Origin of the sequence: Sphingomonas sp. DG1-23 (assembly GCF_030730875.1) — a bacterium.
Classification (GTDB): domain Bacteria; phylum Pseudomonadota; class Alphaproteobacteria; order Sphingomonadales; family Sphingomonadaceae; genus Sphingomonas.
This window is the reverse complement of the sequence record NZ_JAVAMA010000002.1, coordinates 1-53,769: the sequence shown is the minus strand read 5'-3', so window position 1 is coordinate 53,769 and position 53,769 is coordinate 1. Positions and strand designations below refer to the sequence as shown.

Below are 53,769 nucleotides of genomic sequence, written 5' to 3'. Positions count from 1 at the left end.
ACCAGCGCCAGCGCCACCGGCACCAGTGCCTTGTTGAAGAACGGCGCGCCGATCGACAGCTGCACCCCGGCCGCCTGCGCCGCGAGCGGATAGAGCGTGCCGATGAACACCACGCCGAGCACCACCGAGAGCAGCAGATTGTTGAGCACCAGCGCGCCTTCGCGGCTGACCAGCTGAAAGGTCGACCCTTGGGTGACCGTACCGACCCGCGCGCCGAACAGCGCCAGCGCGCCGCCGATATAGATGCCGAGCAATGCGAGGATGAAGGTCCCGCGCGTCGGGTCGACGGCGAAGGCGTGGACGCTGACGAGGATCCCCGATCGCACGAGGAACGTCCCGATCATCGACATCGCGAACGCGACCAGCGCCAGCATCAGCGTCCATGCCCGCAGCCCGTCGCGCGTCGCCAGCACCGTCACCGAATGGAGCAACGCCGTCGCCGCCAGCCACGGCATCAGCGAGGCGTTCTCGACCGGATCCCAGAACCACCAGCCGCCCCAGCCAAGCTCGTAATAGGCCCAATAGGAGCCGGCGGTGATCCCGATCGTCAGGAATATCCACGCGGCGAGCACCCATGGCCGCATCGCCCGCGCAAAGGCCGGTCCGACGTCGCGCATGATCAGCGCGCCAACCGCGAAGCTGAATGCCACCGACAGCCCGACATAGCCGAGATAGAGCGTCGGCGGGTGGAACGCGAGGCCAGGATCCTGCAGCAAGGGATTGAGCCCCTGCCCGTCGGGCGCCGGCGGATTGAGCCGCACGAACGGGTTCGAGGCGAAGGCGAGAAAGGCATAGAAGCCCAGTCCGATCGCCGCCTGCGCGCCCAAGGTCGCCGCCAGCGTCGCGCGCGCCAGCCGTCGCTCGAACGCCGCGACCCCCGCCCCCGAAAGGGCGAGCACGGTCACCCAGAGCAGCATCGAGCCCTCATGATTCCCCCAGGCGCCCGCCACCTTGTAGATCAACGGCTTGAGCGAATGGCTGTTGGTCGCGACCAGCACCACCGACATGTCGCTGCGCACGAACAGGACGATCAGCAGCCCGAACGACAGCACCGCCAGCAGCCCCTGCACCAGAGCGGTGCGGCGGAGGGCGGTCATCATGTCTGTCCTGTCGAGCGGCGCTCCCCTCCCGCTTGCGGGAGAGGTCAGGGAAGGGCTTGCATCGACGGTGCCGCCTGCGGCCACCCCCTCCCCTGGCGCGTCCCGCAAGCGGGAGGGGAACGCGATCCCGAAGGCGAGCATCAGCTGAACGAGCGCGAACGCCGCCGCCAGCCACAAGGCCGCAAGCCCCGCCTCGGCGATCATTTGGACCCGATCATTTGTCGAGCGTCTCGGTCTTGTGCATCTTGCCGGCGACCTGCGGCGGCATGTAGCGCTCGTCATGCTTGGCGAGCAGGTTGTCGGCGGTGAAGCTGCCATCGGGGTTGAACTTGCCCTCGGCGACCACGCCCGATCCTTCCTTGAACAGATCGGGGGCGACGCCGCGGAACGCCACCGGCACCCGGGCCTTGCCGTCGGTCACCACGAAGTCGATCGAGACGCCGTCGGGCTTGCGGACGATCGATCCCGCCGCGACCATCCCGCCCAGCCGCACCGCCTTGTCGGTCGGCACCGGCTTTCCGGCGACGTCCCCCGGCGCATAGAAGAACGCCGCCTGATCCTGCAGCGCCGACAGCGCAAGCCCGGCCGCGCCGGCCACCGCGCCGAGCGCGAGCAGCCCGAGCACGAGCCGCTGATGCTTGGGTTTCATTTGTCGCGCCTCAGCGATTCCGCCGCCGCCTCGGCGCTGCGCATCGCGCGCCACGCCCACACCGCCAGCCCGCCGGTGCCGAGCACAGTCACGGCATAAGCCGCGACGACGAACGCCCAATGGTTCATTGTGCCGCCATCCGCCGCATCCGCGCCTCGACCTTCTGCGTGGCGAGCATCGCGCGCATCCGCATCAGCACCACGCCGGCGAACAACAGGCTGAACCCGCCGATCGTGAAGAAGAGCGGCCACAACATCGACGAATCGATCGACGAGCTGGTCAGCCCGATGCTCTGCCCCTGGTGCAGCGTGTTCCACCACACCACCGAATAGCGCACGATCGGCAGCAGCACCGATCCTGCGACTCCGAACAAGGCCGGCACCCGCCCGTCGCCGCCGCGGTCGCTGTCGGCGCGGGCCAGCGCGATATAGGCGATGTAGACGAAGAACAGCAGCAGCATGCTGGTCAGCCGCCCGTCCCATTCCCACCACGTGCCCCAGGTCGGCCGCCCCCAGATCGATCCGGTGATCAGGCAGAGCGCCGCGAACACTGCGCCGGCCGGCGCGATCGCCCGCGCGGCGATGTGCGCCAGCGGATGCCGCCAGATCAGATAGCCGAGGCTCGCGAAGGCGACTCCGCTCCACCCCGCCATCCCCAGCCACGCCGCCGGGACATGGATATAGAGGATTCGCACGCTCTCCTTCTGGAGATAGTCGGCCGGGGTCTGGGTCAGTCCGCCCCATGCGCCGAACAACGCCAGCGTCACGCCGGCCCAGAACAGGATCGGCGTCAGCGGGCGCGCGAGCTTGAGGAAGCGCGTGGGATTGGCGAGTGCGTGGATCACGATGCTGGGCCAGCCAATAGCCGGGTTCGCGCGCGGAATCTACGCCGGCCTGTTATCCCGCAACGATGGGTTGCAGGCTTTGTGCTTGCGCAAAGTCACCGCTGTCATCATGCCGTCGAAACGGGAGCGTAAGGATATGGCGCGGCCGCATTCCAGGGGAGGGATGCGCACGCGGACCACCGCCAGCCCTGCCCCGGCTGCACCTCTAGCAAGGACCAAGGCCATGCCTTTCATCACTACCCGCGACGGCACCGAGATCTTCTACAAGGATTGGGGCGCGAAGACCGCGCAGCCGCTCGTCTTCCATCACGGCTGGCCGCTCTCGGCGGACGATTGGGACGCGCAGATGATGTTCTTCCTCGAACATGGCTATCGCGTCATCGCGCATGACCGCCGCGGTCACGGCCGCTCGACCCAGACCGACACCGGCAACGAGATGGACACCTATGCCGCCGACGTGATCGCACTCGCCGCGGCGCTCGATCTCAAGGACGCGATCCATATCGGCCATTCGACCGGCGGCGGCGAAGTCGCGCACTATGTCGCGCGCGCCGAAGCCGGCCGCGTCGCCAAGGCGGTGCTGATCGGCGCGGTGCCCCCGATCATGGTCCAGTCCGAGGCCAATCCCGGCGGCCTGCCGATCGAAGTGTTCGACAGCTTCCGCAACCAGACCGCGACCAACCGCGCGCAATTCTTCCGCGATGTCGCCAGTGGCCCGTTCTACGGCTACAACCGCGAAGGCGCCGAAGTGAAGCAGGCAGTGATCGACAATTGGTGGCGCCAGGGCATGGCCGGCGGCGCCAAGGCGCATTATGACTGCATCAAAGCCTTTTCCGAGACCGACTTCACGGAAGATCTGAAGAACATCGAGGTGCCGGTATTGCTCCTCCACGGCGAGGACGACCAGATCGTCCCGATCGCCGATTCGGCATTGCTCGGGATCAAGCTGCTCAAGCACGGCACGCTCAAGACCTATCCCGGCCTTCCCCACGGCATGGCCACCACCCATGCCGAAACGATCAACGCCGACCTGCTCGCCTTCATCCGGAGCTGAGCGAAGCAAATCCTCCCCCGGGGAACCGGGGGAGGATTTCGATGCCTTTACCCCAGATTGTGCGCCACCGCCGCGCGGATGAGGTCCTTCAGCGCCGCCTCGTCGATCGCCGCGCCTTCGTGAAAGTCGATCGCCCGCCGCACATTGCCGTCGAGGCTCGAATTGAACAGGCCCTTGGGATCGTCGAGGGCCGCGCCCTTGGCAAAGGTCATCTTGACCGCCTTCTTGTAGGTCTCGCCGGTGAACAGCATGCCGGCGTGATACCAGGTCGGCACCCCGCGCCATTTCCATTCCTCGGTGACCTCGGGATCGGCCTCCTTGATCAGCGCCCGGAGCCGGGCGAGCGTCTCGCCCCGCCAGTCGCCCAGCTCCTCGATCCGCGCGTCGATCAGCTCGGACGGCGATTTCTCGCTCATGTTCGCATCCTCCTGTTCAGGGAATCCAGCCCGGCAGCGCCGCCGCCTGGCGGATCCAGTCGGCAAGCTGCGACTCGTCGAGCGCGTCGCCCTCGTGAATGTGGAAATAGCGCGTGCCGGGATCCTTGGCATCGACCGGCGGCAGCGGCATCAGCCCCGCCCCGTTGAAGAAGGCCAGCTTGATGTATTTGTTGAAGCAATGCACGCCGAGGAACCAGCTCTTGCCATCCACGCCGTAGAGCGGCGAGTTCCACTTCACTGCCTTGCGCACCTCGGGGAGCGCGCGTTCGATCAGCGCGTCGAGCTGGCGTCCGACGTCGCTTTTCCACCCGGGCATCGCCGCGATATAGGCCTGCACCGGCGCGTCGCCATCGCCCTTGGCGATCTGCGGATTGCCGCCCGAAAGCAGGACCGGTCCGCCGGTCATGCCCGCGCTCGCCTGAGATACGGCAAGGCGAACAGATACAGCCCGGTCACCAGCAGCAGGATCAGCGGCACCAAAGCGAACAGCCCCAGCCACATCGGCGGCTGCGCGACCTGCGTCATCGCAACGATGTAGCTGATCACGCCAAGCGTGAAGGCGATCGACAGCCAGCGATGGATCTGCCGCACCCAGAGATTCCCGTTCATGCCCCTCTCCCTTCCATCAGTCGTTCCGCGCGAGAACCTGGTCGAGCTTTTCGAGGAATTGCTTCCACCCGGCATGCGCGCCGCCATAAGCCTGTTTCTGGTTCGGCCCGAATCCGGCCTGCTCCATCCGCAGATGCGTCCCCGTCCTGGTCGGCGTTAGCGTGAAGGTCACCACGCTCTCCAGCGCGAAGTCCGGATCGTCGTTCGCGAAGTTCCACGTATAGGCCAAGGTCCGCAACGGCTCGACCTCGAGCACTTCGCAGTCGAGCACCCCGCCCCATTCGCCGCGCAGCTTGAACCGATGCCCGACGACCGGGGCGAAATCGTTCTGCATCAGCCATTCCGCCACCAGATGCGGCTGGGTGAGCGCGCGCCACAGCCTTTCGGGGGGATGCGCGATCTCACGCTCGACGATGACGCTACGCTTTTCGGGTTCGGTCACTGGTCCATCCTTTTGAGCAAATCCTCGAGATCGTCGAACCGCCGTTCCCAGAAACCGGCCATCTGGCTGGTCCAGTCGAGTAGCGGCGCCAGCGCGCCGGGCAGCGCGCGGTAATGCGTTTGCCGGCCCGCGTGCCGGTCGGAGACCAGCCCCGCCTCGCGCAGCACCCCGAGATGCTTCGACACCGCCGGCTGCGACACCCCGGCCTGCGCGGTCAGCGCCCCGACGGTCTGCTCGCCCTCGCGGCACAGCCGTTCGAACAGGGCCCGCCGGGTCGGATCGGCAAGAGTCTTGAACAGTAGATCGGGAGACAAGGACGTCACAAAGCATAACTCACTGGCTATGGATTATCCATAACCAGTGAGTTATGCATTCGTCAAGCCGGGGAAGAGAGTTAACCGGACACAGCTCGCTGGACAGCGCGATCGCATGCATCCAGCGTGGCGTAAGGCGCGTTGTAGGTGCCGATGATGAGGAGTTTCGCGAGATGATCGAGGGCCATGCCCCACGCGCGGCGGCGGCAGCGACCGCGATGTCGCTCGATCTCGCCGAATTGCTCGCCACGATCGAGCAGGTTCGCGCTCAGCTCCAGCGCGTCCAGGCCGGGCTGATCTGCGCCCAGCTCGACGCGGCGGAGTCGGCGCTGCCGCCGCGCGCACAATAAGCCGAGATCGTCAGGAGGCGTTGGCGGCGCGCTCCGCCTGAACTTCATTCTCCATCGCGCGATAGTGCGAGATGTTGAAAGTCACGAAGGTCGTCGCGACGATCGCGAGCACCAGTACGACGATAATGATTGCCGTCCGCCCCTTGCGGCGGTTTCCCGGTTCCGGTTCGGCCATGGAAACACTTCGCGATTGGCGAACGCCCGCCGCTTCCCGGCCGACGTGTCTCACTTCAAATCCGGGCCGGGCCGGTCGTCCCGGCCGAGTCGAATGTCAGCCGATCACCGTGAAGACGTCCCCGAAAAACACGGTCGCGAGAACGATGCCGCGATCATCGGCAATCTCGATACGATGCTCCCGCGTCACCGGCCTGCCGGCGACGATATGCTCGGCGATCAGAGCCCGCGCGCCGCGAATCGCTTCGATCCTTGCTTGCTGCAGGTCGTGATACTCCATCCCGTCGTCGTCGATCACATCCGCATCGTTGTACAGATTGAAATAATAGCGCCGCATCGCATTGGAAATGCGCCATCCGTCTTGGGGTTGCGCCGCTTGATCCAGATCAGGCGCTTTGCGGTAGGTCGCCGGACTGAGGCATGTTACAGTCAGCTTATCACCGATTGAACGCCTGGGCATCGGTGGCTGAGAGATTCTTCGCGCTCCCGCCTGTCGAGTAGGAGCCGCGCCATGCTTGCCGATCATCGGTCCTCCATGCAATTGTTCGTTGATCGCGTGCAGCAGCGATCGCGCCTCAGCGACAGTGAAGCCGACGCGCTGTTGACGCTCTCGGGTAGCGTCTCGATCGCCCGCGCCAATGAAGACATCGTTTCGCCGGGAACGACCACCGTGCACACCTGTCTGGTGCTCGACGGGCTGGCGGGCCGGTTCGGGCAAGTGATCGACGGGCGGCGGCAGATCACTGCCCTGCACATCGCCGGCGACATGTGCGATCTGAATTCGCTGGTGATGCCGGAAGCCGACTGGGCGCTGCAAGCCCTGTCGCCTACTGCGATCCTGCGAATTCCGCACGCGCAGATGCTGGAGGTCGCGCGGTCCTATCCCAACATTGCCGAAGCGTTCTGGCGGGATTGCTCGGCCGACGCGTCGATACTGTCGGAATGGCTGATCAACGTGGGCCGCCGCGATGCGCGGTCGCGTCTCGCCCATCTGCTCTGCGAAATGGCCATTCGACTTGAGAATGCCGGCCTCGGCAATCGCCGGGAGTTTCGGCTCCAGGCCACCCAGACCCAGCTCGGCGACGCGCTCGGCCTGACGCCGGTTCATATCAACCGCACCGTCCAGACCCTGCGCAGGATGGAACTCGTGACGCTTCGCGCACATGAGGTGCGCATTCTCGACTGGGATCGTCTCGCCGGTCTCGGCGATTTCGACGAAGATTATCTTCAGATGGGCGTGCGCGATGCGTCCAGGGGTCCGCCTTCGACCGCGCTGGCCCGCAGGTCGCGAACGCGTGATCGCTGCGCGGCCGCGTGCGCTCCTCAGTGCACCGCGCCGAGATGGCGGAGCTTGTCCGGATTGCGCATGACGTAGATCCCGACGATCTTGCCGGCCTCGATCGCCAGCGCCGTGGTCTGCAGCACGCCGCCGGCCTCGCGCGTCACGAATCCCGGCAGCCCGTTGATCATCCCCCAGCGCTCGACCCGCGACATGTCCCTGGCGAAGAACCGCGCCAGCGAGCCGTGCAGCTTCATCACATCCTCCACGCCGAGGATCGGCCGCAACCCGGCATGAACCTTGCCGCCGCCGTCCGAATAGACCGAGACGTCGTCGGCGAGCAGACCGCGCAACGCGGCCATGTCGCCGCTCCGCGAGGCGTGAAAGAACGCCTCGGCAATCTCGAGCCCGCGCTCCTTCGGCATTTCGAACCGCGGTCGGGCCGCGCGCACATGCGTCCGCGCCCGGCTCGCGAGCTGACGCGCCGCGGCGGAGTCGCGCCCGATCGTCTCGCCGATCTCGTCGAACGGCAATCCGAACACGTCGTGGAGCAGGAACGCCGCGCGCTCGAGCGGAGTCAGCCGCTCGAGCGCCAGCATCAGCGGCAAGGTGACGTCGTCGACCTCGTCCGCTTCCTCGACCACCGGCTCGGGCAGCCACGGCCCGACATAGGTCTCGCGCCGCGCCCGCGCCGATTTGAGCTGGTCGAGGCACAGTCGCGTCACCACCCGGCGCAGGAACGCCTCGGGCTCGCGGATCGCGGCGCGGTCGGCGCCCAGCCAGCGCAGGAACGCATCCTGCACCACGTCCTCGGCGTCCGCCACCGAGCCCAGCATGCGATAGGCGATGCGGTTCAGCCGCGGACGCAGCGGATCGAACGAAAGCGCGGCGTCGTCGCTCACGCGGCTTGCTGCGTGTGCGCGGGCCGCGCCTTGTAGAACAGGTCGAAGCCCACCGCGATGCGGTTCCACCCGTTGATCGCGTTGATCATCAACGTCAGCTGCACCTGTTCCTCCGGCGTGAACTCCGCGGCGAACGCATCGTACAGTTCCTGCGGCGCCCGCGCAGTGGATATCAGAGTCAGCGCGTCGGTCCATGCCAGCGCCGCGCGCTCGCGCGCCGAGAATAGCGGCGCCTCGTGCCACGCGCTCAGCAGATAGATGCGCTGCTCGGTCTCGCCGGCCTTGCGCGCGTCGGCGGTGTGCATGTTGAGGCAATTGGCGCAGCCGTTGATCTGCGAGGCGCGGATCTTGACCAGTTCGAGCAGGCCAGGCTCGATCGCGGGCGCGATCTTGAGCGACATGTCGAGCCACGTCTGCATCTGGGCGGGCGCGGCGGCGAAAGGGTCGAGGCGTTGGGTCATGGTCGGTCTCCTTGGTTCACGGAGACATGACGAGGCAGCGCAGCCGGATGTGACATGCGGGTGCGATTTTTCTTCCACTCCCCCGCTGCCACAAAAACACCTGTCACCCCGGCCTCGTGCCGGGGTCCACCGTGCCGCGAGCCAGACCCTCTCGCCGTCTATGACTTCCACCGCCGCGTGGTGGACCCCGGCACAAGGCCGGGGTGACGTCCAGTATGAGGAGGAGAGGCGCGGCGCAGCCGCAGCAATGCTTCAAAAATAGGATTTCACCGGCTACGCCCGAGGCGCTCTTTGAAACCCGTGAACGCACGTCAGCGCCCGACGCAAACGTAACATCCTTGCGCCGTTCGGCAACTTCATTGCCGATTCGCCGTGCAAACCGTGAATCTTGGCCCGCCAAATCCTATCGCGGGCGCCGAATCACCCCCGCCCGATCAGCCGCTGCGCGATCCGGTCGGCGACCTCGCTCTCGGGATCGCCGGTGCGGTCGCTCTCGTCCCACACCTCGATCAGCCGCTCGGGGATCTTGTCGACGCGCGATTGGACCTCGGCCATATTGCCCTGCCCGAGATATTCGAGCCCGACATTGATGATGCCGCCGGCATTGATCACGTAGTCGGGCGCGTAGAGGATGCCGCGATCGTGCAGCCGTGCCCCGTCCGCCCGGGTCGCGAGCTGGTTGTTCGCGCCGCCGGCGATCACCTTCGCCTTGATCGCCGGGATCGACTGTTCGGTCAGGATCGCGCCGAGCGCGTTCGGGCTGAACAGATCGGTGTCGAGCATCAGGATAGAATCGGCAGCGACGGCCTCGGCGCCCAGCTCGGCCGCCAGCGCTTTGGCGCGCTCGGCATTGACGTCGGCGAGCACCAGCCTGGCGCCGTCTTTGGCTAGCAAACGAGCCAGCCCGCCGCCGACCGAGCCGACGCCCTGGATCGCGACGCGCACGCCATGCATCGAATCGGCGCCGAGCCCGCGCCTCGCCGCCGCCTTGACGCCCAGATAGACGCCGCGCGCCGTGATCGGCCCCGGATCACCGCCCGCCCCGCCTTCGGCCACCGGCAACCCCGAGACGTGGCGGGTCTGGGTCGCGACGACCTTCATCCGGTCCTCGGACATGCCGACGTCCTCGGCGGTGACGTATTTGCCGTCGAGCGACGCGACCGCGCGGCCGAACGCCTCGAGCTGCCCGGTCGTCACCGTCGCGCCGGGCTCGCTCGCGAGGATCACGCCCTTGCCGCCGCCGAGCGGCAGATTGGCCATCGCATTCTTGTAGCTCATGCCGCGCGACAACCGCAGCGCGTCGGTGATCGCGGCACGGTGATCGGCATAGTGCCAGAAGCGCACGCCCCCCGCTGCCGGGCCGAGCTTGGACGAATGAATCGCGATGATCGCGCTCAGCCCCGATTCGCGGTCGCTGAACAGGTGGACGCCCTCATGGTCGTCGAAATCGGGAAAGCCCCAGTCCGTTATCACGCGTCAGATTCCTGCGGCGATGCCGCCCGTCATCCGGTGCGAGCGGTCGTGGGAGAATGGGGCGACCGACGGGACTTGAACCCGCAACTTCCGGCATCACAAGCCGGCGCTCTAACCAATTGAACTACGGTCGCCGTGGAGGTTGGCCGCTTAGCGGGGGCTTTCGCGAAGCGCAAGATCATTGCGCGATGCGCCGACCGCCGCTTCGGGCGCGATCACTCCGTCGCGGGCCAGCGCCCGCGCCGCCGAAGCGAAATTCGCGGCCGAAAGAAACGCGTGCCGCGCCAGCAAGGGTGCGTCGGCGCCTTCATAGATCAATCGGCGCATCGCCGAATCGACCTCGAACCCTTCGAAGATCCGCACCGCGCCGCTCTGCCCGCTCCCGCCGCAATGCTCGCATCCCGGCGCCGACCACAGGATCGCGCCCGGATCGAGCCCGAGCAAGGCGGCGCGCGATCCGAACGCCTGAACCGGCTCGCGGCAATTGCGGCACAGCCCCGGCGCGATCCGTTGCGCGATCACCAGCCGCAGCGCCGCGGCCAGCGCGAACCGGTCGTTCGCCAGACGCCGCAAAGCGAGGATGGTGCCGACGGCGTCGCCGCTGTCGAAACAGGCGATCACCAGCCCGCGATCGGCCGCCTCGACCACGGCATTGGCGGCGATCCGGTCGTCGACGACGCCGCCGAGCGCCACGCCGTAGCGTCGATGCAAGCTGAGCGCCGTCTCCTCGGCGCCGGGCCCGGCGATCGCGATCAGCCCGGTGAGCCGCGCCGCAGCCTGTTCGAGCGCCGCCCCCAGCCGCGCCGGCATGCCCAGCGCGTCGAGCGGCATCTCGGCTTCGAGCTGGGTGTCGACGGCCATCTCGCCCGACTGCCCGCGCAATGTGACGACTTGCTTGCGCTTTTGTTACGCCGGCATGTTGATCACGCCGCGCTGGCGAAATGCTGCGGGATTTGGCAAATCCGGGCGATGCAGACGACCGCCCCGCAGACCGCAATGTCCAATTTCGGCGCCGGCCACCCTTCCGAACCGGTGATCGAGCACCTTCTGCGCCAGCCGGGCATCCAGCGCGTGCCCAGTCCCAAGGTCGCGATGTTCATCGGCAAGAAGTTTCTCGAGCCCGAGCTCTGCCAGCTGCTGATGCTCCAGATCGATTCGCGGCGGCGCCCCTCGACGATCGCCGATGCCAATGGCGACTATGCCTTCCGCACCAGCGAGACGTGCGATCTCGATCCCGAGGATGCGCTGGCGATCGACTTGAAGCGCCGGATCATCGCGCTCACCGGGCTCAACCCCACGCATGCCGAGCCGATGCAGGGCCAGCGCTACGAGGTCGGCCAGGAGTTCAAGGCGCATACCGACTATTTCGAGCCGACCGGCGTCGATTACGAGAAATATTGCAGCGTCTCGGGCCAGCGCACCTGGACGGTGATGCTCTATCTGAACCATGTCGAAGCCGGCGGGGTGACGCGGTTCAAGGCGATCGACAAGATGGTCGAGCCCGAGGTCGGCAAAGTGCTGGCGTGGAACAATCTGCGCGCCAACGGCACGCCCAATCCGTCGACGATCCACCACGCGATGAAGGTGCGCGCCGGCACCAAATACGTCATCACCCAATGGTTTCGCGAGCGTCCCTGGGGCTGGTGACGCCGAAAGGGCCCCGGCGGGCTTTTGCCCGGCCGGAGCCCTCTCCCCCTTTTATCCTGATCAGAATTTGGTGCTGAGGCCGATCGAGAAGGTGCGGCCCTGATCATAGCTGTTGGTGTCGGCGATGCCGGTGGTGCCGCCATAATCCTGGAACTCGACGAAGCGCGTGCCGGTCAGGTTGCGGCCCTCGAGCTTGAGCTCCCATTCGCCGCCGAGCACGTCGAAGCCCTGCCGCAGCACGAAATCGAGGCGCACGCCCGGCCGCTCGACGATCGGCGGCAGGCCGCCACCCGAGAGCAGGCCGCGCGCGACGATACGATCGCTCGCATAGTTGAACAGGAAGGTCAGCTGCGAGAGCTTGGTGGTATCCTCGATGCCGAGCTGCAGATTGACCAGATGGTCCGACTGGCCGACCAGCGGCTGGCCCGAGACGAACACCTGATTGGCCGGGCGCGTCACCGACCCGGGATTGATCGGGTCGCGGATCAGCTCGTTGCCGGCGAACACCTCCGACTTGGTATAGGTGTAGTTGGCGATCAGCACGAGCCGGCGCGTCGTGAACAGCTCGTTGTTGATGAAGTCGAGCGGCACATATTTCTGCAGCTCGATCTCGCCGCCGTACAGCTGCGCCTCGGGGGCATTGGCGAAATTGATCTGGGTGCTGTTGCTGCCGGCGACCTGGAAGCTCACCGTCTCGATCGGATCGTCGATCTTCTTGAAGAAACCCGCCGCGGTGATCCGCTGGTCCTTCCCGAAGAACCACTCGTAGCGTGCCTCGAGGTTGGTCAGCTTGCTGTCGGTGAGGAACGGGTTGCCGTAGAAGACCCGGTCCGAGTCATAATCGAGATATTGTTGCGGCGCGAGTTCGCGGAACTGCGGCCGGGCGATCGTCTTCGAGGCGTTGAGGCGCCATTGCATGTCGGGCGCGAAGTTCCACGTCAGCGTCGCCGCGGGCAGCCAGTAATCGTTGCTGAGCACCGTCGCCGGCAGATTGTCGGTCGGCACCACGGTCTGGTCGGCAGTCTCGTAGCGCACGCCCGCGGTGATCCGCATGCCGTCGGTGATCTCGCCCTCGAGCTGGGCATAGCCGGCATGGGTGGTCAGCTCGGCGTCATAGGCGCGCGCGCCCTGGCTCGTCGTCGACGGGCGCAGCACGATGCCGTTGGTCTGCAGCGTATAGTCCGACAGCAGGAAATCGGGGCGCATCTGCGAATAGGGATCGGGCAGCGCCGCGCCGCCCGGCATCACATAGTCGAAGGTGTAGCGATACGACGTCCGGTCGGTATCCTGATAGGCATAGCCGGCCTGCAGGCTGAACGGCCGGCCGAGGTTCAGGTCGTAGGCGAAATCGATCCCGCCGGCCCACAGATTTTCGTCGAGGTCGCTGAACGCCACCGTGGCGTAGGAGCCGCCGTTGAGGGTGTTGCGATAATCGCCGATACCCGCGTCATAGAGATAGCGGAACGCGCGCTCGTAAGGCGATTTGCGCTTGGTGTTGGCATAAGCGCCGCGCACGTCGACGTCGAGCGCGCCGAAATCGAACTCGCCGACGAACTGGCTGGTGAACAACTGGCGCTCGAACCAGTTGGTGTTCTGCTCCATCACCGGCGCCTTGCCGTCGATCGGCGATTCGAAATTCTCGGCGGTGCCGGCGCCCAGACGGCCCTGCTTGAGCGTGTCGTGGATATAGAGGTTGGTGAGGCGAATACGGTGCTCGCCGAACTCGGCGCCGAAGCCGAGAAGACCGTTGACCAATGCGCGGTGATCGGTGGTGACGCGGCGGAAGGTGGTGGTGGGGATGCTGCGCACCCCGGAAACCGCGTCGCGCGTACGCCAGGTGTTGCTGATCCCGCCGCCCGCGATCACGCCGAGACGGGTGCCGCCGAGGTCGGTCGACGCGCCGAGGCTCATCTCGCCCGAGAAGTTCGGCGGGATGTGATAATTCTCGAACAGAACCGAGGTCTCGGCGTTGGTCAGATTGATCGCCTGGCTGGTCGGGATCGTGGTGCGATCGGCACCGGCCTTGAGGATGAAATCGGGCGTCTTGCGCTCGCCCGAATCATAACCGAGCCAATCATGCTTGCCGCCGTCATAGGTGTAGCCGAGCTCGCTGGTGGTCTCCATGTCGAAGCCGACCGAGGCACCGATCGAGAAGAATGCCTTTTCGGGAACCGCCTTGGTGGTGAGATTGATCACGCCACCGCCGAACTCGCCCGGATAATTGGTCGAGAAAGTCTTCTGGACCAGCGACGAACCGATCACGCTGGTCGGGAAGATGTCGAGCGGCACGACGCGGCGCAGCGGCTCGGGGCTCGGCAGCGGCAGACCGTTGAGCAGCGACAGCGAATAGCGATCGCCGAGTCCGCGGACATAGACATAGCCGTTGCCGACGACGCTGAGGCCGGTGACGCGCTGGAGCGCGCCGGCGATGTCGCCTTCGCCGGTCCGCGCAATGTCCTCGGCGGAAAGCACCGACACCACTTGCGGCGTGCTGCGCACGACATTGGGAATGTTGCGGCCGATGACGACGATGTCGCCATATTCCTCGCCGCCCGCGCCCGGTGCGGAAATCTCGACTTCCTGCTCGGCAGCCGGTTCGCCGGTATCCTGCGAAGTCTCGGGCGAAGCCTGCGCCGCCGGCGGCAGGCTGGCAGTCTGGGGCGAAGCCTCAGCCGTCTGCGCGAGCGCGGCCGGCGCAACGAGGCAGGTCGTGATGGCCAAAAGGCTGGCGAAGGCGAGCTGGTTCTTCATCGGGGTATCCGCTGTTGGGGTATGGGCGTCGGAAAGGGCTTGGGGACGGCGGCAATGCCGCCGTCCCCGCTGCCCGCGTTCCCGGCCTTAGAAGCCAGTGCAGGCGCCACTGGTCGTGCCGAAGCTCGCCCGGTTGGAATTGCAGGTCCAACCCTGGAACCACGTATCGGTCGCGCCGCTGACCGCGCCGATATAATTGGTCTGGACGAGGAAGGCCGAACCCGACGGATTGAGCGTGCGGGCGTCGAATATCGTCATGCCCGCCACGCCCGTGCCCGGGAAGTAGCCGTTGGTCAGCGCGTTCGCCGCGGTGCCATTGGTCACGTTGTCCGAGCTCGGCGCGGTCGTGAAGAACGCGGCCTGCTCGGCGTTGGTGATCATCTGGCCGTTGACGGTGTTCTCGCGGGTCAGCGCGGTACCGCAAGCGAAGTAGATCGAGTTGAAGCGCGGCGGACCCTGATCCTGCAGCGCGGCGTTGGCGGCACGGACGGTGCCGCGGTCGGCAGTGCCGGCCTCGGTGACGAGGCAGTTGCCCGGCGTGACGAGGATCGAGTTGACCAGGGTCAGATCGGCGCTGCCGCGCAGGCGGATCGCCGCCAGCGGGTTGCTCGTGCTGGCATTGGTCTGGATCAACGTCGCGTTGGCGACCCTGCCCCAGGTGCGCGGCAGTGCGTCCTCGGGATTGGCGCCGGTCGTCGGATTGACGCTCGAGTCGATCTCCATCGAATAGGTATCGGTGGTGGTCAGGCCCGGCTTCTGTGCGGTGATCAGGAACTGGACGAGACCGCGCCAGCCCACATCGAAGTCCAGCCCGTCATCGTCCGCGCCGGTGATCACCAGGTGACGCGCCTGCGACGTGCCGCCGAAGATCTCGATGCCGTCGTCCGAGCTGTTGTGGACCTGGACGTGATCGATCGTGGTGCCCGAGCCGACGCCGGCGAGGGTGAGGCCCTGAAGTTCGTTGTTCGGGCTGATGACGGTGCCCGAATAACGGATCTGGACATATTGGAACACGCCCGAAGTGTCGCCCGCGGCGTTGCCGCCATAGAGCGCGTTGCCGGTGCCTTCGACGACGTTCTCGCAGGTCGTGCTGGTGCCCGCGGCGTCGTTCGCGCCGGTGATGCAGTTGGCGACCGGCGCGCGGCCGGCGAGGATGACCCCGCCCCACAGGCCCTGGCTGTCGTCGGTGGTGGTGCCGGCGAGATTCTGCTGTGCGGTGAAGATGATCGGCGCGGTAGCGGTGCCCTGCGCGTTGATCGTCGAGCCGCGGTTGACGATCAGGAAGTCGTTATCGGCATTGGTGGTGTTGGCGAACAGCACCGCGCCGGCGCCGATGGTCAGCGAGCCCGCCGAGCCGATCAGCCCCTGCGAACCGCGATCGACGCCGACATCGACGCGTCCGTTGATCTCATAGGCGACGCCCGGTGCGGCAGCCTTGCCCGGCAGGGTCAGGCCGGTGATCAGCGTCGGCAGGCGGCAGATGCGATAGGCGCCGATGGTGCCGACATCGGTGAGCGCCTGACCGGTGCCGGTCGGGCATGCTGCGGCCGGCGTGCCGGGGGTCGGCGTGGGCGTCGGGGTCGGGCTGGGGGCCGGGGTCGGCGCGGGAGCCGGCGGGAAAGCGCCTTCGCCGGGCGAGGCGACGCTGCTCGCCCCGTCGCATGCTGCGAGGCTGAGGGCAGCACAGCTGGTCAGAAGGACGAGGCTGAGGCGATGGAAGCTGGCCATAAAGTCTCCGTTCCGGCGGATTGCCGGGTTGCGCGTGGGCGAGAATGGACGGGATCGACTCGGTTCCCCCTGCCGATCACGAACGCTGCGCTAGGAGGCTTGCGTGACTTCTCGGCGAGAGTTCAGAGACTCCCGCGAGACATTTGTATGACAATCCCGTTACGTCGTTGCCGGTGCACAACGAGTCCGGGCCGGCGCGCTCAGAACCCCGCGGTCATCGCCACGCCGACCGTCACGATCAGCACGCCGAGCATCTGGCGAAAGCTCAGGCCCTCGCGGAACAGCCGGTGGCCGGCGAGCGCGGCGATCGGCATCTCGACTACGCCCAGCGCGCGGACCGCCGCCGCCGGCGCGAGGTTGAGCGCGAAGAACCAGCCCGAGGAAGCGAGCGCGCCGAACAATCCGGCGCCCAGCGATTCCCGCCAGCCGGCGATCACTGCGGCGAGCGCGGGGCGATCCCGCCAGAGCAGATAGAGGATCAGCACGCCCGCCTGCACGGCCTGCACGATCGCGACGCTGGTCACCGCGGCGAAGAAGGGATGCTCCGGCTCGAGCCGCAGTCCGGCGTGGCGGAACGCATTGAGCGCGAACCCGAACAGCAGCCCCGACACGACGCCGAGCGTCACGCCCAGCACCGGCCTTTCCGCGCCCGCGGTCCGACGCGGCCAGACGAGGATCGCGAGCCCGAGCGTGGTGAGCGCGACGCCGGACCAGCCGAGCGGTGAAAGATTGTCGCCGAACACCAGCAGTCCCGCGATCGCGGCGAGCGGCACCGAACTCTGTTGCAGCGCCGTTCCGATCGCAAAGCCGGCATAGTGCATTGCGAGCAGCAATGCCGCGGTCGCCAGCACCTGCGCGAGCGCGCCGGTGAGCGCCGGCCACCAGAAGGCGGTGCCGAAGCGCGGCGCGGCGTCGGGAGCAAAGGCAAAGGCGACCGCCACGAAGACCAGCGAAAAAGGCAGGCCGAACAGGAAGCGCACCAATGTCGCGCCCCAAGGGCCGGTGCGCGACATCATCCCGCGCTGGAGCGCGTTGCGGCCGACCTGAAACGCCGCCGCCGCAATCGTCGCGCCCGCCCACAACATGTTCCGCCCCTTCCGCCTTGAGCGCGGCTTAGTTGCGCCGCACCGCAGCATCAACCCCGAGCCATGAGCCGGGCTAATGGCTCCCGCGAGAAATGGTGGTTTGCGCCGCGCCCCGTGCCGGGACCATTGCACCGGCACAAAGGGAGACGTGATGATGTCCTTTCGAGCCGCGCTCACTGCCCTGTTGCTGTCGTCCGCGACACCCGCGCAACAGACCGACGATCCCCTGCTCCGCCCGATCGCGCCCGAAAGCGCGGCGAAATGGCTGGGGCCGCAGGCGCCGATCCGTGTGTTCGGCAATTTTCATCTGGTCGGCTTCGAGGGCCTCAGCGTCGGGCTGATCGACACCGGCGCGGGGCTGATCCTGATCGACGGCGCGGTGCCGCAGGGCGTGCGGGCGATCGAGGCGAACATCCGCAAGCTGGGCTTCCGGGTGGAGGACGTGAAATACATCCTCAGCACCGAACCGCATTTCGATCACGCCGGCGGCATCGCGGCGCTCGCGCGCGACAGCGGCGCCATCGTGGTGGCAGGTGCAGCGGCGGCGACGGTGCTGCGCGGCGGCACCGACCCGTCGGACGCGCAGGTCAGCTGGCTGGCACCCTTCCCCGCCGTACAGCGGCTCCGCACGGTGCGCGACGGCGAACGGCTCCGGCTGGGCTCGGTCACGATCACCGCCCGCGCCACGCCGGGTCACACGCGCGGGAGCACGAGCTGGACATGGCGGAGCTGCGAAGACCGCGACTGCCGCACGATCGTCTTCGCCGCGAGCTTCAATCCGATTGCTCCCGAGGCATATCGTTTCTCCGACCCCGCCCATGCGTGGCTGGTCGCATCATTTCGCCGGACATTCGCCGCGATGCGCCGCATGCCATGCGACATCCTGGTCACCGCGCACCCGGGCCAGTCGAATGGCGATGCGAAGCGCCGCCGCCTCGACCGGCGATCGCAACCCAATCCGTTTCTCGAACCGGGCGCCTGCCGCACTTACGCCGACAAGTCTGCGGCGTTGCTCGACAAGCGGCTGGCGGAAGAGCGGGCGCCTGGCCCCAAACGGCCATGAAAAAAGCCCGCCGATCGTGCGACCGGCGGGCTTCCCTACATGGTGGGCGCGGCAAGGATTGAACTTGCGACCCCTGCGGTGTGAACACAGTGCTCTACCACTGAGCTACGCGCCCATTGGCCCGAGGTCGTTGACGCTCGGGCCGAAACGGGAAGCGGGCCTTTAGGCGGTGCGGGGTGCGCTTGTCCAGCCCCCCGGCCCTGCTTCCGTCAGATCAGTTGACCGAATCCTTCAGACCCTTGCCGGCCTTGAACTTGGGCTGGTTCGACGCCTTGATCGTCATCTCCTCGCCGGTGCGCGGATTGCGGCCGGTCGAGGCCTTGCGCTTGCTGACGGAGAAGGTGCCGAAGCCGACCAGACGAACCTCGTCGCCCTTCTTGAGCGCGGTCGAGATCGCGTCGAACACTGCCTCGACGGCCTTGGTGGCGTCGCCCTTGCCGAGGCCGGAGGTGTCGGCGACCGTCCCGATCAGCTCTTGCTTGTTCATGCTGGTGGATTCCCCCTGAGTGAGTGCGTCGAAATTGAGTCGCGGCGGCGAGGCCGAGTATGCCAGTCAGCACGCGACCGCCGCTGCTGTCAAACCCTCAGCGGCGGTTGCGTACCAAAAAGCGACGCGCGTTCAATGATGAACGGCGTCGCCGATCCCCGGCACATGCGCCGGCGGCTGCGCCGCAAGCTCGTCTGCGTCGGTCCAGTCGATCGCCGTGAGCGGCTCGGTCAGCGCGCGCCGCAGCACCTCGTCGACATGGCGCACCGGAATGATCTCGAGGCCTTCGCGGATGTTCGCGGGGATCTCGGCGAGGTCCTTCTCATTCTCCTGCGGGATCAGCACGGTCTTGATGCCGCCGCGCAAGGCCGCGAGCAGTTTCTCCTTCAACCCGCCGATCGGCAGCACGCGTCCCCGAAGAGTCACTTCGCCGGTCATCGCGATGTCGCGGCGCACCGGTACGCCGGTCATCGTCGAGACGATCGCAGTCACCAGCCCGATGCCCGCCGAAGGGCCGTCCTTGGGCACCGCGCCTTCGGGCAAGTGGACATGGACGTCCTTGCGGGCGAACAGGCTCGGCTTGATCCCATAGCTCGGCGAACGCGCCTTGACGAAGCTGAACGCAGCCTCGACCGATTCCTTCATCACGTCGCCCAGCTTGCCGGTCGTCTTGATCGCGCCCTTGCCCTGCACGGTGACGCTCTCGATCGTCAGCAATTCGCCGCCGACCTCGGTCCAGGCGAGCCCGGTGACCGCACCGATCTGATTCTCCTCCTCGCCGAGACCGTGGCGGTACTTTTGCACGCCGGCATATTCGTGGAGATTGTCCGGTGTGATCGTGACGCTGGTCTCCTTGCCTTCGAGGATCTTGCGCAGCGCCTTGCGCGCGAGCTTGGCGATCTCGCGCTCGAGCGTGCGGACGCCGGCCTCGCGGGTATATTTCTGGATCAGCGCGCGCAGGCCCTCCGTGGTGAGGGTGAATTCGCCCTCCTTGAGCCCGTGCGCCTCGATCTGCTTGTCGATCAGATGGCGCTCGGCGATCTCGACCTTCTCGTCCTCGGTATAGCCTTCGAGCCGGATGATCTCCATGCGGTCGAGCAAGGGCTGCGGCAGGTTGAGCGAGTTCGCCGTGCACACGAACATCACGTCCGAGAGATCGATGTCGATCTCCAGATAATGATCGTTGAACTTGTTGTTCTGCTCGGGGTCGAGCACCTCGAGCAAAGCGCTCGCCGGATCCCCGCGGAAATCCTGGCCGAGCTTGTCGATCTCGTCGAGCAGGAACAAGGGATTGCTCGCCCCCGCCTTGCGCAGATTGGTGACGATCTTGCCCGGCAGCGAGCCGATATAGGTACGCCGATGGCCGCGAATCTCGGCCTCGTCGCGCACGCCGCCCAGCGACTGGCGGATGAACTCGCGCCCGGTCGCCTTGGCGATGCTCTTGCCGAGCGACGTCTTGCCGACCCCGGGAGGGCCGACGAGGCACAGGATCGGCCCCTTCAATTTGTTGGTCCGCGCCTGAACCGCGAGATACTCGACGATCCGGTCCTTGACCTTCTCGAGCGCATAATGGTCCTCGTCGAGCACGCCCTGCGCCTCGGCGATGTCCTTCTTGAGCTTGGATCTTTTGCCCCAGGGCAGGCCGAGCAGCACGTCGAGATAGTTGCGCACCACGGTGGCCTCGGCCGACATCGGCGCCATCGTCTTGAGCTTCTTGAGCTCCGACGTCGCCTTGGTGCGCGCCTCCTTGCTGAGCTTGAGCGTCGCGATCTTCTGGGTCAGCTCGGCGACCTCGTCGCCATCGCCCTCGTCGCCCTCATTGCCCAGCTCGCGCTGGATCGCCTTCAACTGCTCGTTGAGATAATATTCGCGCTGGGTCTTCTCCATCTGGCGCTTGACCCGGCTGCGGATCTTCTTCTCGACCTGCAGCACGCCGAGCTCGCCCTCCATGAAGGCGAACACCATCTCGAGGCGCTTCTGGGGATTCCTCTCGACGAGCAAGGACTGCTTGTCGGCTACCTTGACCGCGATATTGGCGGCAACCGCGTCGGCGAGGCGCGACGAATCGTCGAGCTCGGCGAGCTGGACCGCGGTCTCGGCGGGGAGCTTGCGGTTGAGCTTGGCGTAATTCTCGAACTGGTCGACCACCGAGCGCATCAGCGCCTGAAGTTCGGCACCCTCGACCGCGGCTTCCTCGACCGGCGACACCGTCGCGGTGAGAAACGGACCCGATTCGTCGACCGTGTCGAGCGTGCCGCGCTCCTTGCCCGCCACCAGCACGCGCACCGTGCCGTCGGGAAGCTTGAGAAGCTGGAGCACTTCGGCCGAAACGCCGGTGTCGTACAGGTCCACGCGGCCGGGATCGTCCTCGGCGGGATCGAGCTGCGCGACGAGGAAGATCTCCTTGTCGTCGGCCATCGCCGCTTCGAGCGCGGCGACCGACTTGTCGCGGCCGACGAACAGCGGCACGATCATGTGCGGGAAGACGACGATGTCGCGAAGCGGCAGGACGGGATAGGACTGCTTCATGAATACTCCTGGGCCCGAGCGGCCCCTGTTCTCCACTATATATGGGGCGCGCGCCAGCCGCATCAATCGCCATGGATTGATTGGCTGTGGACTGGCATTGCCCGCCACATCAAGACATTGGCCGTCGCTCGCCTGATGGAGGTTCCTATCGCCGCCCTTCTGCTGCTCGCCGCCTCGACGCTCGCGCTGAGCGCCGCCCCTGCCCTCGCCCAGGTGAAGCCGGGGGAACCGCCGATCACTGCGCTGACCGAGGCCTCGGGCGGACCGATCGAGCCCGAGCGCGCGGCGCTACGGCTCGAGCATGTCGATCTTGCGATCGAAGTGTTCCCCGAAACCCGGCGACTGGCCGGCACCGCAACGCTTGCCCTGACCACCTCCGCACCGCAACGACGGCTGCTGATCGATCTCGACAAGAATTTGCCGGTCAGCGCGATCAGCGTCGACGGCGCTCCCCTGCCCCGCACGAATTGGTCCAATCCCGAGGGCCGGCTGGCGATAACCCTTATCCGGCCGCTCGCTGCCGGCGCACGCGCGGTAGTCAAGATCGTCTATGGCGGCACGCCGCACGTCGCGGTGCGCGCGCCGTGGGACGACGGCATGGTCTGGTCGAAGACTCCCGAGGGTCAGCCCTGGATCGCCACGACCGCACAGGGCTATGGCTGCGACCTGTTCTGGCCGTGTCTCGACTTCCCGGCGGGCGAGCCGGCCAAGGTCGATCTCCACATCACCGTGCCCAAGGGCCTTTCCGCGCCGTCGAACGGCGTCCTCCAGAAGGTCGACACGCGCGCCGATGGCCGCACGACCTGGCATTGGCGCGCGAACAGTCCCAATCCCTATTCGGTGGCGTTGAACGTTGCGCCCTATGTCGAGATGAAGGGCAGCTACAAGAGCCGCTTCGGCAACACGATCCCGCTTTATTATTGGTACCTTCCCGGCCGCGAGGAGAAGGCGAAGGGGCTGTTCGCCGAGTTCGCGCCGGTAGTGGAATTCTTCGAGTCCAATGTCGGCCCCTATCCGTGGAGCGACGAGAAGCTCGGCGTGGTCGAGACGCCGCACCTCGGTATGGAGCACCAGACGATCAACGCCTATGGCAATAACTATCGCAAGACCGCCGACGGCTTCGACTGGCTGTTCCAGCACGAACTCGCCCATGAATGGTTCGGCAACCAGATGTCGGTATCGAACTGGGACGATTTCTGGCTGCACGAGGGCTATGGCCAGTACATGCAGCCGCTCTACGGCCGCTGGCGCGAGGGCGAGGCGCGCTATGCCGCGATGATGGAGGTGTTCCGCAACCAGATCACCAACCAGGCGCCGATCGTCTCCGGCGAGGTACGGACCTCCGACGACGTCTATGAGGCTGATAAAGGCGGCCCCGGCGGCGACATCTACGTCAAAGGCGCGTGGGTGCTCCACACGCTCAGGAACCTGATCGGCGACAAGGCCTTTAAGGAAGTGACGACCCGGCTGGTGTATGGCCGCCCCGACCCGAAACCCGGCAATTTCCAGCCGCGCTTCGCGACCACGCCCGAATATATCCGGATCGTCAATCAGGTCACCGGCAAGGACCTGACCTGGTTCTTCGACGTCTATCTGCGCGAGGCGGCGCTGCCCGAGTTGCTCCAGACGCGCGAAGGCGACCGGCTGACGCTCCGCTGGAAGACGCCGAAGGACAAGCCTTTCCCCTTGCCGGTGGAAGTTCAGATCGACGGAAAGGTCGAGACCGTAGCGATGTCCGGCGGCGCCGCCAGCATCGCCGTCCCCGCCGACGCGCATGTCGTGCTCGATCCGGCGTCGCGTATCCTCAAGCGCTCCGAAGCGGTCGAGGCGGCGCAGCGCGACCCGCATCGAGGCCAATAATGCGGCGCCTCGCCGTCTTCGCCGTTCTCGCGGCGCTGGCGATCCCCGGAACCGCATCGGCGCAGCTGTACCAAGGCAAGGCCGGCACCGCGCCAATCGTGCTCGAACTCGACCAGGGCGACGGCGCGCCCGGCGGCCGCTATTTCTACCGCAGCTCCCGCCTCGACATTGCGCTGGAGGGCGAACGCGCCGCGGATGGGATCACGCTTCGCGCGCGCTCGACGGGCGACAGTCTCGTGCTGAAGCGGGCGGATACGGGCTGGGCCGGAACCCTGACCACCGCCAAGGGCAGGACGCTCCCCGTCTCGCTCGCGATTGCCGCGCCGCCCGCTGCGCCCGCAGGCGCTCCCGCCGATCTCGGCGATTACGACCGGATGCAACTCGCCGGACTGCGTTTCGAAGCCGGCCCGGTCGAGCGCATCGGAACGCGCACGATTCGCTGGCATATCGAGCGGCTGACCGGAACCCGTCTGTTCCGTATCGAAACCGGCTATGCGCCCGCGGCGCTGGGCAAGATCAACGCTGCCTTGACCCGCACCCACTGGGCGCACGTCCGCAACTGGTTCGGCTGTCCGGGCTATGACGGCGGTGCCGGCATCGACCTGGACGCGGCGGGCCCGGCCTATCTCGGCGACACCTTCGTCAGCTATGCATGGCGGACGAGCTGGGGCTGCGCGGGCACGGCGCATCCCGATTTCGGGATCGAGGGCCTCATCTACGACGCGCGCACCGGCACGGAGGTCAAGCTCGACGATCTGCTCCGCTTCGGCAAGACGCCGCCGCCGCCCGAACGATCCGACGCCTGGTACGCCTATCGCAGCGGCGCCTTCGCCGAAGGCCTGGTAGCGCTCCTGAAACGCACGCACGCCAAGGAGATGGCGGCAGAGGACGCCGAGGGCTGCAGTTATGACGACCCCAATGTGTGGAGCTACCCCGCGGCCTATCTCACCGCGGACGGCCTGTTCGTCGCCGCCTATTTCGCCCGCGTCGCGCGCGCCTGCGACGCGCCCGAATGGGCGGTGATTCCGTGGCGGGCGCTGAACGGTCCCGCCACGCGACGCGCGTCAGGCTCGCGCTAGCTCAGCGGGCGGAGCACCCGGGCGAGCACATAGGCGAAGGCGATCTGCCACGGCGTGTAGATCTTGAGCGGCTGGATCACGTCGCTCGCGAACGATGCCCCCGACGCGCCCGTAGTGAGGTACAGGAACAGGCAGAAGCTGCCGACCGCGCCGAGCAGCACCGTGCCGAACGCCTCGAAGGTCAGGCTCGAGCCTTTGCGCAGCAGTCCGAAGATCGCGCAGAGCAACAGACAGCCGCCGCCGCCGATCGCACCGCCGACGAAGCCGCGCAGGAAGCCGACGCCGTCGCCGCTGATCCCGCTCACCGTCATCAGCGCGACATAGTGCATCAGCGTGAACCCGCCGAAGAACACCAGCGCCTTTACCGCGGCACGATGGTGACGCTCGTGCCAGACGAACGGCAGCCCGAACAGCGGCGTAATCCACACCGCGCCGTTGGGGACATGGAAGTAGACCACCAGCGCCAGACCGATCACGTACAAGACGTGGCCAAGTACCAGCCATTTGAAGGTCTCGAGGGCGGCAGGGTTGAGCGCCAGGTCGAACGGCGAATGATACTCTCGCTCGTCGTCGTCGAGGATGGCAATATCGGACATACGTCACCTCTCCATCTCGTCTTTACTGCGGGAGAGGGTGCGCCTCGCAAGCGAGTCGGTCAATCAGCGCGCATGCAAAAACGGCCGGAAAGAACCCTTTCCGGCCGCTAGTGCAGTGTTTCGGCAACAAAGGTCAGGCGGCGCTGCCGGCCTTTTCCTTCTTGGCGTAGATGCGGACCGGGTCCTTGCGGCCCTCGACCACGTCCTTGTCGATCATCACCTCGTCGACGCCGTCCATGCCGGGCAAGTCGAACATCGTGTCGAGCAGGATCGCCTCGAGGATCGAGCGGAGGCCGCGGGCACCGGTCTTGCGGTCGATCGCCTTCTTGGCGACGGCGATCAGCGCATCGTCGTTGAAGCTGAGCTTGACGCCCTCCATGTCGAACAGCTTCTGATACTGCTTGACCAGCGCGTTCTTCGGCTCGGTCAGGATCTTGACCAAAGCATCGATGTCGAGGTCCTCGAGCGTCGCGATCACCGGCAGGCGGCCGACGAATTCGGGGATCAGCCCGAACTTGAGCAGATCCTCGGGCTCGGTCTGACGCAGCACTTCACCCGTACGGCGTTCTTCCGGCGCGGCGACATAAGCGCCGAAGCCGATCGACTTGCCCTGCAGGCGATCGCCGATGATCTTCTCGAGGCCGCTGAACGCGCCGCCGCAGATGAACAGGATGTTGGTCGTGTCGACCTGGAGGAATTCCTGCTGCGGATGCTTGCGCCCGCCCTGCGGCGGAACGCTCGCGGTGGTGCCTTCCATCAGCTTGAGCAATGCCTGCTGGACGCCCTCGCCCGACACGTCGCGGGTGATCGAAGGATTCTCGGCCTTGCGCGAAATTTTGTCGATCTCGTCGATATAGACGATCCCGCGCTGCGCGCGCTCGACATTATAGTCGGAGGCCTGGAGCAGCTTGAGAATGATGTTCTCGACGTCCTCGCCGACATAGCCGGCTTCGGTGAGCGTCGTCGCATCGGCCATGGTGAACGGCACGTCGAGGATGCGCGCCAGCGTCTGGGCGAGCAAGGTCTTGCCGCAGCCGGTGGGGCCGACGAGCAGGATGTTCGACTTGGCGAGCTCGACATCGGCGCCCTTGGCGCCATGATTGAGCCGCTTGTAATGATTGTGCACCGCGACCGAGAGCACGCGCTTGGCCTGCTTCTGGCCGATCACGTAATCGTCGAGCACGTCGCAGATTTCCTGCGGCGTCGGGACGCCGCCGTCCTTCTTCGAGACGAGCGCCGACTTGGTCTCTTCGCGGATGATGTCGTTGCAGAGCTCGACGCACTCGTCGCAGATGAACACGGTCGGTCCGGCGATGAGCTTGCGCACCTCATGCTGCGACTTGCCGCAGAACGAGCAATAGAGCGTGCTCTTGGAGTCGCCGCCGCTGAGCTTGGTCATTCAATCCATCCTTTACGCGCCGGACGCGTAGCCATTACCCGCCATCCTACACGCGGGTTCCCGTCCGGCAATCCATAATCCGCCCGCAGCAGGCGGTTATCGCCGTCCGGGGTCTCGCCCGCGGACGGCTTATAATCCAATAATCTTAAGCAGCTGCTGCGTCGTCGCTCGGCTGCGGCCGCTTGTCGTACACTTCGTCGACGATCCCGAACTCCTTGGCCTCATTGGCTTCGAGGAAGGTATCGCGATCCATCGCGCGCTCGATCTTCTCCAGCGGCTGGCCCGTATATTTCGCATACAGGTCATTCATCCGCTGGCGAATACGGAGAATCTCCTTAGCCTGGATCTCGATGTCCGAGGCCATGCCCTGCGCGCCGCCCGACGGCTGGTGCACCATGATCCGGGCATTGGTCAGCGCGACGCGGAGACCCGGCTCGCCCGATGCGAGCAGGAAGCTGCCCATCGACGCCGCCTGACCGATGCACACCGTGCCGACGCGCGGACGGATATATTGCATCGTGTCGTGGATCGCCATGCCCGCGGTGACCACGCCGCCCGGCGAGTTGATGTACATCCAGATGTCCTTCTTCGGATTCTCGGCCTCGAGGAAGAGCAACTGGGCGGTGATCAGCGAGGCCATATGGTCCTCGACGCCGCCGGTAACGAAGATGATGCGCTCGCGCAGCAGGCGCGAGAAGATGTCGAAGCTGCGCTCGCCGCGGCTCGACTGCTCGATAACGATGGGAACGAGACCGCCGGTAACGGGATCAATGGTCATCTGACCGGAAAGCGGATGCATGCGGGATTTTCTCTTGGATGGTTGCCCAGATGCCCAACATCGGCGCTCGGGCTGTGTGGCGCAAGGGGGCATCGCGGTAAACCGCCGGACGACCGGCTTGACACGCTTGACACGAAAACCGGGTTTGGGATCGTCATTGACATATCTTTGTCTCCTGCAGCCGATGCCGCGCGCCACCGACGCACCCGATACGCGCCGGCCATGCGCCACGAACGCGCCGCCGACGCCACCGCGAGCGACGCCGAAGCGTCTCGGACGCGACATCCGCGCGTCGCCGAAGCGGCGGCGAGCCATGTCCGTGCCACTTTGACGGGCGGGCACCACGCGCCGCTCAACCGCAAACCTCAGCATGCGAAATCCTACATTGCAAGGCAGTCTGTCTGCCCCCACATCGTTTCGCATGAGCAAGGTTCTCGTCACCGGCGGCTCGGGCTTCGTCGGCAGCCATGTGATCCTCCAGTTGCTGGCGGAGGGGCACGAGGTGCGCACCACCGTCCGCGATCCGGCGCGCGAAGCCGAGGTGCGGGCGACGCTCGCCGCAGCAGGTGCGAACACGACCAAACTGGCCTTCTTCACTGCCGATCTGGAGAAGGACCATGGCTGGGCCGAGGCGGTGGCGGGCTGCGACTATGTCCATCACGTCGCCTCGCCCTTCCCGCCTGCGCAGCCCAGGGACGAGAACGAACTGATCCGTCCCGCGCGCGAGGGCACGCTCCGGGTGCTGCGCGCCGCCCGCGACGCGGGGGTCAAGCGAATCGTGGTCACCTCCTCGTTCGCGGCGATCGGCTATGGCCACGGCCAGAGCGACGCGCCCTATACCGAGGAAGACTGGACCGACCCCGACGGACCGGCGGTCCAGCCCTATATGAAGTCCAAGACGCTCGCCGAGCGCGCGGCGTGGGAATTCGTCGCGCGCGAGGGCAAGGGCATGGAACTGGCGGTGGTCAATCCGGTCGGCATCTTCGGACCGGCATTGAACGGCGACCTGTCGACCTCGGTCTTCCTCGTCCAGTCGATGCTGCAGGGCAAGATGCCGGGGACCCCGCGCCTCTATCTCGGCGCTGTCGACGTCCGCGACGTTGCCACGCTGCATCTGCGCGCGATGACCGATCCCGCCGCGGCGGGCGAACGCTTTCTCGCGGTCGCCGGCGAGGCGATGTCGTTCCATGAGATGGCGATGGTGTTGCGCGAGCGGCTCGGCCCTGCCGCCGCCAGGGTACCGAAGCGCCAGCTTCCCGACTGGCTGGTCCGCTTGCTGGCGATCTTCAATCCGCTCGCCCGCGAAGCCGTGCCGCGGCTGGGGATCAAGGCGAATGCGAGCAATGCCAAGGCACGCCGCGTGCTGGGCTGGACGCCGCGATCGAACGAGGAAGCGATCGTGGCGAGTGCCGAGAGCCTGATCGCGCTGGGGCTGGTGAGCGCCCCAAAATGACAACCGTCACCCCGGCCGCGGTGCCGGGGTCCACGGTGCCGCGATGGCTGCATTCGAGCCTCTTGTCCTTCCCCTATCCGCGAAGTGGACCCTGCACTGCGGCCGGGGTGACGTCGGGTAGGCGCACGGGTCAGTCGCTGAATGGCCCCGGCTGCGCGAGATAGGCCAGCCGCCGCACCTCGCGCCGTCCGCGCACCACCGTATCGAGGATCAGCCCGGTGAACAGGTTGAGAAAGGCGAGGATCATCATGCCCGTGGCGAGGATCGCAGTCGGAAAGCGCGGCACCAGCCCGGTGCTCAAATAGGTGATGACCAAGGGCACGGCGAGCAGCACCGCCATCATCGCGAACACCGTGGCAATGAAGCCGAAGAACAGCATCGGCCGCTCGATCCGGTAGAGCACGGCGATCGTCTTCGCGATCCGGAAGCCGTCGCGATAGGTGTTGAGCTTCGACGCGGAGCCCTCGGGGCGGGCGAAATAACGAGTCTCGACTTCGCCCACCGGCATCTTGAGCTCGAGCGCGTGGACGCTGATCTCGGTCTCGATCTCGAAGCCGGAGGAGAGCACCGGAAAGCTCTTCACGAAGCGTCGCGAGAACACCCGATAACCCGAGAAGATGTCGGTGAAGCTGCGCCCGAACAGTTGCGCGAGCAGCCCGGTCATCGCGCGATTGCCGAGGACATGGCCGCGGCGATAAGCCTCGGCCGCCTCGTGGACGCGCGTGCCGACGATCATGTCGAGCCCTTCCTGCACAAGCCTGTCGACCATCAACGGCGCGACGCTCGCATCATAGGTCGCGTCGCCGTCGGCCATGACGTAGATGTCGGCATCGACATCGGCGAACATCCGCCGCACGACATTGCCCTTGCCCTGCATCCGTTCGCTGCGGACGATCGCCCCGGCTTCGCGCGCCACCTCGATCGTGCGGTCGCGGCTGTTATTATCGTAGACATGGATCGCGGCAGCCGGGAACGCCGCGCGGAAGCTCGCGACGGTCTGCGCGATCGCCGCTTCCTCGTTATAGCAGGGCAGCAGCACTGCGATCCTCGGGTTCATTGTCCCGCCCCGAGGACCAGATCGGCACCGTTCGACATATTTGTTCTTTGACTTTTCCCCATCGTCGCAGCGATCATTCCGGCATCGCAAGGGGGAAAGCAATGGGAATACGTGATCTTCGCGGACTGACGCTCGTCGTCGCCATCATGGTGGTGATCGACGCGCTGACGACGCCGGTCATATTGCTCGCGGCGTTGCTGTTTCCCGAAGGCTATACCGAGAATGTGATGCCCATCGCTTCGCAGGTCGATCTGGCCACGGTGCTGTTCAAGCTTCTGACCTTCGTCGTGTTCGGCCGCTGGATCTATGTGGCCGGCAGGAATCTGATCGAGGCCGGATATCATGATCTGGAATTCACCCCGGCGGCGCGGATCTGGTGGTTCGCCGTTCCCGTCGCGTGCCTGTTCAAGCCGTTTCAGGGCATGCGCGAGCTTTGGAACGCGAGTCATGGCAACGGCGACTATTCGGAAGGCAGCGCCCTCGTCGCGACATGGTGGGCGCTCTGGCTGCTCACGACATTCGCGGGCTACTTGTCCGGATATATGGCCAAGTCGCCGGATTCGGGTGTGACGCCGTTCTGGATCCAAGCCGTATTCGACATTCCCCTGGCCGCGGTCGCGATCCTCATGATCCGCCGTATCGCCGAGGCACAGGCCAGGCTCGGCACCGGGGAATTGGCTGAAGTCTTCGCCTGACCCGATAAAGCAAGGCCCGCCGCTCCGGGAAGGAGCGGCGGGCCCAATGCTTTTTCGAGACCGGGAGGCTCAGTCGGCCTTCTTCTTGGCCGGCGCCTTCTTGGCGGGCTTGGCCGGAGCCTCTTCCGCCGCTTCGGCCTTGGCGGCCGGCGCCTTCTTCGTCGCCGCCTTCTTCACCGGCTCGGCCGCGACGAGCTCGTCGCCGGGGGCCGCAGGCTCGATATCCGCCGCTTCGACCTTTTTCGGCTTGGCGGCCTTCTTCGCGGGCTCTTCGGCGGCGGCTTCGTCCGCCTTGGGCTCGGCCTTGGCCTTCTTGGCCGGCTTGGCCTCCGCCTCGTCGGCAGCCGGCTTCCTGGCAGCCTTCTTGGCCTTGGGCTTGTGGTTGTCGTGGTCGTGGTGGTGCGTGCCGGTGTCGAAGCCCTCGTCGCTCTCGATCGCGGCTTCGAGTTCTTCGCGCGTCACTTCGCGGTCGCTGATCTCGGCCTTGTCGAACAGGAAGTCGACGACCTTGTCCTCGAACAAAGGCGCGCGCAGCTGGGCGGCCGCCATCGGTTCCTGCTGGACATATTGCATGAAGCGCTGGCGATCCTCGGGGCCGTATTGCTGCGCGGCCTGCGCGATCAGCCGGCTCATTTCCTGCTGCGAGACCTCGACGCCATTGGCGGTGCCGATCTCGGAGAGAAGCAGACCCAGGCGGACCCGGCGCTCGGCGATCTTGAAATAATCGTCGCGCTCGGCTTCGAGCTCGGCCAGCGCCGCAGCCGGATCGGCCTCATGCTCGGTCTCGTGGACGAGCTGGTGCCAGATCTGCTGGAACTCGGCATCGACCATCGACGGCGGCACCGCGAAGTCATGGCCGGCGGCGAGCTGATCGAGCAGCTTGCGCTTCATATAGGTCCGGGTCAGGCCGTTGAGCTGCTGCTCGATCTGCCCCTTGAGCAGCCCCTTGAGCTGCTCGAGATCCTGCAGGCCGAGCGCCTTGGCGAAATCGTCGTCGATCTTCGTCTCGCCGGCAGTCTTCACTGCGGTGATCTTGAGATCGAAGGTCGCGGGCTTGCCGGCGAGATCCTTCGAGCCGTAATCCTCGGGGAAAGTGACCGAGATCTGCTTCTCGTCGCCGGCCTTCACGCCGACGAGCTGATCCTCGAAGCCCGGGATCAGGCGGCCCGAGCCGATCTCGACCGCCATGCCCTCGCCGGTGCCGCCCTCGAACGCGACGCCGTCGGCGGTCTTGCCGACGAAGTCCATCGTCACCTGGTCGCCGGTCGCGGCCTTGTGCTTGGCCGGGGCATCGTCCCAGCCCTTCTGGTTGCTCGCGAGCTGCTGGAGCTGCTCGTCGATCGCGGCGTCATCGGCCGGAACGGTCAGGCGCTCGAGCTTGAGGCCCTCGATCGACGGCGTCGGCACGTCGGGAAGCACTTCGAGCTCGATCTTGATCTCGGCGTCCTTGCCGGGGGCATAATCGCCTTCGAGGCTGACCGAAGGCTGCATGGCCGGGCGAAGCTTGTGCTCGACGAGCAGCTTCTGCACGCCTTCCTGGATCGTCGTGTTGAGCGCGTCGGCGGTGATCGCCTCGCCGTGCATCTTGCGGACGAGGTTGGCCGGGACCTTGCCGGGGCGGAAGCCGGGCATGCGGACCTGCGGCGCGACCCGCTTCACTTCGGCATCGACCTTCTTGTCGATGTCCTTGGCGGTGATCGTCAGCGTGTAGGCGCGCTTGAGGCCCTCGTTCAACGTCTCGACAGTCTGCATCAGTTCAGCTTCCAAAAAGAATGAGATCGCGGCGCCGGGACGCTGATCAGAGAGCGGCGGTGCTGGTGCGGGCGAAGGGACTCGAACCCCCACACCTTTCGATACCAGAACCTAAATCTGGCGCGTCTACCAGTTCCGCCACGCCCGCAGGGGCACCGCCGGTCGGCGGGCTCTATAGCAGTCATGTGCCCGGGGGCAAGCCGCGAAGCAACCCCGCGCCGCTCCGCGGCGTTCAAGCGCGGACAAGGAGATGCTGCATGCCCGTCGAACCCCCGATCCCCGCCACCCCGGAGCCCGCGCCGTCCGAGAATCCCGGCGCCCCGCAACCCGGCCAGCCGACCACCCCGCCCCCCGAATACAGCCCGCCTGCCCCCGACGTGGACGTCCCCGCGCCCAACCCGGGCGGCGATCCCGGCATCGCCCCCGGGCAACCGATGGCCTGAGGCTGCGTTCACGAAACGAAGGAGTGGAGACATGACCGACACCAGAAGCGACGCCGGGCTGCGCGGCGCGACCGAGCGCGAAGACGATCCGCGCCCGGATATCGAACAGGCGGTGGAATCGCGCGCCGACGAAGCCGATGCCGCGGGCGGCGGCGGGAACAGCTCGCCACTGGAGTCGACCGGCGTCGCGGATGGCGTCAGCGGCACCGCCGGCGAAGTGAAGAACCAGGACCGGACCCAGCAATGAAGCCGCCGCGTTGATGATGCATCGATATCCGGATATCCTCGAGACCGGCGTCACCGGCGGCCGGGAAGGCGAGGCATGATCGACAAGCACCTGATGAAGCTGCGCGCGCGCGACGATATCAGCGCCGAGGAAGAGCAGGCGCTTCGCGACGCGGCGGGCGAAGTGATCCACTATCCGGCGAATCGCACCTTCATCACGGCGGGCCAGGAGCTCAGTTGCTCGACATTGCTGCTCGACGGGATCATCGCGCGCTACAAGGATCTCAGCGACGGCCAGCGCCAGATTACCGAGCTCCACGTCGCCGGCGACTTCGCCGACCTGCACAGTTTCACGCTCAAACATCTCGATCACAGCGTCATGGCGCTGACCCCGGCCAGGATCGTGCAGGTGCCCCACGAGAAGCTGAAGGACATCACCGAGCGGCACCCCCATCTCGCGCGCGTTCTGTGGTTCTCGACCAATCTCGACGCGGCGATCCACCGCGAATGGGAAGTTTCGCTCGGCCGCCGCAATGCGCTTCAGCGCACTGCCCACATCTTCTGCGAGCTCCAGGTCCGGCTCGGTATCGTCGGTCTCGCCAGCGAGCAGGGATATGCGCTGCCGATCACCCAGGTCGATCTCGCCGAGTGCCTCGGCCTGACGTCGGTCCACGTCAATCGCGTGCTCAAGGAGCTCCGCGAGCGCGCGCTGGTCGAGTTCCGCAGCGGCCGGGTGACGATTACCGATCTCGCCGGGCTGCGCAGCCTCGCCGAGTTCGATCCGGCCTATCTCTATCTGGACAAGCGCCGACGCTAAACCCGGTTGCGCGGGGAGAACGGACCGATTAAGCGTCTCGGTCAGGGGAAAGTGCCTTCGGGGGGAGGCGAAAATGATCAGACAAGCGATTGCGCTCGCGACGTTTTCCGCGAGCATCGGCATATCCTGTGCGCAAGCGCAGGAAGTGCCGACAGCCAGGTGCGAACTTCACGTCTGGCCAAGCGGCGACCTCAATTCGGTCTATCAAGGCTGGATTCATGGCGGCATCGTCAACGGCGCGGTGACGGGACGTGACGGCTATCCCGAAGTACCGCCCGATCCGCTCGGCGCCGCGTCGCAGACGGCCTTGCTCGATCGTTCGCAGCCGCAAAACATCATCGGTCGCGACAATTATATGCTGATCGTCCACGCGCAGCCGCTGTCCAGCCGCGAGATTCGGACCACGCCCGGGCGGCTCACGAGCGACGGCGCTGCGTGCTACGCCGAATTGATCGTCGACGATGTGTTCCTGCAGCAGGACGTCTTCCACGGAAGCTATCTCAAAAGCTCGTTCCGCTATCGGGACTTCGGCGACGGCGCCTTGTCCGCGGCAACGCCGGCGCGGGTCTTCGGCACCTGGGTCAAGACGCCGCTCAAGCTCTTCCCGCCCAAGGACGCCATTGATCCGAACGCGGCGAGCGAAGAGCTGAAAAGCGCCTATGTCGAGAATTTCGCGCTGTTCGCGAAGGCGCTGAACAAGCCGGTGAAAGGCAAGCGCGGCAAGTAAGCGCGCGGCTTCGCACAATATTCTTCAGAATGGGGGACTAATTATGATCAAACGCGCCTATCTCATGTCGGCGCTCGCCGGCGCCGCCGCATTGCTGACCTCGGTCGACGCGGCCGCGCAGGAGGCTGGCGCGGCGCCCTGCGAGCTGCACATCTGGCCGGCCGAGCGGATGAACTCCTCGACCACCGGATTGCTCGGTGGCCTGGTCGGCGCCGCGATCAATGCCAAGAAGGACGCCGGCAACAAGGCGCAGCTGGCTAGCGCGCTCGACAGCCCTTCGCAGCTCGACGCGCTGCAGTCGCTCGATCTTCAGACGCTGATCGTTCTCAAGCCTGCCACCGTCATCGTCCGCCACGAAACGCCGCTCGAGCGCAAGACGATGAACAAGGTGAAGACCCGTCGCTCCGATTCGACCGCGAATTGCTATTCGGAGTTGATCGTCGCCGACGTGTTCTACTCGAAGCACATCATGTACGGCCGGTCGCTCAAGACGCTGTTCATGATCCGCGACTTCGGCAACGACCAAAAGATCGACTTCGAATACAAGGCCTGGGGCGGCAACGGCCTCAAGCTGTTCCCGCCCAAGGAGGGCGAGGATTCGATTGCGGCGCTCGATGAGCTCGTCGGCGTGTTCAAGCGCAATTTCGAGGAATATGCGAACAACGCCCGCAAATCGATCGCGGCCAAGCGCAAGGCGTGAATCAGGCCGGGGCGCTCGTTCGCGGGCGCCCCGGACAGCGCGATGCGCTAGAGCGTCACGCGCCTCGCAGTCAGGACCCGCACCGGCGCCTCGGGAACCTCGCCTTTGAAGCTACCTTGCAGCGTCTTTGTCGCCGACCGCGGCGCGTCGAGGATCTTGATCACCACGTCGATCCCCTCGACTACCCGCGCAAAGGCGGCATAGCCGAGATTGTCTCCCGGCTGGGTCGGATCGGCATCGAACGACGGCTGGTCGCCTACCATGATCGTGAACTCGCCCCGCGCGGTGCCCGGCGCCAGCCGCGGCATCGAGAGCGTGCCCTCGAGATGCTTGATCCCGGTCTCGCTGGTCGACTCGTGCCGGATCGCCGGGAACATCTTCGCCGGCGCATTCTGCACTCCGAACTGGACGAAGCCAAACCGCTCCTGCACCTTCACCGTGCGATAGAAGACCACCCCGTCGAGCCGCTTCGCATCTACATAGCGCAGGAAATTCTTCGCGGTGGCCGGCGCCTTGTCGGCATAGACCTCGACGACGAAACGGCCCGCCTGGGTCTCGAACGCAACGCGGGGATTAGCGGCTGGCGGCGTCGGCGCGACCTGCGCCGCAGCGGGAAGCGCGAGCGCCCAAGCGAACAGCGCCAGAACCAGTCCCCGAATCATCTCACGCCTCCTCATCGTCCTTCGCGGCCTCCTTCGCCTTGGCCAGCCGCGCGCTTTCGGTCTTGAGCGGCTTCGAGACCGGGCAGACCTCCTGCAGATAGCCGTTCAGCGCGTTGGCGAGGTGCGCCTCGACCAGCCGGTAATGAACATATTGCCCGCGCTTCTCGCTCGTCACCAGCCCTGCATTTTCGAGCACCGAGAGATGCTGCGACACCGCCGGCTTCGAAATCTCGAACCGCGCGGCGATCTCGCCTGCGGTCAGCTCGGCGCTGCTCAAATAAGCGAGGATTTTCCGCCGCACGGTGGAGGACAGGGCTTCGAAGACGCGTTGCATGGCGTTCATTTAAGCAATTGCTTCATTGCCTTCCAGTCCCAATCTAGTAATTAGGTAATTCCTTAATTGCTTGCGAGTCGGACGATGCACGATGCCCACGCCGTAAACAGTCTCCTCGAGACGCCCGGCACCGACGCGCTGGAGGGGCGCGTTCGCTGGAACCCCACGCTGTCGCTGTGGAATGGCGGCATGGCGGGCTGCGCGATCCTGCTCGGTCCGCTCACTTTCTCGCCCGGCGCGTTCCTCGTGTTCGTCCTGGCCACCGGCGCGACGCTTCTGCTCGGTCATTCGGTAGGCTTCCACCGCCGCCTGATCCATCGCAGCTTCGCATGCCCGCTCTGGCTCGAGCGCGTTCTCGTCTGGTTCGGCACGATCGTCGGGATGAGCGGACCGCACGGCATCATCCGCACGCACGACCTGCGCGACTGGGCCCAGCGCCAGCGCGCCTGCCACCCCTATCTCAGCCATCGCAGCCCGATGGCGAAGGACGCATGGTGGCAAATCCACTGCCGGCTCGAACTCGCGCATCCGCCCGCCTTCGACCTCGGCCGCGCCGGCCGCGACCCTTTCTATCGCTTCCTCGAAACGACGTGGATGGCGCAGCAATTGCCTGTCGCGGCGCTTTTCTTCTGGGCCGGCGGATGGGGCTTCGTGATGTGGGGCGTCTGCGCGCGCGTCGCGATTTCGGTCCACGGCCACTGGTTCGTCGGGCATCTGGCGCACACGCGCGGGCCGCAGCACTGGCTGGTCGAAGGCGCCGGCGTTCAGGCTCACGACGTGCCCTGGGCCGGCCTGGTGACGATGGGCGAGGCGTGGCACAACAATCATCACGCCTTTCCCGGTTCGGCGCGCATCGGCCTCCATCCGGGGCAGAGCGATCTCGGTTTCGTATTTATCCGGCTGCTGGAGCGGATCGGGCTCGCCTGGGACATCCGTACGCCCGAAGCCTCGCCGGAACGTGCCGACGCGTTGCAGCCGATTGTTGCACGATGACTCCCGACCAAACCCTCGCGGCGTCCGCTGACCAAGGCTGTCTCGCCATGTTCGTCGCGACAGCGCTCGCGGCGTTGTTGCTGATGCTGGCCGTGTTCACGCCGCCCGCCGGTTCGCTCGGGCTATACGTCGCGGTCTTCGTCGTCACGGCGCTGGTCGTCGCGGTGCTGGGTATGCCCTTATACTTGCTCGCCTTGCGCTTGCGCTGGACAAACCCGTGGACGGCGCTGCTGGCCGGCACGGCGACCGGCACCGCCCTGCCGCTGATCAACGCGATCTCGGGCTGTTCGAGCCGGCCATGGCGCTATGTCGCAATCTACGCGCTGGTCGGCGCCGTCGGCGGGCTGGCCTTTTACCTGACCGTGACGGCAACGCAGACGCCGCGCCGAAACCTCGGCTTGCTGCTTGCGCTGGCAGGCTTGACGATCACGGCCGCGCTGCTGAGCCCGCCGCCTGCCTAGCCCGCCAGCGCCTTCTTCAGCAGCTCGTTGACCACCGCCGGATTGGCCTTGCCGCCCATCGCCTTCATCGTCTGGCCGACGAAGAAGCCGAACAACGCCTCCTTTCCGCCGCGATACTGCTCGAGCTGGCCCGGATTTTTCGCCAGAACCTCGGCGATCACCGCCTCGATCGCGCCGGTATCGCTGGTCTGCTTGAGCCCGCGATCCTCGACGATCTTCGGCGCGCTGTCGCCGGTTTCGAGCATGATTTCGAACACCTGCTTTGCGAGCGGGCCCGAGATCGTGCCGTCGGCGACCAGTGCCAGCAATTCGGCGCCCTGCACCGGACTGACCGGGCTCTCGCCAAGCTCCTTGCCCAGCCGATTGAGCGCGCCGTACAGGTCCGAGATCAGCCAGTTGGCCGCGGGCCGCGCGACTTCCTGCTCGCCTTTGGCCTGCACGCGCGCCGATTCCGCCAGCAGCGCTTCGAACCAGCGCGCCGTCTCGGCATCGGCGGTCAGCACTGCGGCATTGTACGCGCTCAGCCCCAGCTCGCTCTCGTAGCGGCGGCGCTTGGCGTCGGGCAGTTCGGGCAGGCTTGCCTGACATTCGTCGAGAAATGAGTCCTCGAGGATCAGGGGCAGCAGGTCGGGATCGGGGAAATAGCGATAATCGTGCGCGTCTTCCTTCGAGCGCATCGAGCGCGTCTCGCCCCGATCGGGATCGAACAGGCGGGTTTCCTGGACGATCCGCCCGCCGCTCTCGATCACTTCGACCTGGCGGCGCGCCTCATATTCGATCGCCGCCATCACGAAGCGCACCGAATTGACGTTCTTGGTCTCGGTCCGCGTGCCGAACGCGCCGCCCGGCTTGCGCACGCTGACATTGACGTCGGCGCGCATCGATCCCTCTTCCATATTGCCGTCACAGCTGCCGACATAGCGCAGGATCGAACGCAACTTCTTGACGTAAGCTCCTGCTTCGGCGGGAGAACGCATATCCGGCCGGCTGACGATCTCCATCAGCGCGACGCCGGCGCGATTGAGGTCAACATAAGACCGCGTCGGATGCTGATCGTGCATCAATTTGCCGGCATCCTGCTCGACATGGATGCGCTCGATCCCGATCTCCTTGGTAAAGGCTTCGGGATCCTTCTCGTCGAGGCTGATCTCGATCCGCCCCTCGCCGACGATCGGGTGGTAGAGCTGGCTGATCTGATAACCCTGCGGCAGGTCGGCGTAGAAATAATTCTTCCGGTCGAACCGCGAATATTTGTTGATCACTGCGCCCAGCGCCATGCCGGTGCGCACTGCCTGGCGGATGCACTCCTTGTTCGGCGTCGGCAGCATGCCGGGCATCGCCGCGTCGATCAGCGACACCTGGCTGTTGGGCTCGGCGCCGAAATCGGTCGCCGCGCCCGAGAAGAGCTTGGCGTTGGAAGTGACCTGCGCGTGCACCTCGAGGCCGATCACGACCTCCCATTCGCCGGTGTCGCCCTGGATGCGATAGGTAGATTCAGTCATTTGCCTGCAACTTCCGTTCGGCGCGCTTGGCCCGGCGCCTTTTGGAGTAATATCCCCAGCCCAGCCCCATGCAGAAGCCGACCAGATCAGCGAAGAACACCGCGGCCGCCATCGCCACAACGGCTGCGAGTGCGACGCACGCTTCTTCCATTTACCACCAGCTGTCCGGCCGCGCGGTGAACCCGGCACGTTGCTCGATCGCCAGCCCGGCGTCGAGCACGCCCTGCTCGTCGAGCGGCTTGCCGATGATCTGCAGCCCCAGCGGCAGCCCGCCTTTGTCGAGCCCGCCCGGCACCGACATCGCCGGCAGGCCCGCGAGGCTGCTCGGCACGGTGAACACGTCGTTGAGATACATGGCCAGCGGATCGGCCGATTTGTCGCCCAGCGCAAATGCGGCGCTGGGAGCGGTCGGGGTGAGCAGCAGGTCGCAGAACTGCCACGCATTCTCGAAATCCTGCGCGATCAGCGTCCGCACCTTCTGCGCCTGCGTGTAATAGGCGTCGTAAAAGCCAGCCGACAGCACGTACGTCCCGATCAGGATGCGGCGCTTGACCTCTTCGCCGAAGCCGGCGGCGCGGGTCGCGGCGTACATATCCTGGAGGTTCTGCCCCTCGGCGAGCTCGCGCAGCCCGTAGCGGACGCCGTCGTAGCGCGCGAGGTTGGAGGAAGCCTCTGCCGGCGCGACGATGTAATATGCCGGCAGCGCGTATTTGGTATGCGGGAGCGACACTTCGACGATCTCGGCACCGGCATCCTTCACCCAGTCGATGCCGCGCTGCCACAATGCCTCGATCTCCGGCGGCATGTTGTCGACGCGATATTCCTTGGGAATGCCGATCTTCTTGCCGCGAAGATTGCCGGAGAGGCTCGCTTCCCATTTCGGCACCGCCAGCTCGAGCGAAGTCGAATCCTTCGGATCGAACCCGGCCATGCTCTCGAGCAGGATCGCACAATCGCGCACGTCGCGCGCCATCGGCCCGGCCTGATCGAGCGACGAGGCGAACGCGACCACGCCCCAGCGCGAGCAGCGGCCATAGGTCGGCTTGATCCCCGAGATGCCGGTGAACGCCGCGGGCTGGCGGATCGAGCCGCCGGTATCGGTGCCGGTCGCGCCGGGAACGATCCGCGCCGCGATCGCCGCCGAGCTGCCGCCCGACGATCCGCCCGGCGCCAGCGGCGCATTGTCGCCGCCGCCGCGCCGCCACGGCGAGATCACATTGCCGAAATAGCTGGTCTCGTTCGACGAGCCCATCGCGAACTGGTCCATGTTGAGCTTGCCGAGCATGCCCGCGCCGGCATCCCACAGCCGCTGCGACACGGTCGATTCATAGACCGGCTTGAAGCCTTCGAGGATGTGGCTCGCGGCGGTGGTCTGGACGCCCCGGGTGGCGAACAGGTCCTTCATGCCGATCGGCACGCCGGCCAGCGGCTTGAGCGTCTCGCCCGCCGCCCGCGCGGCATCGGCTTCCTTGGCCGCGGCGATCGCGTGATCGGGCGTCTCGACGATGAACGCGTTGAGCGCCTTGGCACGGCTCACCTTGACGATGAACGCGTCGGCGACTTCGCGCGCCGAGAAGGTCCCCGCCCGGACGCCGTCGCGCAGCTGGGCGATGCCGAGATCGGTAACGTCGCTCATGCTTTCCGTGCTCCTGCGAAAGCAGGAGCCCAGGGTCCCACGCGATCGGTCTGCTTGTTGCCCTGGATCCCCGCTTTCGCGGGGATGGTCGACTGATGCCGTGCCGTCATCATTCGACCACCTTCGGCACCGTGAAGAAACCGTGCTCGCCCTGCGGCGCGTTTTGGAGGACGGCGTCGCGCTGGCCGCCTTCGGTGACCACGTCCTCGCGCAGGCGGAGCGTGTTGGGGATCACGGCAGTCATCGGCTCGACGTTCGACGTGTCGACCTCGCCGAGCTGCTCGATCCAGCCGAGGATGTTGTTGAGCTCTGGCGCAAGGCGCTCGGCATCGGAATCGCTGATCGCGATCCGGGCGAGGCTGGCCACCTTCTTCACGGTTGCTGTGTCTACGGACATGGGGCGCGACTAACAGCCGCGCCCTCGCCCTTCAAGCATTGCTATTCGAACGGGTCGCCGACCGGGACCCCGCCGACATAGGCCTGACGACGCGGCACCGTGCGGATCTCCACCTTGCCGGCGGCATACCCTTCCGCAATCGCGCGAAGCTCGGCCGCAGTCGCAGGCCGCCTCGTAGGCCCCTGCTCCCACTTGCCGTGCTCAAGATGATAGCTGGTGCCGCCGTGGCAACCACCCCGCGAAGCCGGTTGTTCCTTGATCGGACCCGGCGTGCTCGAAGGCGCCGGCCTGGGCGCGGCGAAGCAGGCATCGTTGAATACCAGTGCCTCGGTCTGGCCGATCAGCAGCACGGCGCATTTCTCGTCGCGCACGCAGTCGTAGCGCTGCGCGAGAATGTCGCGGAGGCTCTCGGGAAGCGCGGCCCCGGGGTGCAGCATGCGCGTATTGGCCGCCACTTCGCTGCGTTGCTTCGTCTGCCGGCTGGTATCCTTCACGTCCCAGCGCATCTCGGCCCTGGCCACTTCGTTCGCGCGCGCCCTGATCGTCGCGTTGGCTGACGCCTGCAGCTTCTTGAGCGCGCTCCGCCCCGGCTGGCCGAAATCGAACGCCAGTGCGCGCCAGTCGAACTGCTCGGGCGTCACCTTGCCCGATTCGAGCCGCGCAAGCTGGTCGCGCGTCGAGATGGCGTTGAAGCTGACGATCGGCGTCGCCAGCAGCAGCGCCACGCCGCACACCGTGAACGCCAGAATCAGGTTGAGCGGCCGTACCCGGGTCCCCCAGTCGAGGCGTCCGAGCACCAGCGCCCCGAAATAGGCCGCGCCCCACAGGCAGGCGAGCGCGACGAACACGATCGCCCAGAGCCGCTCGGGCGTGAAGCCATATTGCCCCACGCGCAGCCCGATCGCGATCGCCGCGAGCACCGCCAGCGGCAGCATCACCGCCCCCAGCCCCATCGCGCCGTAGCGCAGCAGCGGGAAGCGCCGCTCCTCGGCGGGCGCGTTGCCGAGCACCGCATTGGCGAGGATCAGTGCGCCGACCACGCAGAACAGCAGGATCGGGGTGGTCGCGCTGGTCGCCTCCCACAGTGCGGTCAGGCCGGTAAAGGGCAGCGCCAGCACGAACAGCAGCAGACCGAATGCGAGGACCGGCGCCAGCACCGCCAGCACCAGTGCCACCACCCGCTGCAGCAGCCGCACCACGCCGTCATGTTCGCGCAACAGCCCGAGCGCGCCCCCGAAGGCGAGCCCGATCAGCGCGCGCCAGCACCAGTCCTTCTGGAGCAACTCCTTGAGAAAATCGATCTTGATCAGGTCGAACAGCATCGCCAGCAGCCACGCCAGCGCGAACACGATCGCCACGAACACCCAGCACGCCGCGAACAGCACCACATTGGTCCAGGCGTGATCGTGGACCACCGGATAGGGGAAACGTCGCGCTCCTTCGTCGCGCGCCGCCTGGAACAAGGGCGCCGCGATCGCCACCGCCAGCAACAGGCTGACCATCCGCCAGCCTTCGCCGACGCTCCAGTCCTCGGGCGAGCCGTTCCATGCGACGACGAGCGCGCCGACCAAAGCCACTGAAACCGAAAAGGCGATCGAGGCCCACCATAGCCGCCGCTCGAGCGTGAAGCCCGCCAGCCCGGCAGCCAGCGTCACCCCGGTCAGCGCCGCGGCCTCGAGCGCCGAAAGATGGCTGCGAAACCCCGCCCCGAGAATCAGATGCACGCACAGCCCCGCCGCGAGCCCGATAGCGGCGAGGATCAGCGGCCGCATCGCCCATGCCGGCGCGAGCAGCTCCCCTCCGGTTGCTTCGTCCGCTTGCATCCACTTCCCTCCGATCGATGAACGTCGCCGCGCCGTGGCGGAAATCCACCCGCGCGGCATGAGCAAAGGCTGAGCTTTTCCTGAGCGTGCAGATCTTCCCCCGGATACGAGCATCGTTCGGCGGGGTGCCCGCGTCAACGCAGTTGCATCCTTCACAAGCGTGCGCCACGGGAACGCGATTGCATCGTGATCGGTTTATGCTGCATCGCACAATGGAGAGTGCGCTTGGCCCGGAAATTCCTCTATGTCGTCGTCATACTGATCGTGCTCGCGCTCGCCGCTGCCTTTGCCTACCGATTCTACGGCGTGCAGCTGATGCGCCAGTTCATGGTGCCCGCGGGCGAGGCGGTCGCCCTGCCCCCGGCCGACGCTCGCGCCTATGCCCGCCCCGACATGTGGATCGCCCGCCCCGACAAGCCGGGCAATCCGGCGCTCTGGGCGCCCACCGGCTATACCCCCGCCGCGAAGCCCGAGGCGGCGGTGTTCTTCGTCCACCCCACCTCGTTTCTCGACACCAGGACGTGGAACGCCCCGCTCGACAATGCCGACGCCAACAATCGCGCCGCCTTGTTCCTCCGCGGCCAGGCGAGCGCGTTCAATTCGGTGGGTGCGATCTGGGCGCCGCGCTATCGCCAGGCGACGTTCGGCGCCTTTCTCACCAGCAAGTCCAGCGCACAGAAGGCGCTCGATTTCGCCTATCGCGACGTACTCGCTGCGTTCGACCAGTTCGTCGCCGAGGCGGGCGAGCGGCCGATCATCCTCGCCGGGCACAGCCAGGGCGCACTCCACCTTTCGCGGCTGCTCGTCAACCGGATCGCCGGGCAGCCGATCGCGAAGCGCATCGTCGCGGCCTATGTCGTCGGCTGGCCGGTCTCGATCTCCGCCGACTTGCCGAAAATGGGGCTCCCGGCCTGCGCGCAGGCCGATCAGGCCGGCTGCATATTGTCGTGGCAGAGCTTCGCCGATCCCGCCGATCCGTCGCTGATCGTCGATACTTTCGACGCCACTACCGGCTTCACCGGCCAGCCGCGCGCCGGTACCCCGATGATCTGCACCAATCCGCTCACCGGCAAGTCCGGCGATTCGGCACCGGCCGAGGCCAATCTCGGCACGCTGATCCCCGATATGAATTTCCAGTCGGCCCAATTGGTCGTCGGCCGCGTCCCCGCGCGCTGCGAAGGCCGCGGCTTCCTGACGATCGGGCAAGACCCGCCCGAGTTCGGCCAGTACGTCCTGCCCGGCAACAATTACCATGTGTTCGATTACAGCCTGTTCTGGGCGAACGTGCGCCGCGATGCCGAACTGCGGCTGACGGCGTTCAAGAAATGATCACCACCCTCCCCGCCGAGTTTCGCGCCGTTCTGCCCTCGGGGGGGCGCCTGCTCGGGCTCGATGTGGGGACGAAGACGATCGGCACCGCACTGTGCGACGCCGGCTGGAGCTTCGCCAGTCCCGCCTCGCTGATCCGCCGCACCAAATTCACAAAGGACAAGGCCGCGCTCGCCGAGCTGATCGCGAAGCAGCAGGTAAAGGGGCTGGTCATCGGCCTGCCGCTCAACCTCGACGGCAGCGACAGCCCGCGCACCCAATCGACGCGCGCCTTCGCCCGCAACATGGACGATATCGGCCTGCCGATCCTGCTGTCCGACGAGCGCTGGTCGACGGTCGCGGTCGAGCGCACCTTGATCGAGCAGGATTTCAGCCGCGCCCGCCGCGCCGGGATGATCGACAACATGGCCGCTGCGCACATCCTGCAGGGCGCGATCGACGGCCTCGTCAACGTCTGAGCGGCTTCAGGCGGCGTCCTGCCGCGCCAAAAGGCTCCGCGCGTAATCGGCCTCGCGATATTGCGCGATCAGCTCGGCAAAGGCCTGCGCCGTCATCTTGTTGCGCAGTCGCCGCGAGGCGATTTCGATCTTGCGCTTCTTGCGGCTGATCTTCGCGCGCCGCGCGCCCTTGGCACGGCCCGGCATCGGCGCGTCCTCGGTCAGGAACACGCTGAAGCGAAGCCCGTTGCTGTTGGCGGCGCCGCCGACCACCTGATAGCCGACCTGCTCGATCTCGCTCCACGCCAGCGGGCGATCCACCCCGTCGAGGATCAGCGCGTCGGGATGGAGCGTGACGAACGGCTTCTCGCCGCGGATCAGCAAAGCCGCTGCGATGATCAGGAAGACCAGCCCGATGCCGCCGGCTATCGCGGTCAGCGAAGTGAGGTCGCTCGGCAATTGCGCTTCCTCGATCTTTATCCCGATCGCCATCGCCACGAAGATCAGCCCGCCGACGCCGAGCGCCCACCCACCGGCTTTGGTGCTGTCCTTGACCACCACTGCCTCGGCGCTGACCGCCCCCGCCGCCGTCTCCAGCGACTCGCGATGCGCCCGATGCGTCTCGCGGGCGCCGCCGGTGAAGTCGGCGGTCAGCTCGCGGAACAATTGGTCCGGTGCGGCGAACAGCGCCGAGACTCGCGCCATCGCATCCTCAGGCGGCGCCGCAGTGACTTCGGCGATGAGCGCCGGACCGGGCGTAATTCCCAGCGCAGCGAGACGCTGGTGCCGCGGCGGATGGGTGTCGGTCGGGTGCGGCTGGTGCTGCTCCTCGATCCCCGACGGATCATCGAGCCCGTTCGCGCGCGCCCGTTCGAGCGTGGCTGCGATCAGGTCCACAGGCGCGGTCTCCGGATGCTCGAACGCCGCGTTCAGCGTTTCGGCGATGCTCCGCTCGACCGCATCGGTGCGCAGCAGCGCGCGCGCCTGCGCTTCGGGCGAGGTGATGCTGGCGCCGGCTTCGTCGGCCGCGAATTCGCGCAACCGGCTCCAGTGCATCACGGCGCGATCGAAGCGGTCCATCACGAAGACTCCCAGCTCGATCGCCGGGCGCGTGATGAATCCGTCGGACCCGTCCGCCCCGCGTCCGGCGAGGACCATCGCCGCGAGCGAGCGGTTCACCCCCGCATAGATCGGCAGGAAGCGCAGGCTGTATTCGGTGTCGCCGCCGGTGAAATGGCCGAGTTCGTGCCCGATGATCGCCTCGGCCTCGTCCTGGCGGAGCAGCGGCAGATAGGGCAACGGCAGATAGAGCGTGCGGCCTTCGAACCGCTGGCCGTCCGGCAGCAACTTGGGTCCCGAAGTTACGAAGAAGCCGCGAGTCAGGCCGACGACGATCTGGTCGGGACGCAACGCTCCGAGCCGGTCGGCGAGCCCGTCGACCCATTGCCACAGACCCGGTGCGTCGTCGCGCGAGACGCTGCGACCGTCGATCTCGAGCGGATCGGGCTCGAACAATGCGAGCGTGTGCCGCAGATTGAGCACCGCCTTGCCCGCGGTCCACAAGGAGAAGCCCATCACCACGACGGCGATGAGCATCAGCTTCATGTCGCGGCTGCCGGGATTGTCGAGCTCGGCCAGAGGCGCGGCTTCGAACGCGACCGCCGCGACCACGCCGATGGCGGTCAGCACCACCTGCACGCCGAGCAGCGCCGGCAGCGCACGCCGTACGAAGCTGAAGCCGCGCTCCAGCGCATCGCGCGACTGGCGCCCGGCCCAGCCCAGCGCCGTGGAGCCGAGCAGCATCAGCACCGAGATCGCGAACACCAGCGCGGCACAGACGATCACCACGGGCGGCAGATATGCGCGAATGCTCTCGACATAGAGTGCGCGGTCCAGCCGGTTCAGTTCGCCGCGTGCCAGCCCGACCGCAGCATCGCCGACATAGGAGCGGCCGTCGATGCGGATCTGCGCATCGAACGCGATCCTTCCTTCGGCCGCCGCCGCTTTGGTCCTGGCTTCGAAATCGGCGAGGATCGCCGCGACTTCTTCGCGCGCAGCGAGATTTTCGGCCTGATTCGCCGGTACGCGTTGCTGCTCCCAGATCCCCAAACCCAACACCGCGAGCGGCAGGATCAAGGTGGTCAGAACGAGAATGAACGCTTCACGAACCCGGCCCGACATTATTTGCCCCTTTGCAGCCACCGCCTCGCGGCGCCGTAGCGGATGCAAAAGCGTCTCGGCAACCGCGGACGTTGCGGTGGTGAAACTTCCGCGTCGATCGTTTGCGTTCCCGCTCTTGCCCCCTCGTCCGCGCGTCGCTACGCCGCAGCTTTAATGCAAGCTTCCGATCACAGCCCCGCGGCGCAGCTTCCCGGCCGCGCCGCTTTCCCGCACCGGCACCTGACCGGGATCGCCGGCCTCCAGCCGCACGAGATCGTCTTCCTGCTCGACGAGGCCGAGCAATGGGTCGAGGCGAACCGCACCCGCGCCAAGAGCGACAAGCGCCTCGAAGGCCTCACCCAGATCAATGCATTCTTCGAGAATTCGACGCGAACCCTGCTCTCGTTCGAGATCGCCGGAAAGCGGCTCGGCGCCGACGTGGTCAACATGCACGCGGCGCAGAGTTCGGTGAAGAAAGGCGAGACGCTGATCGACACTGCGGTCACCTTGAACGCGATGCGTGCCGACGTGATCGTCATCCGCCACATGAGTTCGGGCGCGGTCGATCTGATCGCGCAAAAAGTCGATTGCCCGGTGCTCAACGCCGGCGACGGCTGGCACGAGCATCCGACCCAGGCCTTGCTCGACGCGCTGACGATTCGTCGCCGCCGCGGCAGCGTCGCCGGCCAGCGCGTGGTGATCTGCGGCGATATCCTCCACAGCCGGGTGGCGCGTTCGAACATGCTGGCGCTGACGGCACTGGCGGCCGAAGTCCGGGTCGTCGCGCCGTCGACCTTGATGCCCGCGGCGATCGAGCGGATGTACGTCCAGCCCTTCACCGATTTCGACGCCGCGCTCGACGGCGCCGACGTGGTGATGATGCTCCGCGTCCAGAACGAGCGGATGGCGGGCGGCTACATTCCCTCCACCCGCGAGTTCCATATGCGCTATGGGCTCACCCCCGAACGGCTCTCCCGCGCGAAACCCGATGCATTGGTGATGCATCCGGGACCGATGAATCGCGGCGTCGAGATCGAATCCTCGGTCGCCGATCACCCCACGCGTAGCGCGATCACCGAACAGGTCGAGATGGGAGTCGCGGTCCGCATGGCCTGCCTCGACGTGCTCACCCGCGCCGAACGCGGCGTGGAGGGCTGGGCATGAAGACCGCCTTCCTCAACGCGCAGCTCGTCTGCCCGATTGCCGGTGTCACCAACGGCAATCTGCTGGTCAACGGCGAAATCATCGCCGCGATCGGCGACTTCGAGATTCCCGCCGACGCCCAGCGTATCGACCTCGCCGGCAAGACCCTCGCCCCCGCGCTGATCGATCTCGGCGTGTTCGCGGTCGACAAGGCCGCGTGCCGTGCCGGCGGCATCGCCCGGGTCGGACTGATGCCCGATCAGTCGCCGGTGCTCGACGATCCCGGCATCATCCGCCGCGCCGCATTGTCGGGCAAGCCGGCGCTCTGGGTCCACCCGCTCGCCGCCGCGACCCGCGGCCTCGAAGGGCAGGATCTCGGCGAGATGGCGATCAATGCCTCTGCGGGCGCACGCGCCGTCGCCACCGGGCGCGGCTGGCTCGCCTCGTCGGGGACGATGCGCAAATTGCTCGCGTACGCGCGCGATTGCGGCCTCGTCGTCGTCGTGCATGCCGAAGATGGCGGATTGGCCCAGGGCACCGTCGCCACCGAAGGCGAGACCGCCACCCGCCACGGCCTCCCCGCCGCCCCTGCAATCGCCGAAGCCCTCGCGGTCGCGCGCGACCTGATCCTCGCCGAGGAGACCGGCGCGCGGGTCCATTTCCGTCAGGTCACCACCGCCGCCGCCTTCGACCTGGTCCGTGCCGCCAAGCGCCGCGGCGTCGGCGTCACCTGCGGCATCACTCCGGCGCACCTCTTGCTGTCGGACATCGCGATCAGCGATTTCCGCACCTTCGCGCGCCTCTCGCCGCCGCTGCGCGACGAGAGCGATCGTCAGGCGGCGCTCGCGGCGGTGAAGGACGGCACGATCGACGTGATCGCCTCGGGCCATGATCCGCGCGGCCCCGAGGCCAAGCGCCTGCCGTTCACCGATGCCGAACCCGGCATGTCGGGCGCCGAGACGTTGCTCGCATTGTCGCTGGGGCTGGTGCGCGACGGGCTGATCCCGATCGAGCGGCTCTTCGCCCTGCTCGCAGCCAATCCGGCGAAGATATTGGGGCTCAAGACCGGAACGCTGGCGGCGGGCAGCCCCGCCGATCTGGTCGTGCTCGATGCCGGCGCGCCGTGGCAGATCGAGGCCGAAAACATGGTCGCCCGCGCCGGCAACACCCCGTTCGATCGGCTGCCGGTGCAGGGCAAGGTTCTTCGCCTCTACAAGGGCGGATCGCCGGTAGACTAATGCAGGAGCCGCTTCAGGCCCGGATCAATAGGGGCTGGCCTTGAAATAATGCGGATAGGCCAGATGCCCGGCAGCGATGCGGCTCGTCGACTGCTGGCTGGTCGTCCGGTATTTCGCGGGAATCGGCGCCTTGGCGATCCAGCGCTGCCAGTCGCGCCCTGTCTGGCAGATTTCGCCCTCGATCTTCTTCCCGGCAGCATCGCGCTTCGGAACGCAGACGACGCGCTGCTGGTCGGCTTCGGAAAGGGCGCTTTGGGCATTCGCCACGGCAGGAAGCGCGACGGCGACGAAGGTGGCAAGCGTCAGACGAAGCACGGCAGCTACTCCCCTGGATGTCGAGAATCCAGATTAACGCCGATAAGCTGAACGTCAAATTACAGGCGAATGGCCCAACGAAAAAGGCCGGAGCGTTGGCCCCGGCCTTCGTCGTGACGAACTGTAAGAAATTCAGCGCGCGGCGACCTGCGTACGACCGCCGCCCTTGACCCATGCAGCGACGCTGTCGCCCGCGGCCGCACGCACGAAGCACGGGCTGCCGCTGGCGCGAACCTGCTGGCAGAGATTTGCCGCATCGGTGCGCGCGAAGCCGCCGACCGACAGGCGATAGAAATTGCCCGCCGCGGTCGAGAATTTGACGCCCTGCGGAGTCTCGGCGCGCAGCGAAGGAACCCGGCGGGTGTGCCGCGCCCATGCGTCGCGCGCCACCGCTGCGCTCTCATAGGCGCCGAGCTGGACATAATAGGCGCCGGGCTTTGCCTTCGCCGTGACCGCCGGGGCCTCGACTGCGGCTGCCTTGGCGACGCGGACGGGCGCCTTGGGCGCGACGCGCGCCGGCGCCGCCTGCGCCACCGGAACCTGCTGGACCACTTCGGCGCGCGGGCCGAACACGATTTGCGGACCGGTGCCCGCCACCTGCTGCTGTTCCGGCTGCGCTTCGACCTGCGGCGCGGCAGCGGCCTCTACGGCGGCAACCTGCTCCGCGCCCTGCGGCACGCCGGGCATATAGCTGTCCACCGGATCGGCGGCCGGGGCGGCTGCCGCCACTGCGACACCCGGCTGCTGCGTCAGCGCGAGCGCGACCGGCTGGCCGCCATCCTCGACTGCGCGCACGCCGAGCAGCGATGCGACCTGATCATAGGCATTGGCCGGGCGTGCGAACTGCGCCCATTCGACCATTCGCGCCTGGAGCTGATCCGGCGAGACGTCCATCGCCGCGACCTTGCCCGCTTCGGCCCAGCGGCCGGCGAGCGCGAGACTGAGCGCCAGATTCTGGCGGGTCTTGGCGGTCGCCGTCGCATCGCGCGCGGCGGGACCGAGGATCTCGATCGCCGTCACCGGATCGCCGGCGAGCGCGAAGGCGAGGCCGCGGTCACCCGCGGGGATGATTTCGGCATTCGCCTGCAGCGTCGCGCGCGCGCCGGCCCAGTCGCCCTGCGCGACCTTGGCGAGCGCCAGATTGAGCGCGACGCGTCCGTCCTGCGGGCTGAGCGTCAGCGCGTCGTTCAGTGCCTGGCCGGCCGAGGTAAAGCGGCCGGCGAGCAGATAGGCCTGGCCGAGCAATGCGCGATACTCGGCATTGGCGGGATCATTGGCCACCGCCGCTTCGGCGTGCTGCACCGCCTGGTCGCCCTTGCGCTTGGCGATCGCCTTGCGCGCATCCTTTGCCTCGGCTGCCGCCTTCTTGGCGCTGGCGCCCGCGCTTGCAAAAGCAGTGCTGGTGAAGCCCTGCGTCGCGACGCCGGTCATGGCGACGCCCCCCAGCACGAGTGCCGAGAGGCCGAACTTGATCATCTTGCGGCTGGTCATGGTCATGTCCTTCAGCCCCGGAGCGTCGCGGGGTCGATCTGGCTGGCGAGCGTGTCGATGCCCTCGAGCGATTCGAGGAACTGGTCGAGCGCTTCGGTTACGAGGTGCTGGGCCGAGCGGCCGGTGACGGCGGATGCGAGGCGCAGCCGCAGGTGGCGGGCATGGTCGAGGCGCAGCGTGAACGCCGCCTTGGCCTTTTTGGCGGAAACCTCGCGCGCGACGCGGGCCAGCGTGCCCTGCGAAACCGCGGGCGCATGCTTGAGCACCGGCTCGCGCTTCATCGGCCGCGCGAGCACCAGCGGCGCTTCGGGCGCGGGCGCCTCGGTCTCGACGCACGCGGGCACCGGCGCGGCGAGTTGCTCGTCGAGCGCCTCGATCTGACGCAGCACTTCGGGCTTCGGCGCTTCGTAGCTATGGTCGACCGGCGCGACATAGGGCGCCGCGACCGGCGCGGGGCGGAATTCCTCGCCCATGTCGTTCCAGCCGAGATCTTCCTGCTGCCCGGCGCTCATCTGCAGGAAGCCCTGCGGGCGCATCGCCGGACGCGCCTGGCCCTTGCGGGCGAGGAGGCTGGAAGAGAGCGAAGCGAGCGGTTTGGAGGTGCCGATCATCGCCGCCCCCTCAGCTCATGACCCGGCGGCCGAAACCGCCAGAGGGTCGCGTCTGGCCGAACTGGCTCGCCTGCGCCGCCGGCGCCGCAAACACGGTGCGGCGGAAATTCTTCTCGAGCCGGTCATAGATATAGGCCCAGAGCCCGGCGACCTCGCCGGCGGACTTGCCGCGCGGATCGGTTTCCATGACGGTGCGGCCGTCGATCATCGACGCCGCGAAATCGGTGCGGTGGTGGAGCGTGATCGGCGCGACGGTGCCGTGCTGCGACAGCGCGACCGCGGCTTCGGACGTGATCCGCGCCTTGGGCGTCGCGGCGTTGACCACGAAGATCAGCGGCTTGCCGGCGCGCTCGCACAGATCGACCGTGGCGCCGACGGCGCGCAGATCGTGCGGACTGGGGCGCGTCGGGATGACGATCAGTTCGGCGACCTGGATCACGCTCTGGATCGCCATGGTGATGGCGGGCGGCGTATCGATCACGGCGAGGCGGAAGCCCTGCTGGCGCAAAACCTCGAGATCGGCCTGGAGCCGCGCGACCGTGGTCTGGGCGAACGCCGGATATTCGGTGTCGCGCTCGTTCCACCAGTCGGAGAGCGAACCCTGAGGATCGATATCGATGAGAACGACGGGCCCATGGCCGGCCAGCTGCGCCTGCACCGCAAGGTGACCGGACAGCGTGGTCTTGCCAGACCCACCCTTCTGCGATGCCATCGCTAGAACGCGCATGAACCCCCTCGGAAACTCGATAAGTGCAGGCTGCCTGATGCCATGGGGGTAGATAAGAACCGGTTAACGCGTTTCGCCGCGGGACGGACTTTGGTTTCCGGAAAAGTAAGGATATGTTTGCCTCTTAAGGATTAAGTGGCACTTCCGGTGTCGCGGGGGCGATGGAGCGTGTTTGGAATGAAGTCCTTCTGGATGGCCAGCCTGGCGGGTGCGCTGCTCGTGGCGCCCGCTTCTGCCCAGCGAAACCCGGCCCCTGCCGTGCAGGAGGATCCGGTCAGAGCCGGTGTCGACGCCTATGACCGCGGCGACTATCGCATCGCGATCGAGAAATGGCGCCCCGAGGCGAACCGCGGCAATGCCGATGCGCAGTTCAACATGGGCCAGGCCTATAAGCTCGGCCGCGGCGTCTCCGCCGACGCCGCACAGGCCGAGAGCTGGTACGGCAAGGCGGCGCGGCAAGGCCATGAGCAGGCCGAGGGCTATTACGGCCTGACCCTGTTCGAGAACGGCAAGAAAAGCGAGGCGGTGCCTTGGCTCCAGCGGGCGGTCAGCCGCGACGATGCCCGCGCGCAATATATTCTCGGCATCATGCTGTTCAACGCCGACGGGGTGCAGAAGGACTGGGTCCGCGCTTACGCGCTCATGGTCCGCGCGTCCTCGACCGGGCTCGATCCCGCGGTCAAGGCGCGCGCCCAGATGGATCAGTTCATGCCGCTCGACGATCGCCAGAAGGGCCTGGCCCTCTCGCGCAAATATGAGGAAGACTATCGCAACGGCGGCCGGCCGCTGCCGCCGGTCGAGGTGGCGGAGAATGTTCGCCCCGCCCCGTCGGTGACCACGCGTCCCGCGCCGCCTGTCGCAACCCGCCCGACGCCGCGCCCTGCCCCGACCCGGCCGGCACCTGCGCCGGCGGCCGCGACGCCGGTTCGCGACGGCGGCTGGCGCGTCCAGCTCGGCGCGTTCGGCGATCCGAACAATGCCCGCAAGCTGTGGGGCCAGGTCGGCGGACGCTTCCCCGGCCGCCAGCCTTATTTCGTCAAGGCCGGCGCGCTGACCAGATTGCTGGTCGGCCCCTATGCCTCGCGTGCCGCAGCGGCAGCGGCCTGCGGCAGCGTCAAACCCTGCGTGCCCGTCGCACGCTAGGCACGACAAATCGCTTCGCAGATGCAACAAATATCTGCAGGGCGCGTTTCGCGCCTCATGATCAAAGCCATCCTGACCGCCGCCGCCCTTCCCGCACTCCTCCTTGCGACCGGCGCCGCCGCGCAGGAGGATGACGCGCCCAAAGAGCCCCGCCGCTTCCGCGTCGCGCTCGGCCCGCAAGTGCTCCCCAGCTATCCGGGTGCGGACAAGGTGCTCGTCGCGCCCTTCTGGGACATTTCGGTGACCCGCGGCGACCGGCCGTTCCAGTTCGAATCCGCCGATGAGAGCCCCGGCGTGCCGCTGATCCGGACGGGCAGCTTCGCGATCGGCCCTGCCTTCAATCTCGAAGGCAGCCGCCGCCGCGACGAGACCGACCTGCCGGTCGACGAAGTCGGCGTCTCGATCGAG

The 53,769-nt window shown here is 66.7% G+C and carries 59 protein-coding genes and 3 tRNA genes (1 of these 62 only partly in view); 22 read left to right on the top strand and 40 right to left on the bottom strand.

What is annotated here, in order from left to right; all coding sequences use genetic code 11:
- The 4 genes in view from Q9Q95_RS03230 to ccmC are tightly spaced (at most 10 nt apart) and all read right to left on the bottom strand, a layout consistent with a single transcriptional unit that may run on beyond the window.
- Positions 1 to 1,304, bottom strand: partial view of a heme lyase CcmF/NrfE family subunit gene (locus tag Q9Q95_RS03230; RefSeq protein WP_306093783.1) — the 5' portion only. 718 nt of this gene lie to the left of the window's left edge; only the first 1,304 of its 2,022 coding nucleotides appear in the window; the start codon lies at positions 1,302 to 1,304; the stop codon falls past the left edge of the window.
- Positions 1,305 to 1,314: 10 nt separating this feature from the next.
- Positions 1,315 to 1,749: a cytochrome c maturation protein CcmE gene (gene ccmE / locus Q9Q95_RS03225; RefSeq protein ID WP_306093782.1), complete on the bottom strand. Its 435-nt coding sequence runs from the start codon at positions 1,747 to 1,749 to the stop codon at positions 1,315 to 1,317.
- Positions 1,746 to 1,877: a heme exporter protein CcmD gene (gene ccmD / locus Q9Q95_RS03220; protein ID WP_306093780.1), complete on the bottom strand. Its 132-nt coding sequence runs from the start codon at positions 1,875 to 1,877 to the stop codon at positions 1,746 to 1,748. Before ccmD ends, ccmE begins: the two co-directional genes overlap by 4 nt.
- Positions 1,874 to 2,593: a heme ABC transporter permease CcmC gene (gene ccmC, locus Q9Q95_RS03215; RefSeq protein WP_306093778.1), complete on the bottom strand. Its 720-nt coding sequence runs from the start codon at positions 2,591 to 2,593 to the stop codon at positions 1,874 to 1,876. The genes ccmD and ccmC overlap by 4 nt, the downstream gene beginning before the upstream one ends.
- A gap of 223 nt (positions 2,594 to 2,816) precedes the next feature.
- On the opposite strand from ccmC, the gene Q9Q95_RS03210 reads away from it, so the two are divergent.
- Complete coding sequence (locus tag Q9Q95_RS03210) at positions 2,817 to 3,647, top strand: alpha/beta fold hydrolase (protein WP_306093776.1); 831 nt, start codon at positions 2,817 to 2,819, stop codon at positions 3,645 to 3,647.
- A gap of 47 nt (positions 3,648 to 3,694) precedes the next feature.
- On the opposite strand, the gene Q9Q95_RS03205 is transcribed toward Q9Q95_RS03210, so the two are convergent.
- From Q9Q95_RS03205 to Q9Q95_RS03185, 5 genes are read right to left on the bottom strand one after another with little or no spacing between them, the layout of a single operon-like run.
- Positions 3,695 to 4,063, bottom strand: a complete 369-nt coding sequence (locus tag Q9Q95_RS03205) for a DUF1801 domain-containing protein (protein WP_306093773.1) — start codon at positions 4,061 to 4,063, stop codon at positions 3,695 to 3,697.
- Positions 4,064 to 4,079: 16 nt separating this feature from the next.
- Positions 4,080 to 4,490, bottom strand: a complete 411-nt coding sequence (locus tag Q9Q95_RS03200; RefSeq protein ID WP_306093772.1) for a DUF1801 domain-containing protein — start codon at positions 4,488 to 4,490, stop codon at positions 4,080 to 4,082.
- Positions 4,487 to 4,693 (bottom strand): hypothetical protein, encoded by a 207-nt coding sequence (locus tag Q9Q95_RS03195; protein WP_306093770.1) that lies wholly within the window; start codon positions 4,691 to 4,693, stop codon positions 4,487 to 4,489. The genes Q9Q95_RS03200 and Q9Q95_RS03195 overlap by 4 nt, the downstream gene beginning before the upstream one ends.
- A gap of 16 nt (positions 4,694 to 4,709) precedes the next feature.
- Positions 4,710 to 5,135 (bottom strand): SRPBCC domain-containing protein, encoded by a 426-nt coding sequence (locus Q9Q95_RS03190; protein WP_306093769.1) that lies wholly within the window; start codon positions 5,133 to 5,135, stop codon positions 4,710 to 4,712.
- Entirely contained in the window at positions 5,132 to 5,458 is a 327-nt protein-coding gene (locus Q9Q95_RS03185; RefSeq protein ID WP_306093767.1) for a helix-turn-helix transcriptional regulator, read from the bottom strand. The genes Q9Q95_RS03190 and Q9Q95_RS03185 overlap by 4 nt, the downstream gene beginning before the upstream one ends.
- 164 nt (positions 5,459 to 5,622) lie before the next feature.
- Here Q9Q95_RS03185 and Q9Q95_RS03180 point away from each other — a divergent pair, with 164 nt between their 5' ends.
- A complete protein-coding gene (locus tag Q9Q95_RS03180) occupies positions 5,623 to 5,799 on the top strand; it encodes a hypothetical protein (protein WP_306093765.1) in 177 nt (58 codons plus the stop codon).
- 10 nt (positions 5,800 to 5,809) lie between these two features.
- Here the strand turns inward: Q9Q95_RS03180 and Q9Q95_RS03175 are convergent, their stop codons facing one another.
- Positions 5,810 to 5,974, bottom strand: a complete 165-nt coding sequence (locus Q9Q95_RS03175) for a hypothetical protein (RefSeq protein WP_306093763.1) — start codon at positions 5,972 to 5,974, stop codon at positions 5,810 to 5,812.
- Positions 5,975 to 6,070: 96 nt separating this feature from the next.
- Entirely contained in the window at positions 6,071 to 6,499 is a 429-nt protein-coding gene (locus Q9Q95_RS03170) for a hypothetical protein (RefSeq protein ID WP_306093761.1), read from the bottom strand.
- Here Q9Q95_RS03170 and Q9Q95_RS03165 point away from each other — a divergent pair.
- The gene (locus Q9Q95_RS03165; protein ID WP_306093760.1) at positions 6,485 to 7,348 is read left to right on the top strand and encodes a Crp/Fnr family transcriptional regulator; all 864 of its coding nucleotides are present in this window, start codon (positions 6,485 to 6,487) and stop codon (positions 7,346 to 7,348) included. The genes Q9Q95_RS03170 and Q9Q95_RS03165 overlap by 15 nt on opposite strands.
- Here the strand turns inward: Q9Q95_RS03165 and Q9Q95_RS03160 are convergent.
- From Q9Q95_RS03160 to Q9Q95_RS03140, 5 genes are all read right to left on the bottom strand, one after another.
- Entirely contained in the window at positions 7,297 to 8,154 is an 858-nt protein-coding gene (locus Q9Q95_RS03160; RefSeq protein WP_306093759.1) for a sigma-70 family RNA polymerase sigma factor, read from the bottom strand. The genes Q9Q95_RS03165 and Q9Q95_RS03160 overlap by 52 nt on opposite strands.
- Entirely contained in the window at positions 8,151 to 8,615 is a 465-nt protein-coding gene (locus Q9Q95_RS03155; RefSeq protein ID WP_306093757.1) for a carboxymuconolactone decarboxylase family protein, read from the bottom strand. Before Q9Q95_RS03155 ends, Q9Q95_RS03160 begins: the two co-directional genes overlap by 4 nt.
- Positions 8,616 to 9,035: 420 nt before the next feature.
- On the bottom strand, positions 9,036 to 10,088 hold the full coding sequence (locus Q9Q95_RS03150; RefSeq protein ID WP_306093755.1) for a Glu/Leu/Phe/Val dehydrogenase dimerization domain-containing protein: 1,053 nt from the start codon (positions 10,086 to 10,088) through the stop codon (positions 9,036 to 9,038).
- Positions 10,089 to 10,145: 57 nt separating this feature from the next.
- Positions 10,146 to 10,222: transfer RNA gene (locus Q9Q95_RS03145), tRNA-His, on the bottom strand.
- 16 nt (positions 10,223 to 10,238) lie between these two features.
- Positions 10,239 to 10,949 (bottom strand): hypothetical protein, encoded by a 711-nt coding sequence (locus tag Q9Q95_RS03140; protein ID WP_306093754.1) that lies wholly within the window; start codon positions 10,947 to 10,949, stop codon positions 10,239 to 10,241.
- A 108-nt stretch (positions 10,950 to 11,057) separates the two neighbouring features.
- On the opposite strand from Q9Q95_RS03140, the gene Q9Q95_RS03135 reads away from it, so the two are divergent.
- Positions 11,058 to 11,735: a 2OG-Fe(II) oxygenase gene (locus tag Q9Q95_RS03135; protein ID WP_306093752.1), complete on the top strand. Its 678-nt coding sequence runs from the start codon at positions 11,058 to 11,060 to the stop codon at positions 11,733 to 11,735.
- Between the two features lie 60 nt (positions 11,736 to 11,795).
- Here the strand turns inward: Q9Q95_RS03135 and Q9Q95_RS03130 are convergent, their stop codons facing one another.
- The 3 genes from Q9Q95_RS03130 to Q9Q95_RS03120 all read right to left on the bottom strand — a co-directional run bounded on the left by Q9Q95_RS03130 (position 11,796) and on the right by Q9Q95_RS03120 (position 17,299).
- Positions 11,796 to 14,486: a TonB-dependent receptor domain-containing protein gene (locus tag Q9Q95_RS03130; protein WP_306093750.1), complete on the bottom strand. Its 2,691-nt coding sequence runs from the start codon at positions 14,484 to 14,486 to the stop codon at positions 11,796 to 11,798.
- 87 nt (positions 14,487 to 14,573) lie between these two features.
- Positions 14,574 to 16,214, bottom strand: a complete 1,641-nt coding sequence (locus Q9Q95_RS03125; RefSeq protein ID WP_306093749.1) for a hypothetical protein — start codon at positions 16,212 to 16,214, stop codon at positions 14,574 to 14,576.
- 200 nt (positions 16,215 to 16,414) lie between these two features.
- Positions 16,415 to 17,299: a DMT family transporter gene (locus tag Q9Q95_RS03120; protein WP_306093747.1), complete on the bottom strand. Its 885-nt coding sequence runs from the start codon at positions 17,297 to 17,299 to the stop codon at positions 16,415 to 16,417.
- 151 nt (positions 17,300 to 17,450) lie between these two features.
- Here Q9Q95_RS03120 and bla point away from each other — a divergent pair, with 151 nt between their 5' ends.
- Positions 17,451 to 18,362 carry a subclass B3 metallo-beta-lactamase gene (gene bla, locus Q9Q95_RS03115; RefSeq protein ID WP_306093745.1) on the top strand — a complete coding sequence of 304 codons (912 nt, stop codon included), beginning with the start codon at positions 17,451 to 17,453 and terminating at the stop codon, positions 18,360 to 18,362.
- A gap of 40 nt (positions 18,363 to 18,402) precedes the next feature.
- On the opposite strand, the gene Q9Q95_RS03110 is transcribed toward bla, so the two are convergent.
- From Q9Q95_RS03110 to lon, 3 genes are all read right to left on the bottom strand, one after another.
- Positions 18,403 to 18,477: transfer RNA gene (locus tag Q9Q95_RS03110), tRNA-Val, on the bottom strand.
- A gap of 99 nt (positions 18,478 to 18,576) precedes the next feature.
- On the bottom strand, positions 18,577 to 18,849 hold the full coding sequence (locus Q9Q95_RS03105) for an HU family DNA-binding protein (RefSeq protein ID WP_077511876.1): 273 nt from the start codon (positions 18,847 to 18,849) through the stop codon (positions 18,577 to 18,579).
- Positions 18,850 to 18,981: 132 nt separating this feature from the next.
- Positions 18,982 to 21,378, bottom strand: coding sequence for an endopeptidase La (gene lon / locus Q9Q95_RS03100; protein WP_306093742.1), 2,397 nt, complete (start codon positions 21,376 to 21,378; stop codon positions 18,982 to 18,984).
- 135 nt (positions 21,379 to 21,513) lie between these two features.
- On the opposite strand from lon, the gene Q9Q95_RS03095 reads away from it, so the two are divergent.
- Both Q9Q95_RS03095 and Q9Q95_RS03090 read left to right on the top strand, forming a co-directional pair.
- The gene (locus Q9Q95_RS03095) at positions 21,514 to 23,238 is read left to right on the top strand and encodes a M1 family metallopeptidase (RefSeq protein WP_306093740.1); all 1,725 of its coding nucleotides are present in this window, start codon (positions 21,514 to 21,516) and stop codon (positions 23,236 to 23,238) included.
- The gene (locus Q9Q95_RS03090; protein ID WP_306093737.1) at positions 23,238 to 24,317 is read left to right on the top strand and encodes a hypothetical protein; all 1,080 of its coding nucleotides are present in this window, start codon (positions 23,238 to 23,240) and stop codon (positions 24,315 to 24,317) included. Before Q9Q95_RS03095 ends, Q9Q95_RS03090 begins: the two co-directional genes overlap by 1 nt.
- On the opposite strand, the gene Q9Q95_RS03085 is transcribed toward Q9Q95_RS03090, so the two are convergent.
- The 3 genes from Q9Q95_RS03085 to Q9Q95_RS03075 form a co-directional block, all read right to left on the bottom strand.
- Entirely contained in the window at positions 24,314 to 24,913 is a 600-nt protein-coding gene (locus tag Q9Q95_RS03085; protein WP_306093735.1) for a hypothetical protein, read from the bottom strand. The genes Q9Q95_RS03090 and Q9Q95_RS03085 overlap by 4 nt on opposite strands.
- 133 nt (positions 24,914 to 25,046) lie before the next feature.
- Positions 25,047 to 26,312 (bottom strand): ATP-dependent Clp protease ATP-binding subunit ClpX, encoded by a 1,266-nt coding sequence (gene clpX / locus Q9Q95_RS03080; protein ID WP_306093733.1) that lies wholly within the window; start codon positions 26,310 to 26,312, stop codon positions 25,047 to 25,049.
- 145 nt (positions 26,313 to 26,457) lie between these two features.
- Positions 26,458 to 27,111, bottom strand: coding sequence for an ATP-dependent Clp protease proteolytic subunit (locus tag Q9Q95_RS03075; protein ID WP_306094673.1), 654 nt, complete (start codon positions 27,109 to 27,111; stop codon positions 26,458 to 26,460).
- 400 nt (positions 27,112 to 27,511) lie between these two features.
- Between Q9Q95_RS03075 and Q9Q95_RS03070 the strand changes: the two genes are divergently transcribed.
- On the top strand, positions 27,512 to 28,543 hold the full coding sequence (locus tag Q9Q95_RS03070) for an aldehyde reductase (RefSeq protein WP_306093731.1): 1,032 nt from the start codon (positions 27,512 to 27,514) through the stop codon (positions 28,541 to 28,543).
- A gap of 130 nt (positions 28,544 to 28,673) precedes the next feature.
- On the opposite strand, the gene Q9Q95_RS03065 is transcribed toward Q9Q95_RS03070, so the two are convergent.
- Positions 28,674 to 29,600 carry a glycosyltransferase family 2 protein gene (locus Q9Q95_RS03065; protein ID WP_306093729.1) on the bottom strand — a complete coding sequence of 309 codons (927 nt, stop codon included), beginning with the start codon at positions 29,598 to 29,600 and terminating at the stop codon, positions 28,674 to 28,676.
- Positions 29,601 to 29,647: 47 nt separating this feature from the next.
- On the opposite strand from Q9Q95_RS03065, the gene Q9Q95_RS03060 reads away from it, so the two are divergent.
- A complete protein-coding gene (locus Q9Q95_RS03060) occupies positions 29,648 to 30,295 on the top strand; it encodes a DUF4328 domain-containing protein (RefSeq protein WP_306093727.1) in 648 nt (215 codons plus the stop codon).
- A 69-nt stretch (positions 30,296 to 30,364) separates the two neighbouring features.
- Here the strand turns inward: Q9Q95_RS03060 and tig are convergent, their stop codons facing one another.
- Both tig and Q9Q95_RS03050 read right to left on the bottom strand, forming a co-directional pair.
- Complete coding sequence (tig, locus tag Q9Q95_RS03055) at positions 30,365 to 32,047, bottom strand: trigger factor (protein ID WP_306093725.1); 1,683 nt, start codon at positions 32,045 to 32,047, stop codon at positions 30,365 to 30,367.
- 63 nt (positions 32,048 to 32,110) lie between these two features.
- A tRNA-Leu gene (locus Q9Q95_RS03050) sits at positions 32,111 to 32,195 on the bottom strand.
- A gap of 109 nt (positions 32,196 to 32,304) precedes the next feature.
- Between Q9Q95_RS03050 and Q9Q95_RS03045 the strand changes: the two genes are divergently transcribed.
- The 5 genes from Q9Q95_RS03045 (at position 32,305) to Q9Q95_RS03025 (ending at position 34,959) form a co-directional block, all read left to right on the top strand.
- Complete coding sequence (locus Q9Q95_RS03045) at positions 32,305 to 32,490, top strand: hypothetical protein (protein ID WP_306093723.1); 186 nt, start codon at positions 32,305 to 32,307, stop codon at positions 32,488 to 32,490.
- A gap of 31 nt (positions 32,491 to 32,521) precedes the next feature.
- The gene (locus Q9Q95_RS03040; RefSeq protein WP_306093721.1) at positions 32,522 to 32,737 is read left to right on the top strand and encodes a hypothetical protein; all 216 of its coding nucleotides are present in this window, start codon (positions 32,522 to 32,524) and stop codon (positions 32,735 to 32,737) included.
- Between the two features lie 75 nt (positions 32,738 to 32,812).
- Entirely contained in the window at positions 32,813 to 33,532 is a 720-nt protein-coding gene (locus tag Q9Q95_RS03035) for a Crp/Fnr family transcriptional regulator (protein ID WP_306093719.1), read from the top strand.
- A gap of 145 nt (positions 33,533 to 33,677) precedes the next feature.
- On the top strand, positions 33,678 to 34,259 hold the full coding sequence (locus tag Q9Q95_RS03030; protein WP_306093717.1) for a hypothetical protein: 582 nt from the start codon (positions 33,678 to 33,680) through the stop codon (positions 34,257 to 34,259).
- Positions 34,260 to 34,302: 43 nt separating this feature from the next.
- A complete protein-coding gene (locus tag Q9Q95_RS03025) occupies positions 34,303 to 34,959 on the top strand; it encodes a hypothetical protein (protein ID WP_306093715.1) in 657 nt (218 codons plus the stop codon).
- Between the two features lie 47 nt (positions 34,960 to 35,006).
- Here the strand turns inward: Q9Q95_RS03025 and Q9Q95_RS03020 are convergent, their stop codons facing one another.
- Positions 35,007 to 35,621 (bottom strand): peptidylprolyl isomerase, encoded by a 615-nt coding sequence (locus tag Q9Q95_RS03020; protein ID WP_306093713.1) that lies wholly within the window; start codon positions 35,619 to 35,621, stop codon positions 35,007 to 35,009.
- A gap of 1 nt (position 35,622) precedes the next feature.
- A complete protein-coding gene (locus tag Q9Q95_RS03015) occupies positions 35,623 to 35,964 on the bottom strand; it encodes a metalloregulator ArsR/SmtB family transcription factor (protein ID WP_306093711.1) in 342 nt (113 codons plus the stop codon).
- Between the two features lie 75 nt (positions 35,965 to 36,039).
- On the opposite strand from Q9Q95_RS03015, the gene Q9Q95_RS03010 reads away from it, so the two are divergent.
- Complete coding sequence (locus Q9Q95_RS03010) at positions 36,040 to 36,948, top strand: acyl-CoA desaturase (RefSeq protein WP_306093709.1); 909 nt, start codon at positions 36,040 to 36,042, stop codon at positions 36,946 to 36,948.
- Positions 36,949 to 36,995: 47 nt separating this feature from the next.
- Positions 36,996 to 37,409, top strand: a complete 414-nt coding sequence (locus Q9Q95_RS03005; RefSeq protein ID WP_306093707.1) for a hypothetical protein — start codon at positions 36,996 to 36,998, stop codon at positions 37,407 to 37,409.
- Here Q9Q95_RS03005 and gatB read toward each other — a convergent pair.
- The 5 genes from gatB to Q9Q95_RS02980 form a co-directional block, all read right to left on the bottom strand.
- Complete coding sequence (gene gatB, locus Q9Q95_RS03000) at positions 37,406 to 38,911, bottom strand: Asp-tRNA(Asn)/Glu-tRNA(Gln) amidotransferase subunit GatB (protein ID WP_306093705.1); 1,506 nt, start codon at positions 38,909 to 38,911, stop codon at positions 37,406 to 37,408. The two genes, Q9Q95_RS03005 and gatB, sit on opposite strands and share 4 nt — an antisense overlap.
- Positions 38,904 to 39,062 (bottom strand): hypothetical protein, encoded by a 159-nt coding sequence (locus Q9Q95_RS02995; RefSeq protein WP_306093703.1) that lies wholly within the window; start codon positions 39,060 to 39,062, stop codon positions 38,904 to 38,906. Before Q9Q95_RS02995 ends, gatB begins: the two co-directional genes overlap by 8 nt.
- Positions 39,063 to 40,547, bottom strand: coding sequence for an Asp-tRNA(Asn)/Glu-tRNA(Gln) amidotransferase subunit GatA (gatA, locus tag Q9Q95_RS02990; RefSeq protein ID WP_306093702.1), 1,485 nt, complete (start codon positions 40,545 to 40,547; stop codon positions 39,063 to 39,065).
- Between the two features lie 109 nt (positions 40,548 to 40,656).
- A complete protein-coding gene (gene gatC / locus Q9Q95_RS02985) occupies positions 40,657 to 40,944 on the bottom strand; it encodes an Asp-tRNA(Asn)/Glu-tRNA(Gln) amidotransferase subunit GatC (protein ID WP_306093700.1) in 288 nt (95 codons plus the stop codon).
- A 41-nt stretch (positions 40,945 to 40,985) separates the two neighbouring features.
- Positions 40,986 to 42,767, bottom strand: a complete 1,782-nt coding sequence (locus Q9Q95_RS02980) for a DUF4153 domain-containing protein (protein ID WP_306093698.1) — start codon at positions 42,765 to 42,767, stop codon at positions 40,986 to 40,988.
- Positions 42,768 to 42,992: 225 nt separating this feature from the next.
- Here Q9Q95_RS02980 and Q9Q95_RS02975 point away from each other — a divergent pair, with 225 nt between their 5' ends.
- Both Q9Q95_RS02975 and ruvX read left to right on the top strand, forming a co-directional pair.
- Complete coding sequence (locus tag Q9Q95_RS02975; protein ID WP_306093697.1) at positions 42,993 to 44,096, top strand: DUF3089 domain-containing protein; 1,104 nt, start codon at positions 42,993 to 42,995, stop codon at positions 44,094 to 44,096.
- Positions 44,093 to 44,554 carry a Holliday junction resolvase RuvX gene (ruvX, locus tag Q9Q95_RS02970; protein ID WP_306093694.1) on the top strand — a complete coding sequence of 154 codons (462 nt, stop codon included), beginning with the start codon at positions 44,093 to 44,095 and terminating at the stop codon, positions 44,552 to 44,554. The genes Q9Q95_RS02975 and ruvX overlap by 4 nt, the downstream gene beginning before the upstream one ends.
- Before the next feature lie 6 nt (positions 44,555 to 44,560).
- On the opposite strand, the gene Q9Q95_RS02965 is transcribed toward ruvX, so the two are convergent.
- A complete protein-coding gene (locus tag Q9Q95_RS02965) occupies positions 44,561 to 46,714 on the bottom strand; it encodes a M48 family metallopeptidase (protein WP_306093691.1) in 2,154 nt (717 codons plus the stop codon).
- Between the two features lie 153 nt (positions 46,715 to 46,867).
- Here Q9Q95_RS02965 and Q9Q95_RS02960 point away from each other — a divergent pair, with 153 nt between their 5' ends.
- Entirely contained in the window at positions 46,868 to 47,857 is a 990-nt protein-coding gene (locus tag Q9Q95_RS02960; protein ID WP_306093689.1) for an aspartate carbamoyltransferase catalytic subunit, read from the top strand.
- Positions 47,854 to 49,074, top strand: a complete 1,221-nt coding sequence (locus Q9Q95_RS02955; RefSeq protein ID WP_306093686.1) for a dihydroorotase family protein — start codon at positions 47,854 to 47,856, stop codon at positions 49,072 to 49,074. Before Q9Q95_RS02960 ends, Q9Q95_RS02955 begins: the two co-directional genes overlap by 4 nt.
- Positions 49,075 to 49,098: 24 nt before the next feature.
- On the opposite strand, the gene Q9Q95_RS02950 is transcribed toward Q9Q95_RS02955, so the two are convergent.
- The 4 genes from Q9Q95_RS02950 to Q9Q95_RS02935 form a co-directional block, all read right to left on the bottom strand.
- On the bottom strand, positions 49,099 to 49,389 hold the full coding sequence (locus Q9Q95_RS02950) for a hypothetical protein (protein ID WP_306093683.1): 291 nt from the start codon (positions 49,387 to 49,389) through the stop codon (positions 49,099 to 49,101).
- Between the two features lie 132 nt (positions 49,390 to 49,521).
- Complete coding sequence (locus Q9Q95_RS02945; protein WP_306093680.1) at positions 49,522 to 50,880, bottom strand: SPOR domain-containing protein; 1,359 nt, start codon at positions 50,878 to 50,880, stop codon at positions 49,522 to 49,524.
- 11 nt (positions 50,881 to 50,891) lie between these two features.
- Positions 50,892 to 51,488, bottom strand: coding sequence for a hypothetical protein (locus Q9Q95_RS02940; protein ID WP_306094671.1), 597 nt, complete (start codon positions 51,486 to 51,488; stop codon positions 50,892 to 50,894).
- Between the two features lie 13 nt (positions 51,489 to 51,501).
- Positions 51,502 to 52,218 carry a ParA family protein gene (locus tag Q9Q95_RS02935; RefSeq protein ID WP_306093678.1) on the bottom strand — a complete coding sequence of 239 codons (717 nt, stop codon included), beginning with the start codon at positions 52,216 to 52,218 and terminating at the stop codon, positions 51,502 to 51,504.
- 177 nt (positions 52,219 to 52,395) lie between these two features.
- Between Q9Q95_RS02935 and Q9Q95_RS02930 the strand changes: the two genes are divergently transcribed.
- Together Q9Q95_RS02930 and Q9Q95_RS02925 are read left to right on the top strand one after the other, a co-directional pair.
- Entirely contained in the window at positions 52,396 to 53,361 is a 966-nt protein-coding gene (locus Q9Q95_RS02930) for an SPOR domain-containing protein (RefSeq protein ID WP_306093675.1), read from the top strand.
- A gap of 57 nt (positions 53,362 to 53,418) precedes the next feature.
- Positions 53,419 to 53,769: MipA/OmpV family protein (locus tag Q9Q95_RS02925; RefSeq protein ID WP_306093673.1), on the top strand; the 351-nt coding region annotated here is incomplete at its 3' end.

Bases quoted from the DNA above. Each gene is read 5' to 3' on its own strand.
- ccmE (WP_306093782.1), bottom strand. From the start codon at position 1,749: ATGAAACCCAAGCATCAGCGGCTCGTGCTCGGGCTGCTCGCGCTCGGC.
- ccmD (WP_306093780.1), bottom strand. From the start codon at position 1,877: ATGAACCATTGGGCGTTCGTCGTCGCGGCTTATGCCGTGACTGTGCTC.
- Q9Q95_RS03210 (WP_306093776.1), top strand. From the start codon at position 2,817: ATGCCTTTCATCACTACCCGCGACGGCACCGAGATCTTCTACAAGGAT.
- Q9Q95_RS03205 (WP_306093773.1), bottom strand. From the start codon at position 4,063: ATGAGCGAGAAATCGCCGTCCGAGCTGATCGACGCGCGGATCGAGGAG.
- Q9Q95_RS03200 (WP_306093772.1), bottom strand. From the start codon at position 4,490: ATGACCGGCGGACCGGTCCTGCTTTCGGGCGGCAATCCGCAGATCGCC.
- Q9Q95_RS03195 (WP_306093770.1), bottom strand. From the start codon at position 4,693: ATGAACGGGAATCTCTGGGTGCGGCAGATCCATCGCTGGCTGTCGATC.
- Q9Q95_RS03180 (WP_306093765.1), top strand. From the start codon at position 5,623: ATGATCGAGGGCCATGCCCCACGCGCGGCGGCGGCAGCGACCGCGATG.
- Q9Q95_RS03175 (WP_306093763.1), bottom strand. From the start codon at position 5,974: ATGGCCGAACCGGAACCGGGAAACCGCCGCAAGGGGCGGACGGCAATC.
- Q9Q95_RS03165 (WP_306093760.1), top strand. From the start codon at position 6,485: ATGCTTGCCGATCATCGGTCCTCCATGCAATTGTTCGTTGATCGCGTG.
- Q9Q95_RS03170 (WP_306093761.1), bottom strand. From the start codon at position 6,499: ATGATCGGCAAGCATGGCGCGGCTCCTACTCGACAGGCGGGAGCGCGA.
- Q9Q95_RS03155 (WP_306093757.1), bottom strand. From the start codon at position 8,615: ATGACCCAACGCCTCGACCCTTTCGCCGCCGCGCCCGCCCAGATGCAG.
- Q9Q95_RS03140 (WP_306093754.1), bottom strand. From the start codon at position 10,949: ATGGCCGTCGACACCCAGCTCGAAGCCGAGATGCCGCTCGACGCGCTG.
- Q9Q95_RS03135 (WP_306093752.1), top strand. From the start codon at position 11,058: ATGCAGACGACCGCCCCGCAGACCGCAATGTCCAATTTCGGCGCCGGC.
- Q9Q95_RS03130 (WP_306093750.1), bottom strand. From the start codon at position 14,486: ATGAAGAACCAGCTCGCCTTCGCCAGCCTTTTGGCCATCACGACCTGC.
- Q9Q95_RS03125 (WP_306093749.1), bottom strand. From the start codon at position 16,214: ATGGCCAGCTTCCATCGCCTCAGCCTCGTCCTTCTGACCAGCTGTGCT.
- Q9Q95_RS03120 (WP_306093747.1), bottom strand. From the start codon at position 17,299: ATGTTGTGGGCGGGCGCGACGATTGCGGCGGCGGCGTTTCAGGTCGGC.
- bla (WP_306093745.1), top strand. From the start codon at position 17,451: ATGATGTCCTTTCGAGCCGCGCTCACTGCCCTGTTGCTGTCGTCCGCG.
- Q9Q95_RS03105 (WP_077511876.1), bottom strand. From the start codon at position 18,849: ATGAACAAGCAAGAGCTGATCGGGACGGTCGCCGACACCTCCGGCCTC.
- lon (WP_306093742.1), bottom strand. From the start codon at position 21,378: ATGAAGCAGTCCTATCCCGTCCTGCCGCTTCGCGACATCGTCGTCTTC.
- Q9Q95_RS03095 (WP_306093740.1), top strand. From the start codon at position 21,514: ATGGAGGTTCCTATCGCCGCCCTTCTGCTGCTCGCCGCCTCGACGCTC.
- Q9Q95_RS03090 (WP_306093737.1), top strand. From the start codon at position 23,238: ATGCGGCGCCTCGCCGTCTTCGCCGTTCTCGCGGCGCTGGCGATCCCC.
- Q9Q95_RS03085 (WP_306093735.1), bottom strand. From the start codon at position 24,913: ATGTCCGATATTGCCATCCTCGACGACGACGAGCGAGAGTATCATTCG.
- clpX (WP_306093733.1), bottom strand. From the start codon at position 26,312: ATGACCAAGCTCAGCGGCGGCGACTCCAAGAGCACGCTCTATTGCTCG.
- Q9Q95_RS03075 (WP_306094673.1), bottom strand. From the start codon at position 27,111: ATGCATCCGCTTTCCGGTCAGATGACCATTGATCCCGTTACCGGCGGT.
- Q9Q95_RS03070 (WP_306093731.1), top strand. From the start codon at position 27,512: ATGAGCAAGGTTCTCGTCACCGGCGGCTCGGGCTTCGTCGGCAGCCAT.
- Q9Q95_RS03065 (WP_306093729.1), bottom strand. From the start codon at position 29,600: ATGAACCCGAGGATCGCAGTGCTGCTGCCCTGCTATAACGAGGAAGCG.
- tig (WP_306093725.1), bottom strand. From the start codon at position 32,047: ATGCAGACTGTCGAGACGTTGAACGAGGGCCTCAAGCGCGCCTACACG.
- Q9Q95_RS03045 (WP_306093723.1), top strand. From the start codon at position 32,305: ATGCCCGTCGAACCCCCGATCCCCGCCACCCCGGAGCCCGCGCCGTCC.
- Q9Q95_RS03040 (WP_306093721.1), top strand. From the start codon at position 32,522: ATGACCGACACCAGAAGCGACGCCGGGCTGCGCGGCGCGACCGAGCGC.
- Q9Q95_RS03035 (WP_306093719.1), top strand. From the start codon at position 32,813: ATGATCGACAAGCACCTGATGAAGCTGCGCGCGCGCGACGATATCAGC.
- Q9Q95_RS03025 (WP_306093715.1), top strand. From the start codon at position 34,303: ATGATCAAACGCGCCTATCTCATGTCGGCGCTCGCCGGCGCCGCCGCA.
- Q9Q95_RS03020 (WP_306093713.1), bottom strand. From the start codon at position 35,621: ATGATTCGGGGACTGGTTCTGGCGCTGTTCGCTTGGGCGCTCGCGCTT.
- Q9Q95_RS03015 (WP_306093711.1), bottom strand. From the start codon at position 35,964: ATGAACGCCATGCAACGCGTCTTCGAAGCCCTGTCCTCCACCGTGCGG.
- Q9Q95_RS03010 (WP_306093709.1), top strand. From the start codon at position 36,040: ATGCACGATGCCCACGCCGTAAACAGTCTCCTCGAGACGCCCGGCACC.
- Q9Q95_RS03005 (WP_306093707.1), top strand. From the start codon at position 36,996: ATGTTCGTCGCGACAGCGCTCGCGGCGTTGTTGCTGATGCTGGCCGTG.
- gatB (WP_306093705.1), bottom strand. From the start codon at position 38,911: ATGACTGAATCTACCTATCGCATCCAGGGCGACACCGGCGAATGGGAG.
- Q9Q95_RS02995 (WP_306093703.1), bottom strand. From the start codon at position 39,062: ATGGAAGAAGCGTGCGTCGCACTCGCAGCCGTTGTGGCGATGGCGGCC.
- gatA (WP_306093702.1), bottom strand. From the start codon at position 40,547: ATGAGCGACGTTACCGATCTCGGCATCGCCCAGCTGCGCGACGGCGTC.
- gatC (WP_306093700.1), bottom strand. From the start codon at position 40,944: ATGTCCGTAGACACAGCAACCGTGAAGAAGGTGGCCAGCCTCGCCCGG.
- Q9Q95_RS02980 (WP_306093698.1), bottom strand. From the start codon at position 42,767: ATGCAAGCGGACGAAGCAACCGGAGGGGAGCTGCTCGCGCCGGCATGG.
- ruvX (WP_306093694.1), top strand. From the start codon at position 44,093: ATGATCACCACCCTCCCCGCCGAGTTTCGCGCCGTTCTGCCCTCGGGG.
- Q9Q95_RS02965 (WP_306093691.1), bottom strand. From the start codon at position 46,714: ATGTCGGGCCGGGTTCGTGAAGCGTTCATTCTCGTTCTGACCACCTTG.
- Q9Q95_RS02960 (WP_306093689.1), top strand. From the start codon at position 46,868: ATGCAAGCTTCCGATCACAGCCCCGCGGCGCAGCTTCCCGGCCGCGCC.
- Q9Q95_RS02955 (WP_306093686.1), top strand. From the start codon at position 47,854: ATGAAGACCGCCTTCCTCAACGCGCAGCTCGTCTGCCCGATTGCCGGT.
- Q9Q95_RS02945 (WP_306093680.1), bottom strand. From the start codon at position 50,880: ATGACCAGCCGCAAGATGATCAAGTTCGGCCTCTCGGCACTCGTGCTG.
- Q9Q95_RS02935 (WP_306093678.1), bottom strand. From the start codon at position 52,218: ATGCGCGTTCTAGCGATGGCATCGCAGAAGGGTGGGTCTGGCAAGACC.
- Q9Q95_RS02930 (WP_306093675.1), top strand. From the start codon at position 52,396: ATGAAGTCCTTCTGGATGGCCAGCCTGGCGGGTGCGCTGCTCGTGGCG.